Source organism: Pseudomonas sp. NPDC089758 (assembly GCF_044748705.1).
Lineage (GTDB): Bacteria > Pseudomonadota > Gammaproteobacteria > Pseudomonadales > Pseudomonadaceae > Aquipseudomonas > Aquipseudomonas putida_X.
Map to the genome: position 1 here is coordinate 169697 of NZ_JBIVGN010000008.1, position 44573 is coordinate 214269.

The 44573-nt window shown below is 57.2% G+C and carries 37 protein-coding genes and 7 pseudogenes (1 of these 44 cut by a window edge); 23 read left to right on the plus strand and 21 right to left on the minus strand.

Annotation, left to right across the window (positions count from 1 at the left end; genetic code table 11):
* A protein-coding gene (gene ligD / locus ACIPZH_RS13635) for a DNA ligase D (RefSeq protein ID WP_400636470.1) crosses the window boundary here: on the minus strand, window positions 1-2408 show its 5' portion. Its footprint begins 91 nt before the window's first position; only the first 2408 of its 2499 coding nucleotides appear in the window; it begins with the start codon at window positions 2406-2408; its stop codon lies off the left edge, out of view.
* Window positions 2409-2559: 151 nt separating this feature from the next.
* Between ligD and ACIPZH_RS13640 the strand changes: the two genes are divergently transcribed.
* Window positions 2560-3012 carry a phosphotransferase system, HPr-related protein gene (locus ACIPZH_RS13640; RefSeq protein WP_400636471.1) on the plus strand — a complete coding sequence of 151 codons (453 nt, stop codon included), beginning with the start codon at window positions 2560-2562 and terminating at the stop codon, window positions 3010-3012.
* 2 nt (window positions 3013-3014) lie between these two features.
* A complete protein-coding gene (locus ACIPZH_RS13645) occupies window positions 3015-3245 on the plus strand; it encodes a metallothionein (RefSeq protein WP_400636472.1) in 231 nt (76 codons plus the stop codon).
* 83 nt (window positions 3246-3328) lie between these two features.
* Here the strand turns inward: ACIPZH_RS13645 and ACIPZH_RS13650 are convergent, their stop codons facing one another.
* Genes ACIPZH_RS13650 through ACIPZH_RS13670 form a run of 5 tightly spaced genes read right to left on the minus strand, consistent with a single transcriptional unit; the run spans window position 3329 to window position 7644 of the window.
* Window positions 3329-3757, minus strand: coding sequence for a hypothetical protein (locus tag ACIPZH_RS13650; RefSeq protein ID WP_400636473.1), 429 nt, complete (start codon window positions 3755-3757; stop codon window positions 3329-3331).
* Window positions 3758-3786: 29 nt separating this feature from the next.
* Entirely contained in the window at window positions 3787-4746 is a 960-nt protein-coding gene (locus ACIPZH_RS13655) for a lysylphosphatidylglycerol synthase domain-containing protein (protein WP_267815949.1), read from the minus strand.
* The gene (clsB, locus tag ACIPZH_RS13660; protein ID WP_400636474.1) at window positions 4746-5948 is read right to left on the minus strand and encodes a cardiolipin synthase ClsB; all 1203 of its coding nucleotides are present in this window, start codon (window positions 5946-5948) and stop codon (window positions 4746-4748) included. Before clsB ends, ACIPZH_RS13655 begins: the two co-directional genes overlap by 1 nt.
* The gene (locus ACIPZH_RS13665) at window positions 5945-6730 is read right to left on the minus strand and encodes an endonuclease/exonuclease/phosphatase family protein (protein WP_241803417.1); all 786 of its coding nucleotides are present in this window, start codon (window positions 6728-6730) and stop codon (window positions 5945-5947) included. Before ACIPZH_RS13665 ends, clsB begins: the two co-directional genes overlap by 4 nt.
* The gene (locus ACIPZH_RS13670) at window positions 6727-7644 is read right to left on the minus strand and encodes a DUF72 domain-containing protein (protein ID WP_400636476.1); all 918 of its coding nucleotides are present in this window, start codon (window positions 7642-7644) and stop codon (window positions 6727-6729) included. The genes ACIPZH_RS13665 and ACIPZH_RS13670 overlap by 4 nt, the downstream gene beginning before the upstream one ends.
* 208 nt (window positions 7645-7852) lie before the next feature.
* On the opposite strand from ACIPZH_RS13670, the gene ACIPZH_RS13675 reads away from it, so the two are divergent.
* The 3 genes from ACIPZH_RS13675 to ACIPZH_RS13685 all read left to right on the plus strand — a co-directional run bounded on the left by ACIPZH_RS13675 (window position 7853) and on the right by ACIPZH_RS13685 (window position 9321).
* Window positions 7853-8404 carry an ATP-dependent Clp protease proteolytic subunit gene (locus ACIPZH_RS13675; protein WP_241803415.1) on the plus strand — a complete coding sequence of 184 codons (552 nt, stop codon included), beginning with the start codon at window positions 7853-7855 and terminating at the stop codon, window positions 8402-8404.
* A gap of 170 nt (window positions 8405-8574) precedes the next feature.
* Entirely contained in the window at window positions 8575-8787 is a 213-nt protein-coding gene (locus tag ACIPZH_RS13680) for a general stress protein (RefSeq protein WP_046786214.1), read from the plus strand.
* A 264-nt stretch (window positions 8788-9051) separates the two neighbouring features.
* Window positions 9052-9321, plus strand: coding sequence for a DUF6555 family protein (locus ACIPZH_RS13685; protein ID WP_241803414.1), 270 nt, complete (start codon window positions 9052-9054; stop codon window positions 9319-9321).
* 35 nt (window positions 9322-9356) lie between these two features.
* Here the strand turns inward: ACIPZH_RS13685 and ACIPZH_RS13690 are convergent, their stop codons facing one another.
* Window positions 9357-9527: a hypothetical protein gene (locus ACIPZH_RS13690; protein ID WP_400636478.1), complete on the minus strand. Its 171-nt coding sequence runs from the start codon at window positions 9525-9527 to the stop codon at window positions 9357-9359.
* 152 nt (window positions 9528-9679) lie between these two features.
* On the minus strand, window positions 9680-10549 hold the full coding sequence (locus ACIPZH_RS13695; protein WP_400636479.1) for a LysR family transcriptional regulator: 870 nt from the start codon (window positions 10547-10549) through the stop codon (window positions 9680-9682).
* 147 nt (window positions 10550-10696) lie between these two features.
* On the opposite strand from ACIPZH_RS13695, the gene ACIPZH_RS13700 reads away from it, so the two are divergent.
* The 3 genes from ACIPZH_RS13700 to catA are packed head-to-tail and all read left to right on the plus strand — an operon-like array spanning window position 10697 to window position 13120.
* Window positions 10697-11818, plus strand: coding sequence for a muconate cycloisomerase family protein (locus ACIPZH_RS13700; protein WP_400636481.1), 1122 nt, complete (start codon window positions 10697-10699; stop codon window positions 11816-11818).
* A gap of 23 nt (window positions 11819-11841) precedes the next feature.
* Window positions 11842-12132 carry a muconolactone Delta-isomerase gene (gene catC / locus ACIPZH_RS13705; protein WP_400636482.1) on the plus strand — a complete coding sequence of 97 codons (291 nt, stop codon included), beginning with the start codon at window positions 11842-11844 and terminating at the stop codon, window positions 12130-12132.
* Window positions 12133-12184: 52 nt separating this feature from the next.
* The gene (gene catA, locus ACIPZH_RS13710; RefSeq protein WP_400636484.1) at window positions 12185-13120 is read left to right on the plus strand and encodes a catechol 1,2-dioxygenase; all 936 of its coding nucleotides are present in this window, start codon (window positions 12185-12187) and stop codon (window positions 13118-13120) included.
* Window positions 13121-13645: 525 nt separating this feature from the next.
* On the opposite strand, the pseudogene ACIPZH_RS13715 reads toward catA, so the two are convergent.
* Window positions 13646-14086 (minus strand): annotated as a pseudogene (locus ACIPZH_RS13715) (SDR family oxidoreductase); the annotation flags it as partial.
* Window positions 14087-14202: 116 nt separating this feature from the next.
* On the opposite strand from ACIPZH_RS13715, the pseudogene ACIPZH_RS13720 reads away from it, so the two are divergent.
* A pseudogene (locus tag ACIPZH_RS13720) lies at window positions 14203-14458 on the plus strand (hypothetical protein).
* 91 nt (window positions 14459-14549) lie between these two features.
* Here ACIPZH_RS13720 and ACIPZH_RS13725 read toward each other — a convergent pair.
* Window positions 14550-14783 (minus strand): PLD nuclease N-terminal domain-containing protein, encoded by a 234-nt coding sequence (locus ACIPZH_RS13725; protein WP_400636486.1) that lies wholly within the window; start codon window positions 14781-14783, stop codon window positions 14550-14552.
* 19 nt (window positions 14784-14802) lie between these two features.
* Window positions 14803-15135 (minus strand): annotated as a pseudogene (locus tag ACIPZH_RS13730) (hypothetical protein); the annotation flags it as partial.
* A gap of 159 nt (window positions 15136-15294) precedes the next feature.
* Between ACIPZH_RS13730 and ACIPZH_RS13735 the strand changes: the two are divergent.
* Both ACIPZH_RS13735 and ACIPZH_RS13740 read left to right on the plus strand, forming a co-directional pair.
* Window positions 15295-16645 (plus strand): annotated as a pseudogene (locus ACIPZH_RS13735) (cation:proton antiporter).
* A 399-nt stretch (window positions 16646-17044) separates the two neighbouring features.
* Window positions 17045-17335: a hypothetical protein gene (locus ACIPZH_RS13740; RefSeq protein WP_400636487.1), complete on the plus strand. Its 291-nt coding sequence runs from the start codon at window positions 17045-17047 to the stop codon at window positions 17333-17335.
* A 266-nt stretch (window positions 17336-17601) separates the two neighbouring features.
* Here ACIPZH_RS13740 and ACIPZH_RS13745 read toward each other — a convergent pair whose 3' ends face one another.
* From ACIPZH_RS13745 to ACIPZH_RS13760, 4 genes are all read right to left on the minus strand, one after another.
* Window positions 17602-18024, minus strand: coding sequence for a helix-turn-helix domain-containing protein (locus ACIPZH_RS13745; RefSeq protein ID WP_400636489.1), 423 nt, complete (start codon window positions 18022-18024; stop codon window positions 17602-17604).
* A gap of 448 nt (window positions 18025-18472) precedes the next feature.
* Window positions 18473-19795 (minus strand): MFS transporter, encoded by a 1323-nt coding sequence (locus tag ACIPZH_RS13750; protein WP_400636490.1) that lies wholly within the window; start codon window positions 19793-19795, stop codon window positions 18473-18475.
* A 106-nt stretch (window positions 19796-19901) separates the two neighbouring features.
* Window positions 19902-20399 (minus strand): ribonuclease E activity regulator RraA, encoded by a 498-nt coding sequence (rraA, locus tag ACIPZH_RS13755; RefSeq protein WP_400636491.1) that lies wholly within the window; start codon window positions 20397-20399, stop codon window positions 19902-19904.
* Between the two features lie 14 nt (window positions 20400-20413).
* Window positions 20414-22360: an aconitase family protein gene (locus tag ACIPZH_RS13760; protein ID WP_400636493.1), complete on the minus strand. Its 1947-nt coding sequence runs from the start codon at window positions 22358-22360 to the stop codon at window positions 20414-20416.
* Between the two features lie 95 nt (window positions 22361-22455).
* Between ACIPZH_RS13760 and ACIPZH_RS13765 the strand changes: the two genes are divergently transcribed.
* The gene (locus ACIPZH_RS13765; RefSeq protein ID WP_400636494.1) at window positions 22456-23361 is read left to right on the plus strand and encodes a LysR substrate-binding domain-containing protein; all 906 of its coding nucleotides are present in this window, start codon (window positions 22456-22458) and stop codon (window positions 23359-23361) included.
* Window positions 23362-23378: 17 nt separating this feature from the next.
* On the opposite strand, the gene ACIPZH_RS13770 is transcribed toward ACIPZH_RS13765, so the two are convergent.
* Window positions 23379-24290, minus strand: coding sequence for a LysR family transcriptional regulator (locus ACIPZH_RS13770; RefSeq protein ID WP_400636496.1), 912 nt, complete (start codon window positions 24288-24290; stop codon window positions 23379-23381).
* Window positions 24291-24479: 189 nt separating this feature from the next.
* Here ACIPZH_RS13770 and ACIPZH_RS13775 point away from each other — a divergent pair, with 189 nt between their 5' ends.
* Window positions 24480-27956, plus strand: a complete 3477-nt coding sequence (locus ACIPZH_RS13775; protein WP_400636526.1) for an indolepyruvate ferredoxin oxidoreductase family protein — start codon at window positions 24480-24482, stop codon at window positions 27954-27956.
* Between the two features lie 83 nt (window positions 27957-28039).
* Window positions 28040-28711 (plus strand): glutathione S-transferase family protein, encoded by a 672-nt coding sequence (locus ACIPZH_RS13780; protein ID WP_400636498.1) that lies wholly within the window; start codon window positions 28040-28042, stop codon window positions 28709-28711.
* Window positions 28712-28799: 88 nt separating this feature from the next.
* On the opposite strand, the gene ACIPZH_RS13785 is transcribed toward ACIPZH_RS13780, so the two are convergent.
* Window positions 28800-29357, minus strand: a complete 558-nt coding sequence (locus ACIPZH_RS13785; protein ID WP_400636500.1) for an amidohydrolase family protein — start codon at window positions 29355-29357, stop codon at window positions 28800-28802.
* A gap of 90 nt (window positions 29358-29447) precedes the next feature.
* Between ACIPZH_RS13785 and ACIPZH_RS13790 the strand changes: the two are divergent.
* Together ACIPZH_RS13790 and ACIPZH_RS13795 are read left to right on the plus strand one after the other, a co-directional pair.
* Window positions 29448-30171, plus strand: a pseudogene (locus ACIPZH_RS13790) (IS256 family transposase); the annotation flags it as partial.
* A 64-nt stretch (window positions 30172-30235) separates the two neighbouring features.
* Window positions 30236-30916: a DUF72 domain-containing protein gene (locus tag ACIPZH_RS13795; RefSeq protein WP_400636528.1), complete on the plus strand. Its 681-nt coding sequence runs from the start codon at window positions 30236-30238 to the stop codon at window positions 30914-30916.
* Between the two features lie 221 nt (window positions 30917-31137).
* On the opposite strand, the pseudogene ACIPZH_RS13800 reads toward ACIPZH_RS13795, so the two are convergent.
* Window positions 31138-31931: pseudogene (locus ACIPZH_RS13800) on the minus strand (OBAP family protein).
* Window positions 31932-32390: 459 nt separating this feature from the next.
* Here ACIPZH_RS13800 and ACIPZH_RS13805 point away from each other — a divergent pair.
* Together ACIPZH_RS13805 and ACIPZH_RS13810 are read left to right on the plus strand one after the other, a co-directional pair.
* The gene (locus ACIPZH_RS13805; RefSeq protein ID WP_400636501.1) at window positions 32391-32789 is read left to right on the plus strand and encodes an NUDIX domain-containing protein; all 399 of its coding nucleotides are present in this window, start codon (window positions 32391-32393) and stop codon (window positions 32787-32789) included.
* 1850 nt (window positions 32790-34639) lie between these two features.
* Window positions 34640-35068 carry a winged helix-turn-helix domain-containing protein gene (locus ACIPZH_RS13810; RefSeq protein WP_400636502.1) on the plus strand — a complete coding sequence of 143 codons (429 nt, stop codon included), beginning with the start codon at window positions 34640-34642 and terminating at the stop codon, window positions 35066-35068.
* 83 nt (window positions 35069-35151) lie between these two features.
* On the opposite strand, the gene ACIPZH_RS13815 is transcribed toward ACIPZH_RS13810, so the two are convergent.
* Window positions 35152-35628 carry a MaoC/PaaZ C-terminal domain-containing protein gene (locus ACIPZH_RS13815; RefSeq protein ID WP_400636504.1) on the minus strand — a complete coding sequence of 159 codons (477 nt, stop codon included), beginning with the start codon at window positions 35626-35628 and terminating at the stop codon, window positions 35152-35154.
* Window positions 35629-35858: 230 nt separating this feature from the next.
* Here ACIPZH_RS13815 and ACIPZH_RS13820 point away from each other — a divergent pair, with 230 nt between their 5' ends.
* The 5 genes from ACIPZH_RS13820 (at window position 35859) to ACIPZH_RS13840 (ending at window position 42299) form a co-directional block, all read left to right on the plus strand.
* On the plus strand, window positions 35859-36884 hold the full coding sequence (locus tag ACIPZH_RS13820) for an AraC family transcriptional regulator (RefSeq protein ID WP_400636506.1): 1026 nt from the start codon (window positions 35859-35861) through the stop codon (window positions 36882-36884).
* A gap of 275 nt (window positions 36885-37159) precedes the next feature.
* Window positions 37160-38512, plus strand: coding sequence for an MFS transporter (locus ACIPZH_RS13825; protein WP_400636508.1), 1353 nt, complete (start codon window positions 37160-37162; stop codon window positions 38510-38512).
* A 27-nt stretch (window positions 38513-38539) separates the two neighbouring features.
* Window positions 38540-39268 carry a nitroreductase gene (locus ACIPZH_RS13830; protein ID WP_400636510.1) on the plus strand — a complete coding sequence of 243 codons (729 nt, stop codon included), beginning with the start codon at window positions 38540-38542 and terminating at the stop codon, window positions 39266-39268.
* 16 nt (window positions 39269-39284) lie between these two features.
* Window positions 39285-40937, plus strand: coding sequence for an AMP-binding protein (locus ACIPZH_RS13835; protein ID WP_400636511.1), 1653 nt, complete (start codon window positions 39285-39287; stop codon window positions 40935-40937).
* A gap of 99 nt (window positions 40938-41036) precedes the next feature.
* Window positions 41037-42299 (plus strand): OprD family porin, encoded by a 1263-nt coding sequence (locus ACIPZH_RS13840; RefSeq protein ID WP_400636512.1) that lies wholly within the window; start codon window positions 41037-41039, stop codon window positions 42297-42299.
* Between the two features lie 47 nt (window positions 42300-42346).
* Here the strand turns inward: ACIPZH_RS13840 and ACIPZH_RS13845 are convergent.
* Both ACIPZH_RS13845 and ACIPZH_RS13850 read right to left on the minus strand, forming a co-directional pair.
* A pseudogene (locus tag ACIPZH_RS13845) lies at window positions 42347-43261 on the minus strand (CaiB/BaiF CoA transferase family protein); the annotation flags it as partial.
* A gap of 48 nt (window positions 43262-43309) precedes the next feature.
* On the minus strand, window positions 43310-44573 hold a 1264-nt coding region (locus ACIPZH_RS13850), incomplete at its 5' end, for a tyrosine-type recombinase/integrase (RefSeq protein WP_400636513.1).

Consider the following 44573-nt stretch of genomic DNA (forward strand, 5'->3'; position numbering starts at 1 on the left):
CGTTCGTGCAGGTTGCCGATATGCCACTGGTTGGCGCCTTTGAGCTGGGCAAGTTCCTCGCGCCAGATCGGCACAGACACCGGTAAGCCTTCCCGGGCCCGCAGGGAGTAGGCGCAGGCTGTGGTGGCGCCTTTACCGTTGCGCAGGTAATCGATGAAGATCCGCCCGACCCGGTTCTTCGGCCCGGACACTGCGCTCAGCCGGTCGGGGAACAGCTTGGCCAGATAACTGACGATGGCATGGCTGAAGTCTTTCACCTCATCCCAGCCCGCACGGCGGGTCAACGGCACTACAAGGTGCATGCCTTTGCCGCCGCTGGTCTTTAGGAACACCTTCAGGCCCAGTTCGTCGAGCAGGGTGAGGGCCAGCTGAGTGGCTTCGATCATGGCCTTCCAGGGCAGTGCCGGGTCCGGATCGAGGTCGAGCACGAAGCGGTCGGGCTTGTCGAAGTCCTTATCGGCGGCATTCCAGGTGTGCAACTCGAGCATGTTCATCTGCACGGCGCCCAGTAGCGTGTCAGCGCGGTTGATGACCATCGCCGCCTGGCCGGCCTCGGCTTTGTCGTAACTGAGCACATTGGCGATATGCAGCTGGTCGGCGTTTTTCTGGAAGAACAGTTCGCCGTTGAGGCCCTCTGGCGCCCGTACCAGCGCGACCGGCCGGTCCTTGAGCTGCGGGAGAATCCACTGGCTGACGCCGGCGTAGTATTCGGCAACCTGGCGCTTGGTTGCGCCAATGCTGGCGTCGATGATCCGGTCCGGATGCGTCAGGCGCAGGTCGCCCAAGTCTTCTGGCGCTTTGCTACGCCTGGTTTTGGGCAGGGTCTTGGCTGGCATGGCGCGCTCCAGGTCGATGGCGCTGGCAGGTTTGTCGTCGCGCAGCCCGTGGAAAACCGAATGCCGTACTACGCCGTCGCGCGTCATTTGCGCGTACGCGACCTCGGCCATCAGTTCTGGCTTGAGCCAGTGAACACCCCGAGCCTCCGCCCCGGTGGGTGGCCGGGGCAGGGCTGGCTTGCGGATCTCCAAAGGCTTGAGGCGAGCATGGATACTCTCGAGCGTGGTGGCGCTGAAGCCGGTACCGACTTTTCCGGCATAACGGAGCTCGCCGCTGTCTGGGTCATGAAGGGCGAGCAACAGGGCACCGAAGCCGCTGCGGCTCCCCTTCGGATCCGTGAACCCAACGATGACGAACTCCTGGCGCTGCTTGCACTTGAGCTTGATCCAGTCCGCGCTGCGCCGCCCTGTGTAGGGGCTGCCGGCGCGCTTGCCGATCAACCCTTCGAGTTCAAGGCGGCAGGCGCTGTCGAGCAGCGACTCGACCGGCTGCTCGAAGTCGGCGGAAAATTGCAGAACATCGGACTGATCATGCTCAAGCAGTTCGCTCAAAGCTTTGCGCCGGTCTTCCAGAGGCAACGCGCGCAGGTCTTGGCCACCCAGGAAGGGCAGGTCGAACAGGTAGTAGACGATCTGCTCGTCGCGCTCGGTATCGAAGGCATTCTGCAATGCCTGGAAGTCGGCCACGCCGTTCTCGCCGTTGACCACCATCTCGCCGTCCAGCCAAGCGCTGTCCAGGCCCAAAGCACGCAGCGCAGCCACCTGCCGGGGCATTTTGTGGCTCCAGTCGTGGCCGTTACGGGTGAACAGGCGCACGTCTTCGCCTTCGATACGGGCGAGCACACGATAGCCGTCGAACTTGACCTCATAGCGCCAGTCGCCAGCGGGAGGTGAATCGACCAGGGTCGCAAGCTGCGGTTGCAGTTGCCCGGGCAAGGCTGTTTTCTTGCCAGCGCCGCTTGGTTTGCGCTTGGGCGCCTTCGCAGGTTTGGCGCCAGGACTTTCCCGCGGCACGAGCGTTCGATCGCTGATCACGCTGTCAGGCTGCGCTTCGACGATGCTGTAGTCGGCCTCGCTGCGTGCCTGTGCATCGGCGGACTTGACCAGCATCCACTGCTCTTTCTTGCCTGAAAGACGGGTGCGGAACAGGTTCCACACGCCACCGAGCTTTTCACCCTTCAAGCGAAAGCGCAGCTTGCCCTTGCTGTAGGCTTGGTCCGCGTCGCCTTCTGGCTCCCAAATGCCACGGTCCCAGACGATCACATCGCCGGCGCCATAGTGCCCCTGGGGGATATTGCCTTCGAAATCGGCGTAATCGAGTGGGTGATCCTCTACATGCACCGCCAGGCGCCGAACCTTGGGGTCCAGGGAGGGCCCTTTGGGGATGGCCCAGCTTTTCAGGGTACCGTTCAGTTCGAGACGGAAGTCGTAGTGCAGGTGGCTGGCGTCGTGCTTCTGAATGCAGAACTGCAGGGCCTGGTGACGTTTTGCACGGCCGCGCTTGCCACTGGGTTCGGGCGAGGCATTGAAGTCGCGCTTGCGCTCATATTCCTGCAGGGGCTTGGCCTTCATCTAAGGCTCCCAGGGGTGGCTGTCTCTCATTTGGGAGGCAGCGGGCAGGGCGGGAGTTCAAAAAATCGATTGCCCGCGGGCGGGCAAAAAACTCTGAATTTTCCAGGCCCACTCGCAGTCGACCGAACACACCCCCTGATGGAGAGCCCAAATGAGCCGACCCGATGATCGCCAGCCTTACACCCCCAGCGAAATCGATGACACCGAGGACCGCATGGGCAGCGTGCACGAGCTGGACTTCAGTGACCGCCCGGAGGGGCGTATAGGGGATGAACGCCCAGCCGCTGAAGTGGCGAAGGACTTCCCGGCGCGGCGCGTCGCTGAAGGCGGCATGACCGGCGGTGAGACACTGACCGACAGCGTGCATGAAGACAACGTCACCGACGACGACCTGAGCCCTGGCACCCTGCTGGATGAGACTGGCGCGCGCGACCTCTACGAGCTTGGTGATGACGAAGGCCCGGCAGACCAGAACCTGCGTGAAGTCGATGCGCAGGAGATCGGTGGTGGCATTGGCCTGGATGAAGCCGAGTTGGCACGGTCCGCGCCGCTGGACGGTGAACCTTGGACTGATGAAGTGGTTGATGACGAGCCGAGGAACTGACCATGAATGAGCGACGATGTGCCTGTGGGAACTGTTCGTGCATGGTGGACGAGAATGCCCGCATGCAGAACGAAAAGGCCTACTGCTGTGAAGCCTGTGCGTCCGGGCACCGGAACGGTGAACCGTGCCGCATGAGTGATTGCAAATGTGGTGAAGCGGCTCAGCCCAATGAAAGCAAGGTTGACAATGCCTTGGATGAAACTTTCCCGGCCAGCGACCCGATTTCCCCGTGACGGCTTCAATAGCTAGATAACTGCTGTAGCACACGCCCCAGGGCTGGCCATACCAGCTGCTGGGGCTCAGTTATGCCCGACCGTCAATGCGTTTGCCAGATCCCGTTATTACGCTCGCAATCGGCACGGGCCTGCCCAAGGCTGGGGGTGTCGTAGTAGTACGTCATCACCCTGGCTTCCTTGGGCAGCGCCGGGCTTGTGGAGGGCGCGTCACGCCCTGCCGATTTCGGGTTGGCGAGGGTTTCCTGGGTCAACGGTGCGATGCAGCTACCGACACTGCCATCGGCGCAGCGCGGCACCTTGCGCTTCTCGGTGCTGAGCATCTCTTTGCTTTCATTGCTGCACGACCAATTGATCGCTTCAGCCGGCATGTCGCTGAAGCTGTAGCAGGTCCGTCCCTCAACGGGCTTGACCGCTTCGCTGGAGGAACGCGTTATCACTTCGCACGCTTCAGCCAGCACTTCTGTGCTGGCCAGGCTGCCCAGCACCACCATCAGCAGGGATAAACGCATGTGCCACCTCCCGGGCTCAGGGCCCGTGGTCAAGTCTTGCGTAGGGTCGCTTCACCGCGTTGGCGCATGGCGCGGGCGCGTTTTTCCAGTACCAGGTAGGTGATCACCGCCAGCAGCAGCGGGATCAGGTAGTAGAGGGTACGGTAGCCCAGCAATGCTGCCACCAGGCTGCCCTGGCCCAGTTGGCCGTGCAGCAGCGCCAGGAACACGGCTTCGAGCACACCCAGCCCGGCGGGAATATGGGCGACAACGCCAGCCACGCAGCTGATCAGCAAGATGCCGAGTATCGAGGGGTAGAACAGGTCACCGGGCAGCAGCCAGTAAATCAGTGCGGCCATCAATGCCCAGTTGCTGGCACCCAGCGCCACTTGGCACAGCGCCAGGCGCATCGAGGGCAGGGTGATTTCATGGTCGCGCACACGCCATGTACGACGCTTGGCAAAACCGCAGGCCAGCAGATAGGCCAGCGCCACAGCCAGCAGCAGAAAACCGATCAACTGCAGCCCGGTCACACCCACCGCCCAGCTGTCCGGCAACTTGACCAGGCGCAAGGCGAACACCGTGCCGGCCAACAGCATGTAGCCCATCCAGTTGGTCAGCAGCCCCAGGGTCAGGATTTTGGTGATGGTGCCGGTGTCCAGGCCCAACCGCCCATACAGCCGATAACGCAAGGCAACGCCGCCGACCCAGGTCGTGAAGTTGAGGTTGAAGGCATAGCAGACGAAGGCCACCGGCAGCACCTGCCGCGCCGGCAGGTGGTGGCCGGTATAGGCGCGTGCCAGCAGGTCGTAGCTGGCGAATGTGAGGTAACTGCACACCGCCAGACCCAAGCCGATAATCAAGGTGCTGGGCTTGTAGTCGACCAGGGACTGGCGAACCTCGTTCCAGTCAAGGTTGCGCGCCAGCATGTACAGCAGCGCCGGAATCAGCACGATGAACAACAGGGTCAGCAGGCGCTTGCCCCAGATATGCCAGTCTTTGTGCTTCATCAGGTATTGCCCTCGTGCAGGTCGCCCTGGGCCTGGACTTCAGGCTGGACAGATTTCAGGCGTTGCCGGTGTGCCGGGAACCAGCCGGCAATGCGCGGGAAGTAGCGGGTGAGGTGGAAGCCGATGAAGATCAGCGGCGCCCGCCACCAGTAGCCACGGATCATCCGCTCCAGGGTCACCGCCTTGCAGTGGTCGCTGGCGAGCGAGGTCAGGTGTTGGTAAAGGTGCTGGTTGAATGCCCGATCACGTATCAGCAGGTTGGCCTCGAGGTTGAACGACAGGCTCAACGGGTCAAGGTTGCTGGAGCCTACCGTCGACCATTCATCGTCCACCAACGCGACTTTGCCATGAAGGGGGCGTTGGCAGTACTCGTGTATGCGTACGCCGTCACGCAGCAGGTAGTTGTACAGCAGCCGCGACAGCGCGCGGACCCAGCGCATGTCCGGCTGGCCCTGGAGGATCAGGGTGACCTGTACACCGCGGCGCGCTGCATTGCGCAATTCACGCAACAGGCGGTAACCGGGAAAGAAGTAGGCATTGGCAACCACGATGCGTTGACGTGCCGCGCGCACGGCTTGCAGGTAGCAGGCCTCGATATCGCTGCGGTGGCGCGTGTTGTCCCGTTCGACCAGCACAGCGCTGATTTGGCCAGCGGGCTGGGTAAGCGGGCGCACCTGGCTAGGCGGTTCAAGCACCGGGGCCATCAGCTGGCGGCTGGAAGCGTGTAGCTGCGCCACCACCGGCCCGCGCACTTCCACCGCATAATCCTGCTTGGCCATCGGCCCATAATCGCCAAGGTGATCGGCGCTGTAGTTGATTCCGCCAATGAACGCCAGCTCGCCATCGATAACGACGATCTTGCGGTGCAGGCGCCGGAACAAGTTGGTCCGCATGCCGGCCACCCGCGGTTGCGGGTCGAATGCGTGAAACCGCACACCTGCTTCTGTCATGGCCGCAATGAACGCATCCGGCAGGTCGGCTGTGCCGTAACCGTCCACCGCCAGCTCCACCCGTACGCCGCGGCGCGCCGCCTCGATCAGCACCCGCTGCAGCTGTTGGCCGACCTTGTCGTCGAAGATGATGAACGTTTCCAGCAGAATCTCTTCGCGCGCCTGGGCCATCGCTTCGAACACACGCGGGTAATAGCCTTCCCCATTGATCAACAGCTCGACACTGTTGCCCTCTACCCAAGGTTTGTTCACAGATCGATCTCCGCAGCCAACGGTGCATGGTCAGACAAGTGTGACCAGGGATAATGAGACAGCACTTGCGCCTTGCTTGGTTTGGCATTGCGCAAGTAGATACGGTCCAGCCGCAGCAGCGGCAAGCGCGCCGGAAAGCTGCGGGCAGGGCTACCGAAGTGCTCTCCGAACGCTTCCACGAGGCGTTGCGAGAGCACGGCATCGGCCTTGAGGCGCCAGTCGTTGAAGTCCCCGGCGACAATCACAGGTGCGTCGGCAGGCAAGCTGTCGAGCAAGTCGAGCAGCAGGCTGACCTGGCGCTGGCGGTGGGCTTCACGCAACCCCAGATGCACGCACACGGCATGAACCGAATCGTGGCCTGGCACGTCCAGGCGGCAGTGCAGCAGGCCGCGCTGTTCGTTGCCATGGATCGATACATCGAGGTTGTGGTGCTCGGCGATTGGGAATTTGGACAGCAGCGCGTTGCCATGGTCACCATGCGGGTAAACGGCGTTGCGGCCATAAGCGAACTGCGGCCACATGCTGTCTGCGAGAAATTCGTACTGCGGGGTGTCGGGCCACTCGGCATGGCGCAGGGCATGGTGCTCATGGCTGCCGTGGACTTCCTGCAGGAACACAAGATCGGCATCGGTGGCGCGCACCGCCTCGCGCAATTCGGGCAGGATGAAACGCCGGTTGAGCGCGGTGAAGCCTTTGTGCACGTTGATCGTCAGTACATTGAGACGATGCACCGTGGTGATCCTGTCGATGACGCTGGTGGGTGTAGGCAATGTCTTGTTCACAGTTCCACCTGCGGTGTGACACCCGGTTCTGTCACCAAGTGGCCATTGAGATCCATCTTGTCCAGAAGGCGGCGTGCATCGTAAGGGGCATGTACCTTCTGGTCGTTGTCGAAGTAGCAGTAGACATCCCGTGAAGCACGCCGGGGTGGCGGCTGATCGACGATCAGGTGGGCATCATCCGGCTGCTCGCCGCGGCTCCAGCATTCGATACGCTGCTTCCAACGGCGCAAGGCGCGGGCGGTGTAGCCGCTGCTGTATAGCTCGACATCGCCATGCAGGCGCAGGTACACGAAGTCGGCGGTCACGTCTTCGACGTAAGGCCACTTGCCCGCGCTGTCGGCGACTACGAGCGCCACCCGGTACTTGCGCAGCAACTGCACGAACGTCTCGCACAGAAAGCTCTCATTTCGAATTTCCACCGCGTGACGCAGGCGGGTATTGCCGTCGATGGGGCTGCCGCCATTGTGCTGTAAACGTTCTGCACAGTTGCGGGCGAAGGCGTTCGCCGCCTGGTGGTCGTGAGGCAGCAGCGCCAGGAAACGCTCGAAGCGGTCCGCATCAAATGTCATGTTCGGCGGGAACTGCCACAAAATCGGCCCAAGCTTGTCGCCCAGCGATAGAAGGCCAGATGCAAAGAAGTTGGCCAGCGGCTGTTCGATGTCCTTCAGGCGCCGCCCGTGGGTGATATAGCGGGGCCCTTTGACTGAAAAGACGAAGTCGTCCGGCGTATCGTCCCGCCAGCGCTCATAACGTTCCGGGGTCTGCAGGCTATAGAACGACCCGTTGATCTCTATGCTGTTAACGGCGCGCGAGGCAAAAGCCAATTCATCATCCTGCCGCAGGCCATTGGGGTAGAAGTCCTTGCGCCAGGGGCCATAGCGCCATCCGGATATGCCGATGCGGATCTCGCTCACACTGTGGTCCTCATTGCTGTCCCATTATTAGCGACACGCAGCGACCGCAAACGGTTCAGGATGGTTGACCAGTGGCGATCTGGCCCGCGCCAGGGAACTTTGCACCCGCTCACGTTTCCACCGCAAACCAGGCCTGAAGAATACCTTGCGCTGGCGCAAAGGGAGGCCTGTTCACCCTACGGGAATGACCCCCACATTGGAGGTAAGCATGGCCCGACACATCATTCACTTCACCGGCCCGATCAACTCGTCCACCTGTGGCAACCTGATCAGCACCTGCTCCAAAGTGATGCACCAGGGTGGCGATGTGCTTCAGTTGAACATCGCTACGATGGGCGGCGAATGCAGCTATGGGTTTACCTTGTACAACTTCCTGCGCGCCTTGCCGGTACCCGTGCACACGCACAACCTCGGCACCGTGGAATCGATGGGCAACATCCTGTTTCTGGCGGGCGAGCGCCGTACTGCCTGCGCGATGAGCAAGTTCCTGTTTCACCCGTTTCACTGGACTTTACACGGTGCGGTCGACCACGCGCGTATGGCCGAATACGCGATGAGCTTGGATTACGATTTGCGGCTGTATGCCCAGATTGTCGCGGAAAGAACCGCAGGCAGTGCCGAAACGCTGGACGTTCAGCGCTACCTGATGGCTTACCCGCGGATACTGGACCCACAGGAGGCACTCGATAGCGGCCTGATTCATGCCGTCGATGAAATGCCAATCGATTCGCAGGTGACCCAGTGGAGTGTGCATGCCTGACACCCGGAGCACGGGCAAATAGGCTGTACGCAAACATTTTCCCGGGCGGTGTTTCGTGCCACCGGTCAGCTGTCCACGATCGAATTGAGCATTCCTGTGCGTCGACGGTTCGGAAAAGGGGCATGGCAGAGATTCATGCGTCCCACCATCCCATCGCAAGGAGAAATGGCATGGCTCGTGATCAAGAGCGTACTGGACAACGTGGCGGCACCAAGGAAACCAACCCGGGCAACTTTGCCAATGACCGTGAACGGGCTTCCCGTGCAGGCCAGAAGGGCGGGCAGGCGTCGGGTGGCAACTTTGCCAATGACAGAGAGCGCGCCTCGCAAGCTGGCCGCAAGGGCGGGCAGAACAGCCATGGCGGGGGGCGCCAGCCGAATTGAAAGGTCGCCGTCGTCGAGGCCCGTCGGTACGTCCAGAGGCCTCGACCTCTGGACGCGCAGGGACACTCACGCATCCGCGCATGGCCCCTCGTTCGATGACCAGCGGGGCGCTACCACTAGGGGATCCTGCTACCTGGCGATGCACCTAACCCGCTGCTTTTCGAGGTGGTGCGGGAGAAAAATTGTTGGACAATTATTTTGAATCTTTCCCGATGGGCATCACTCAATGAATGAGTCATCCATGGAGAAGAGGAGGGCCCCGTGATGCCTAATCCCCAGCTGTATATCATTGACTACCAACTGCATGGCCAGCCACGCAGTTTCATCATCCGCATGGAGCGGATGGATAACACCGAAGCCTGGCATTGGGCCAGTTGTGATGCGGGTATTGGCATCATTCCTAAGTTCGGCCGCGAAAAAATCAAGAAAGTCAGTAAACCCATGGCTGAACGCTATGGCATTACCGCAGTGAGTTGGCGGCTGTCTGGGGGTAAACCCAACCAGCCGGTCAGTGACTCTGCAATTAGCAGTTGAGGGAAACGGAGCGGGTTCTCGCCCGCTCCCTAGTGTCAGGCGCCTGATTCGGGGTCGCTTGCTGGTACGCCTGGATGCTGCTCTTCATCGTCGGTGACATTCGGGTCAGCATCTGGGTCGTCCACGCGGTCGTCAGGCTGGTCCGGATCTAGTTCAGGCCAGTCATCTTGGGCATTACCGCCCCCCATTTTCATTAGTGGGTTCATCACGGTTCTCCTTGGCGTCAGATGCACTTTGGAGTGCGATCGAGCGACAGATGATCAGCCGGCGTAATGGGAAAACCGACAGATGGATCACGATCGCAGCACGGTTTTTATCGGCCGACTTTGCCCGAATTGCCAGGTGGGGCAGGGTGTCATTAATTGATGGTCGAGATGATTGCCAGGCAACGCTGAACGATCGGGCTGATGTCACTGGCTCGGCGACTGAGGATGATTGGAGAGACGGCTTGGCTTTCTTCCAGCCGTGCGTAGGTCAAGTCGGCGCGGTGCTGCTGCTGGACCGAGGCGGGGACAAGGGTAATGCCAAGCCCTGCCGCCACCAGACCCAGGGCGGTCTGCAACTCGTTGGCCCATTGGGATACCTGTATGCCCATGCCATGGTTGGCGAATAGCGCCAGTACATGGTCGGCGTAACTGGGCCGAGGGTTGGCTGGGTAGAGTACGAAGCGTTCCTTCGACAGACGTTCCAGCGTTATCGGTTGGCCTATCAAGTGGTGCCCAACGGGTAACACCGCGACCAGTGGGTCTTCACGCAACACCTCCTGATGGATAGCCGGGTCGTCGAAATGAATCCGGCCAAACCCTATATCGATGCGGCCGCTCTTGAGCGCCTCGATCTGCTGCAACGTGGTCATCTCCTGCAGCCCCAGCTCCAGGTCTGCATCGCGCCGAAGTTCTCGAATCAGTTCCGGCAGCACGGCATACAGGGTTGACGGGGCGAATCCTATGCCCAGCCATTGGCGTTGACCTCGGCCTATGCGCCGGGTGTTTTCGCATAGCTGCTCAAGCTGTTTGAGCAACGTGTCGCTCTGCTCATAAAAAAAACGGCCGGCCTCGGTCAACTGCAACGGCCGACTGCGCTCCAGCAATGCGGTGCCCAAATGCTCTTCCAATTGTTGAATTTGCCGACTCAGCGGCGGCTGGGCGATATGCAGGCGTTCTGCTGCGCGGGTGAAATTCAGGGTCTGCGCAACGGCCTGGAAATAACGAATATGCCTGAGCTCCACAATACCTCCCAGGTATGGTGCGAGATGGAAACAATATTGGACTCAACGAATGTCGAAGGTCGATCCTAAGGTACACGAAACAAGATCCTATGGGTATTGAAGCCTTGTTGGCGATCCTTACCTCTACCTTGCGAGATGGAACCTGAAATGACAGCAGCCCGGATCGAGCGCCTTGAGACGATCATTGTCGACCTGCCGACCATTCGGCCACACAAATTGGCGATGCATACCATGCGCGGCCAAACCTTGGTCATTCTGCGCTTGATGTGCAGCGATGGCATCGAGGGTATCGGGGAGGCCACCACCATTGGTGGGCTCGCCTATGGCAACGAAAGCCCGGAGAGCATCAAAAGTAACCTGGACAGCTACTTCGCGCCTTTGCTGATCGGCCAGGACGCGGAGAACATCAATGCGGCAATGCAGCGCCTGGACAAAGCCATCAAGGGCAACACATTTGCCCGTTCTGCAGTGGAAACGGCGTTGCTCGATGCCCAAGGCAAGCGCCTGGGGCTACCGGTCAGCGAGTTGCTGGGCGGCCGGGTGCGTGACGCGCTGGAAGTGGCCTGGACCCTTGCCAGTGGTGACACCGGCAAGGACATCGAAGAAGCCGAGCGTATGCTCGAACAACGTCGCCACCGCATCTTCAAACTCAAGATTGGTGCCAACGCCCTGGAGCATGACCTTGCCCATGTGGTGGCCATCAAGAAAGCCTTGGGCGACCGCGCCAGCGTCCGTGTCGACGTCAACCAATACTGGAGCGAGTCTCAGGCCATCAAAGGCTGCCAGGTGCTGGGTGAAAACGGTATCGACTTGATCGAACAGCCGATTTCGCGGATCAACCGGGGAGGGCAGGTGCGCCTGAATCAGCGCAGCCCTGCGCCCATCATGGCGGACGAATCCATCGAAAGTGTCGAGGACGCTTTCAGCCTGGCGGCCGATGGTGCTGCCAGCATCTTCGCGCTGAAGATTGCCAAGAATGGCGGCCCCCGCGCGGTGCTGCGCACGGCCCAGATCGCCCAGGCAGCCGGCATTGCACTGTATGGCGGGACCATGCTGGAAGGGGCTGTGGGCACCCTGGCATCGGCACATGCGTTCATCATCCTGGATCAGCTGCAATGGCACACAGAGCTGTTCGGCCCGCTGCTGCTCACCGAAGAAATCGTGACCCAAGCGCCGGTGTACCGCGACTTCCAGCTACACGTTCCTGCCACGCCGGGCCTGGGGCTGACGCTCGATGAAGAGCGCCTGGCCAGATTCCGCCGTACTTGAAACCTTTATAGGAGATTGGGCAAATGCTGTTTCACGTAAAGATGACTGTAAAGCTGCCAGTGGATATGGACCCGCAAGTGGCTGCCCGCTTGAAGGCTGATGAAAAGGAACTGGCCCAGCGCCTGCAGCGTGAGGGGAAATGGCGTCACCTGTGGCGCATCGCCGGCCACTACGCCAATTTCAGTGTGTTCGATGTGGACAGTGTCGACGCGCTGCACGACACCCTCATGCAACTGCCTCTATTCCCCTACATGGACATCGAAGTGACCGGCCTGTGCCGCCATCCTTCGTCGATTCATGAAGATGATCGCTGAGCGTCGCCACGCTCGCTGTTGTGAATCATAAGAACAAGATGAGGATCCCATCATGACTGTCAAAATTTCCCAAACCGCCGACCTGCAGGCGTTCTTCAAAGAAGCTGCCGGACTGGACAACGACCAGGGTAGCCCTCGGGTCAAGCAGATCCTGCTGCGCATCCTGCAGGACAGCGCACGCCTGATCGAAGACCTCGAGATCACCGATGACGAATTCTGGCGCGCCATCGATTACCTCAACCGCCTGGGTGGCCGTGGAGAGGCCGCGCTGCTGATCGCCGGCCTGGGCCTCGAGCATTTCCTGGACTTGCTCAACGACGCCCGGGACGCACAGGTCGGCCACACCGGCGGCACCCCGCGTACCATCGAGGGGCCTTTGTACGTTGCCGGGGCCCCGCTGTGCGAGGGCGAGGCACGCATGGATGATGGTACGGAGGACGGCGTTGCCACCACGTTGTTTATCGAGGGCCAGGTCGTCGACCTGCTAGGCAAGCCGATCGCCGGGGCAATTGTGGACCTGTGGCAAGCCAATACCAAAGGCAACTACTCGTACTTCGACAAGTCGCAGTCGGCGTTCAATCTGCGCCGCCGCATCGTGACCGATGCCGAAGGCCGTTACCGTGCCCGCAGTATCGTGCCCTCGGGGTATGGGTGTGACCCGCAGGGGCCGACTCAGGAGTGCCTTGACTTGCTCGGGCGTCATGGGCAGCGACCCGCGCACATCCACTACTTCATCTCGGCACCGGGCTACCGCCATCTGACGACGCAAATCAACCTGTCAGGGGATAAGTACCTGTGGGATGACTTTGCCTATGCCACACGCGAAGGGCTCGTCGGCGAAGTGAAGTTCATCGAAGACGCTGGCTTGGCGGCCAAACGAGGGGTGGAAGGGCGTTTTGCCGAGTTGTGCTTTGACTTCCAAATGCAGCCTGCGGTTGAGACGGGTGAAGAACAACGGAGCTTGAGGCCGCGGGCGCTGCAGGTTTGAAGCAGAGCGGGGTGTCGGTCTTTGGCCGAAGATCCAGGATTGGTCATTGCCCAAAGGGATTCGATTGTGAGTTGAAGTTGATAGCCGGGCAGGGGGCGTTGGCGCTCCCCGAGAGGCTTACGAGTCGTTTGACATAGAGGGGGAAATCGCCTTGATAGAAGCAATTTTAATCAAGGCGGTACCACCATTAACACGTAGTTGGGGCCAGGGCGATCATGGTCAATCGAATATAACTAAACTAAATGAATATTTAGTTTAGCCGTCCATAAAATGTTGCTTGCGATGAAGCAACAGAAGCCCAATTTGCGCCGCCCAGGGCGGTGCGATCCAATACACCAGGCTGCCAGCACTGTGACCGCCATCGCTGGCCATTCCAGCAGCTCAACCCAATTTTCCATCAAACCATTCCAGACCGTTTCCATAAACCTTGAGCCATCTTCAAACGGTCAATCCGCTTGTAGTAATCCGGATTCTCTCGGATTTGGAGTTCACTCTGGAGGACTGGGTTCCGCATACGATATGGCAGGTGATAGGTATCCGCCGTGTCCAGATCGGGCCGGGTGCGACGCTGTTGACCCGTATGACTTGCATGCCCTGCAGCTGAGCGAGGCGGGCTGTGAAATTGGCAATGGTGCCTTGGTCGCGGCTTAGGCCAACAGGCTGAGTGAGGGGCGTTGGAGTTGACCGAGCTGGTGTTGCATCGACCCGCCTTTGGGCATCGACGGCAACGCGCGCTGGCAGATCCGGAAAATGGCGGTGATGTTGGTAGCGAAGGTCTTTACCCATTCATCATCGTCAATCCCGTCCAGGCCCTCGTGAGCCTTTGGAACGCGGCGTTGTGACGAGCTTATCGATGCGACCGAACTGCGCCACAGTTTTGTCGACAGTGTCGTAGCCCTGCTGCTTTTGCGCCAAGTCGCAGAGCAGTAGAAGGCACTGCCGGCAAGCAGCCTCCACCCAACGCGCCGGCACATTTGTCTTGAGAAATTCATCCTAGGCCACAAAAGCTGCTCTTCTGAACCTTTGAGGCATTGACGACTCAACCGAGCATTGACGAGAGAGGGCTCGCGAGGCGCACCTTTGTGAGAAACTTCTTCGCACCTCAATCGTTAAAGCTCAAAAGTTTGGCCGCGTGGTTTCGGGTTGCTAGAGGACAGGGCATGGCGTATGGAATCGCCGGACGACTATCACGAGGAATTGCTTCGACGGGCGGATGAAATGGATCGTCAAGGAATCATTTCCTGGCAGGAGTGGCGTGATCCACGTCCCCAGGCTGATACTGCTTACCTCAGAGCGGTAGCAGGGGACGATTTTCCCTCACGGTTTTTCGGGAGTTGAGGTAGGGGATACCGCTGCGCTGCGCCCTGAGGTAGGGGAGGGCTTCATCGACGCCGTGCCGGTATCCACGTAGGTCAGTTCAAATGACATGTCAGCCCTTACTGTGTTCGTCTGACGTAGGCCCAGTCCCGCGTTTGATCCCGCGCGGGCCCGCAATTCCCCAAACAGCTAGTCCAACCAGCGGTAGAGCCAGGATCACCAAGGCCCACATGGCTTTGGTCGCATCGGTCTTGTCGCTTCGAAACACGCTGACTATCGCCCACAGGTCGATCAACAAAAGAATCGTTGCTACCGCGATCCAGAAGTACGTACCAAGATCGTTCATAGGTTTGTCCTCCGATGGCTTACACGTAATCACTCCCTAACGTTCCAGCGGCCGCCCCTGGAACGAGGATCACTTTCCGGCAGTTATCCTGTTTTTGATCGAACATTTTGTAGCCCATGGCAGCCTCTTCCAGGGCGAGGCGGTGAGTAACGATCAGTTCGGGTTGCAGGCGCCCTGCTTCGATGTGCTCCAGCAGTTCGGGAAGGTATTTTTGAACATGGGTCTGACCCATTTTGAAGGTCAGGCCTTTGTCGAAGGCATCAGCGAACATGAAGGCGTAGAACAGCACGGCCCCAGTGGCGTGGCTTTCATTCAATGCCCCTAAGAAACCTGCATCGCGGCCAGGGAACGACGCTGACGGTACGGACACCGCTAAAGAGCACAAAGACCTTCTGGACGGTGGGGGAGTCGAGCTAGCAGGGCGCAAGACTGGAGGCTCATCATAGTGGAACGACGTTCAACGGCGGACAGTCGAAACTCAGTCAGCACGTCTTTGGGGGCAGCCGAGTTAATGACCTTTATCGTCTGGTTCGCCATGCTCGGCGCAGTGCTATTGCTACTCGCACTGTCATCCTCATACTTGCGTTGGGTACCGGTAACGTCCTCAGTGGTGTGCCTTGGGCTGGGCATCACCTTGGGGGGCTTCCGGGCTGGGTTTCTTGCATCTCGATGTAGCCAGCTCCAGTGGCTGGATGGAGCACCTAACCGAAGTCGCGGTATTGTTTTCTTTATTTTTCAGCGGTTTAAAACTGCGTCTCCCTATGTATGACCATAGGTGGTTGAGCGCTTTTTACCTAGCGGGGCCGGTCATGGTGATTTCTATCGCTGGAGTGGCTCTTTTGTTGCACTTCGGCTTGCATCTTGGGTGGGGTGTATCGGTGATGATCGGTGCGATCATCGCACCTACCGATCCCGTTCTCGCTACCCTCGTGCAGGTGGTTGATGCCCGGGATGATGATCCTGTTCGTTTCAGTTTGTCGGGCGAGGCGGGCCTGAATGACGGAGTGGCTTTTCCCTTCGTCGTCCTTGGTCTGCTCCTGCAACAGAATACGGGGCTGGGGTGGCTGAGCGATTGGTTGTTGAAGGATATGTTTTGGGCAGTGACTGCAGCCCTCCTGAGCGGCTACTGGATGGGGCGCGGTCTTGGCAAGCTCACGCTCTTTCTACGCCTGCGCAATGACGACAGTACTGTGTCTCCCAACGATTATCTGGCCCTTGCACTGATCGCACTGGCCTATGTATCAGCCGAAGCGATGCAGGCTTACGGATTCCTGGCGGTGTTCGCCGCAGGGCTCGGCCTGCGCCAAGCCGAAGTGCAGACTTCGACCAGGCCCGATGATCCGGCTGCGGAGCACTTGGTGCAGCCGGTGGTTGGGCACCAGCATATGGCCCCAGAATTGGCGCTAAAGGGCGATGTTGATCGGCTTGAGAATTCCCAGGTTGCAGCAGGGATAATGCTGGGAGACATGCTCGCGTTTGGAAGTTTGGTGGAGCGGGCGCTGGAAGTGTTTCTGGTGACGTTGCTCGGCGCTGTTCTGCTCGCGCACTGGGACTGGCGGGCACTCATCGTCGCTGGAGCGTTGTTCCTGGTCATCCGGCCTGTCACCATCATCCTCATGCCTTTGCGGGGGATGCTGAATGTAAAGCAGCGCGGACTATTGGGCTGGTTCGGTATCCGTGGCATCGGCAGCTTTTACTATCTGTTTTACGCCCTTAATCATGGGCTACTGCCAGCATACGCGGCGCAGAGTACCAACCTGGTTCTATCGGTAGTGGCCTTAAGCATTCTTCTTCATGGGCTAACGGTTCAACCGCTGCTGGCACGTTATGAGGCCTTGAAAAAGCCCGTCTGCAAAGAGTAGAGGAGCCGTGCTGGCTTCGACATTTGAGGCGGCATTCGGTGGAAGACATTGCTCTGGATTTTCTCGAAATTTTTCATCGCCCATCCTGGGCTTGAGGGCATGCGTTCCTGGAGTATGTCCTAGGGCTTGATCAGCTTTGTGTAATACGCTGGGCTCGTAGATAGCCAGAATATATAGACTCCGCCATGGAGTTCACATGGTGGATCAATCGGACAGCTGGGCGCAAACAGGCGCATCGAAACCGAAAGCCCTCTCAGACCAGAGAAGGGAAAGTTATACAAGAAAAATTATTTGTATCGGAAATTAGGCCAGTTGTCCGATACCCATATTTGTCCAGGCCATAGTCATTGAACCGCCGTCTTACTTTGCTATGGAAGACTAAAGTCGTAGGAGGGCGGCATGCGTATTCGTGGTGACATTTTTTGGGATTGGGCGGATCCCGTGCTTCATCATCGCACGCACGACGAGGAGCTCGATGACGGTACGACTATTGATGTTCAGGTCAGACTATCGCGCACAGGTCAGACGCAGATGTTCATTGGCGTTTATGCAGGATGCGGGATGGCGTTGCACGAGGAAGCTTTCGATTCCCGTCCAGGTGAGTCAATGACCCGGGCATTAGCCTGGGGGGTTGGTCGAGCACGGCGTCTGGCGACAGACCAGCGCCTTCACGTGAAAAAAGTGGCCTAGCTGCAGCCAGTGCCCAGTGGCCGTTGGCTCAAGCGTCAGCGGCCACCACCATTTCTTTTAATGCCAAGCCATTTCTCAGCGTTTGGGGCAGCAATTTGCTGCTCGTCCCCTAATGCCTTTAATGCCGCGTGTTGGTCAGCTCTCATCCAAAATATGCCCAATCCTGAGTCATCTGTGGCGTCCACAGCCCTGAGTGACCTCAGTAACTGGCCACAAGCTAAGTTGAGTCGTTATTAGGATCGATTGGGATAGCAGTCCCGACCTTGCTAAATAGCCTGTTGTTTCCAAGCCTGGGGCGTCATCCCTTCGGATCTCATGAACGTTCGACAGAAATGTGGTTGATCGTAGGAACCGCACTCCAGCGCGATCTCGGCGAGCATCATCGTCGATGTCTCCAGCAGTTCCTTGCTCTTCCTGAGCCGCTGCTCCCGCAACCACTGCTGAGGAGAGACCTGTGTGGTTTCCTTGAACATTCGCGAGAAATGGCTGCGCGGAAGTCCGCAGGCTTCGGCGAGTGTGGTGACCGATATACCGGTATCCAGATGATCCAACATCATTTGCTTGGCGGTTGTGACCTGCCAGGGTTTGAGTCGCCCCGCCGACTGAAACGCAACGGTGGCTATCTCGTATAGCGCCGGAACCGGATCGATCAAGATGAAAGCCCTTGATGCCAACAGCTCGAGGGCCATCTCGATCACAGCGCGGCGAATCGCCGATCATTGCTACTTGAGCCGCACCGCCGAACAAGTGGCCAGGCACAACCCCAAGATCATGGGACGCGGCGCGATAGATCGCTGGGTCGGGCTTGGTGACCCCGAGCTCGTAGCTGAACGAATAGGCGTTGAGATCTGGTAGGCGTCGCTTCACGGCTAGTCCGTAGGGTGCAGCAAAGAGCTTGCTTCTCTCGGGCCTGGATAGCGGGGAGGTTGAGCTCTTGATCGGTTTCCTGCATCGGATGAGTGCAAAAATGGAAGTGGTCAACGCTGTCGAGCCCAAGGGCTGAAGCAGGAACCCGGCAGTAGAGCGCCGACCCTTCCGCGGCTGCATTTGACAATTGTCTGCAGGGCAGGAGGCGCGAGTGGGTATCGAACTCGATACTCATGCAAGTCCCTGCACCCTAACCGATGACTGGACTCATCAAGCTGGTGTTTTTTGCCTGTCGCACGGGATACCCCAGAGGATCAAAGCAACACAGAGGAGACAGAACGGCGCCAGCGCCAGCATCCCCATGAAGGTGTTTCCCGTCTGATCGTTGATGTAACCGACCAACAACGGTGCCACCATGCCACTGAGTTGGCCAACCGTGTTGATTGCCGCGATACCGCCCGCGATTGCGAGGCCAGAAAACGCCTTTTGCGGAATCGTCCAGAAGATTGGAATGGCGATGAAGACTCCAGCGGTGGCCAGGATCAGGAACGATGTCAGCAGGTAGTGGTTGTCGTTGAAGTAGCACGCGGCAAAGTAGCCGATCCCACCTACCAACATGCATTTCCAGAGGTAGTGTTTGCGTTCGCCGCTGGCATCCGAGCGTCTCGTGATGAAGACCATGCCGATCGCGGCGACCAGGTAGGGCAAAGCCGTCAGCAGCCCCACAGCCATCTGATTTTTCACACCCGCTGAACCTATCAGGTGTGGCATCCAGAAGTTGAGTCCATAGCCGGTGAGCTTGATCATGAAGTAGATCACCGAGAGGATCATGACTTCTCGGGTGAGGATGACCTTCAGTAAAGAGGCATGGATCGGCTTGGAATCCTTGCGATCATTGTCCAGATTCCGCTGCAGGAGGTCTTTCTCATCCTGCGTCAGCCACTTCGCAGACTGGATGTCCCGATCCAGCTTGTACAGAACGATGACGCCGAGCACCGCACACGGAAGACCCGATAGGACAAACAGCCAATGCCAGCCGGCAAGGCCCAGGAAACCATTCATGTATTCCAGGATGACGCCCGACACCGGTGCACCCAGTACACCCGACAACGGAATGGAGAGGAACCAGAGGCCGTTCATGCTGGCCAGCTTCTTTTTGGGGAACCAGCATGCGAGGTAGAACAGCAGCGCCGGCCCAAACCCAGCCTCCATCACACCGATCAGGAAGCGCAGGAAGTACAGGGTGTACTCGTTGTAGGCAAATACCAGGCAGGCAGTGGCAATACCCCAGGAGACCATGATGCGGCAGATCCAGCTCGGCGCGCCGTACTTCTTCAGCCCGTAGCTGCTGGGTACCTCGAACATCACGTAGCCGAAGAAGAAGATGCTGGCGGCAAAGCCGTAGGCGGCATCGCTCAGGCCCAGCTCGGCTTGCATCTGGGTTTTAGCGAAGCTGATGTTAATGCGGTCGAAGTAGGAGAACAGGAAGCAAATGATGGTCAGAGGCAAAATGCGCCAGGCGATACGACGGTACAGCAGCAGTTCTTGTAAATCCGAGTCGACAGCGGTCGCTCTGTGAGCCAGGATGGCCATAGTGCGTTCTCCATAGTTGTATTTGTCGGAGATGCGGTGTGCTGATGAGGTCTGCCCATCAACGAGTATCAGGTACCACGTGAAGCAGGTGTGTCCTCGATACGCCTTATGCGGCGCTCAATTCATGGGGGCTGATCAAGACGCCGTCCTCATCGGCATAAATCCAGTGGCCGGGGTTGACCTTTACACCACCCAGGATGAGCGGCATATCTACTGCGCCGCCAGGCTCATTCCTGGAGCGTACAGGCCACGTCCCAGTCGCGACCACGGCGAGATCAATAGAGGCGAGGGCGCTGATATCACGGATATTCCCGCTTACCAGCACACCAGCCCAGTCGTTTGAACGCGCAAGGGATGCGAGGTTATCGCCGAGCAATGCGCCGCGATGCCCGCCCGAATCAATCACCAGGACATGCCCTTTACCCGGCTGCTTGAGCAGATCACGAAGCTCGACATTGCAGCCTCGGGCCTCAAGCGTCTGGACTCTTCCGGACATGGTGTGCAACGGGCCAAACCACTGCCAGGCACCCTCCAGAACAGCAAGCTGCCCCGAGTCGATCAGCTCGGCAAAGCGATCGCACAGGTCTGCGGTCGAGACGCTCATGCTACAGGTACCTCTTAAAGCGCCATCTGCTGAAGCATCTGGAAACTGGCAAGCTTACCTGCCAGGGCGCTGGCCGCAACCGTGTAGGGGCTGGCGAGCCATACCTGACCCGGCCCGGAGCGACCCGGGAAGTTGCGGTTGATAGCACTCACCGTGACCTGTTCCGCGCGGGTTGAAGAGCCTGGGCCGCAGTTCGCACAGGCACCACAGCCTGGCATGATCAGCTCTACGCCGGCTTCTTCAAACGTCTCTAGGTAGCCTTTCTCCTGGCAGTAGTCTCGTACCGCGAGCGTGCCAAATTGCAGATAGAGCTTGGTGTGGTCGGGGATTTTCAAGCCCTGACCAAGTCCCCAGGCGAGCACTTCATGGTAGTAGTCGAAGTCCTTTCGTTTGCCAGCAGTGCAGGAGCCGCCGTAGGCGATGTCGACAGAAACGTCGCTTTCAAGATCCACAAGCGCGATGCCGTTGCCTGGGTCGCCCGGTGCAGCCACCAGCGGCGCAAGGATGGAGCAGTTAATCTGGATATGCTCCTTGTACTGCGCATCGGGATCGCTGAAGAGCCAGTCTCCCAGCTCGATCTCAACGCCTCGGCGTTCACGGATGAAATCGACCGCCTTCTGATCCGGGATTACGATGCCGGTGAATCCACCAAGCTCGGCCACCATGTTGGTGAGCGTTGCTCGCTCGTCAATGGACAGTGCTGCGACCGCTTCGCCCGAGTACTCGAACACGGCACCGATAGCCTGGCCTTGACGGATGGGCTCACTGCGCAGCAGCTCAAGCACGATGTCCTTGGCAGTGACATCAGACCTTAACTGGCCGGTCAGTTCCACCTTGATGACCTCAGGCATGCGGCAACGGATGAAACCGGTCGCCCAACTGTTGGCGATATCGGTGGCGCCCGCACCAAAGGCCAGGCATCCGAGGGAGCCAGAGTGCGGCGTGTGCGAGTCGGTACCGACGATCACCTGACCTGGAAGCGCGTACTGCTCCGTCAACAGTGCGTGGCAAATGCCCTCGGATCCGCTCTGGCCAGCAAGCGCCCCGTGGGCACGTACTGGGTAGCGGCGTACAAACTCATCATGAGCAGAAGCCAGGCCACCCACGGCTGCGAGCAGGTTGTCGCGCACATGCGGGTAGCTCTGGTTGGCCAGGATCAAGTGATCCTGGAAGGCGATGATCTCTTCAGGCCGCGCGAGTTCGAGATCCTGACCAAATGCGCCATGCATGAGGTGCGCGCACATTCCGGTGAAGTAATCATGACTGAAGCGCCAGTCGACAGAGAGGAAAACACCGTCGCCCCGTGCCAGGTCACCTTGAGGCGCGACACGACGACGTTCAATGATCTTTTCGACCAAGGTCATCGGACGGCGGTTCGAAGGCAGGGTGTTGAAGACCTTCGAGGGGTTACGCGGCAGATGTTGCTTGCTGTACGGCAGTAGACCGCCAGCCCGGATCACTTCCTGGGTGACCTCATCGCGCCCGGCCAGAAACTCTTCAAGATCGATTTCCTCGCCCGCTCGTATCCGGTCAATCAGCGAGAAGTCAGTGGAGGTATAGATCCCGATGTTGTCGCAGTTCTGGCGATAGATGCGCTCGAAGCTCTCGGCGATGATCAGGCGAATGCCTGCCGACTGTTCAGCCAGCGGGCTGGATTCCCGGGACGAACCCTTGCCATATCGTTTGCCGGCAACGGTGATTTCAAAACCACCATTTTTCACCGCGTCATTGCCGATTGGCAGCTTATCCTGGGTTTTGAATCCAACGTAGGGGTAGGTACCCAGGCGCTCGTCGTAGGTCATCATGATCACCACCGGGGTGATCTCGTCGGTGGAGATGTTGTCACGCAGCGGCAGCACGTCCTGAAGATTCAGGTCTTCACCCGCAATTTGGCGTTGCACGGCCTCACTATCACAGGATAAAAACAGGAATCGACCAGCAAAACGGATTTTTGTTGTCATGGTTACCTCCTCAATGGAGCTCATGATAGGAAGCGATACCGCCAGCTGGCCGCGACATTTCCTCTACTCAGCCAAGAAAAAATTTCCGGTCACTCATGCATTCAACCTGGCGCTACGATCCAACGACCCTTCGACTGTTCATTGCCACCTGCGAGGAAGGTAGTTTTACCCGTGCCGCAGAGCGGGAAAACATGGTGCCCTCCGCTGTGGGCAAGCGGATCGCTGAGCTTGAGGAAGTCGTAGGTGCACCCCTGCTATATCGCCACAGCAAGGGCGTCCAGCCTACGCCCGCTGGCATGTGCCTACTTGCGCATGCACAGCGCTTGTTGACCGAAATCATGAAGATGAGCGCTGACCTCTCGCAATTCGCTAAAGGTGAACGTGGGCACGTTCGGTTGCACGCCAACCGATCCAGCATCATCCAGTTCCTTCCTGATGACCTGAACCGCTTTCTGGCCGCACACCCTTATGTGGACGTAGACCTCGAAGAACACACCAGTGAGGCAGTTCTCGAAGCCGTGCTCGGGCATCAGTGTGATCTGGGAATTGGTGCGGGACTGGAATCAGCGGCCCAGCTTGGGCTCACTGTCCATGAGTATCGGCTAGATAAACTGGTGCTGGTAGTGCGGGAAGACCACCCGCTGGCTGGCCGCGATAGCATCCCATTTGCTGAAAGTCTGACCTACAAACAGATCGCCCTGCACCGTGATAGCCCGCTGTATCAGACGCTGGAGAATGCTGCGAAAGCATCTGAGTCAAGCATCAAATATGGCGTCCACCTGCAGAGCTTCGATGCCGTTTGCCGAATGATCCAGGGCGGATTGGGGATAGCCGTCCTGCCTGATCGGGTCATCTCCGAAAGCCCCGATGGCCCGCCACTTGTCCGGATTCCGCTCCAAGACGACTGGGCGCGCCGGCAATTCCACGTCATTACGCAGCCAAATGAGCTTACCACCGCCACCTGCAGGAGCTTCCTTGAGTATCTCAAAGGCGATCGGTGAGGTGCATGCATCGTCCACTAGATCACATTGGCTGAGATTAGAAACTGCTGGAACGCCCTCGCAACGGGGCTGAGGGCGGCGCTCGTTCGCCATATCAGCCCCAACTCCATGGCCGGGACGGCATCTGCGAGCGGGCGCGCCTCGATCTTGCGCCCCTCTAGAGACCAAGGTCGATAGATCATGTCCGAAAGGATGGTGACACCGAAGCCATGGGCCACAAGTCCCCGGAGCGCTTCGATCGAAGAGGTGCGGAACACCACCCTCGGCTCCATGTTGGCAGCACGCCAGTAACGCAGCGCTGATGCTTCCCCCTCATCCACGGTACCTAGGATGTAGCCATGCTGGGCAACATCCGTGAGCCGAATAGTGTCCATCTCCATGAGCGGATGATCGCTGGACAGCCATAATTGGCGTCGTGAACGCATCAACATGTGCCGCTCAAAGGGCAAATCGGTATCGGCGTTCGAGATGATCGTCAGGCCCATATCCAACGAGCCCCCTGAGACACCTTGTTCGATCGCAGGGCGATCCATGTCTATCAGGTCGATGTCCACTTGCGGGTAGCTGCGTTTGAAGCGCGCCAGCAGCATGGGTAAGAAATAACCGAGAACAGTGTAGGAGGCCCCGACTCGGACGCTCCCACTGAGTGAGTGGCTGAGAAACGCAGGTTGCGCCACGGCGTCTTGCAAGGTGTCCAGGATGTGCCGTGCATGCTGATAGAACTTGTGCCCTTCGGCAGTCAGCTGGACACCGTGGGGTAGGCGCTCGAATAGCTGAACACCCAGCAAGCTTTCCAGCTGGCTCACGGCGGTAGTGATCGCCGACTGCGAGACATGAACTTTCAGCGCGGCCTGAGAGAACTGGCCATGCTCGGCTGCTGCTACCAGATAGCGCAGCTGACGCATGGAGATGTCTGGTTTGGTAGCCATTAGCTTTTCAGATACCTCATGCCTGTTTTTATAATTTTACGATACAGAACTTGCTTCCTAGACTCCAGCCAACCCAAGCAACCCCTCCTCAATGCCGTTGCTTGAATAAAAATAACTGGAGGATTAGCCGTGAGTACCCCTGTACCTTCGCTTGACGATAAGTACACCCAACAGACTGGCAACGTGTTGATGACCGGGATTCAGGCGCTGGTGCGCTTACCCATGATGCAGCGCCAGCGAGACTACGCGAACGGTCGCAATACCGCTGGCTTCATCACGGGCTACCGTGGTTCACCGCTCGGAGGTTTCGACCAGGCCTTGTGGAAAGCCCGTGACCACCTCCAGTCCCAGCACATCAAATTCCATCCTGGGCTGAACGAAGATCTGGCTGCCACATCGGTGTGGGGCACGCAGCAGGTCAACATGTTCGAAGGTGCCAGCTACGACGGCGTATTCGGCATCTGGTATGGCAAAGGCCCAGGCGTTGATAGAACTGGGGATGTGTTCCGCCATGCGAACGCGGCGGGTACCTCTCGCTTCGGTGGCGTGCTTGCCATTGCCGGCGACGACCACGGTGCTAAATCCTCTTCGCTGCCGCACCAGACTGAACACGTGTTCAAAGCCGTGATGATGCCGGTGCTGGCGCCGTCCGGTGTTCAAGAGTATCTCGACTACGGGCTGCATGGATTTGCGATGTCCCGGTATTCCGGGTGCTGGGTTGCCATGAAGGCAGTGGCTGACACGGTCGAGAGCGGGGCCGTTGTGGACGTCTCGCTCGATCGAGTGAACCCGGTGATCCCCGACTTCAAACTCCCGCCAGACGGGCTCAATATACGTTGGCCAGACCCACCCCTCGCGCAGGAAAAGCGGCTGCTAGAACACAAACTCTATGCCGCCGTCGCCTATGCCCGGGCCAATGGACTGGACAAGGTGGTGATGGACTCGGCGGGGGCTCGCATCGGGATCGTCACTTCTGGCAAGTCATACCTGGATGTCTGCCAGGCACTGAAGATCCTGGGTATCGACGAGCGACGTGCAGCGCAGATTGGTCTCAGGATCTACAAGGTCGGCATGGTGTGGCCACTGGATGCGGAGGGCGTTCGTCACTTCGCCCAGGGCCTCGATGAGATTCTCGTGGTCGAGGAAAAACGCCATTTACTTGAGTACCAGCTAAAAGAGGAGCTCTACAACTGGCGAGAAGACGTACGCCCGCGCATCGTTGGCAAGTTTGACGACAAAGGGGAGTGGACGCGCCCACACACGGACTGGCTGTTACCCGCCACGGGCGAGCTATCTCCGGCGCACATCGCGCGCGCGCTCGCCAAGCGCATCCTTCAATACAAAAAGCTGGGAGAGCTGCAGGTCACGCTCGCCGTGCTGGAGGCTCAGTTGTCTGCGCGCCGTGGTCTGACTACGCTGATGGATCGCGTACCGCACTATTGCTCTGGTTGCCCCCACAGTAGCTCGACCAAAGTGCCTGAAGGTAGCAGGGCGCTTGCCGGGATCGGATGCCATTACATGGCCGCGTGGATCTATCCGCAAACCAAAACCTTCAGTCAGATGGGGGGCGAAGGTGTGGCCTGGATCGGCCAGGCCCCGTTCACCAGCACCAAGCACGTGTTCGCAAACATCGGTGATGGCACGTACTTCCATTCCGGGCTTCTAGCCATCCGTGCAGCCGTCGCGGCTCAAGCCCCGATCACCTACAAGATTCTGTTCAACGACGCCGTGGCCATGACTGGGGGCCAGCCGGTTGACGGCGCGCTAACCGTGCCGCAGATCTCTCGTCAGCTTGCAGCCGAAGGCGTGCAGCGCATCATCGTCGTCACAGACGACATGGATCGCTATACGGACGTTAGTGACCTCGCGCCTGGCGTACCGGTACTGCATCGAGAGAAGATGGACGACGTGCAACGTGAGCTTCGAGATTTTCCGGGCGTATCAGCCATCATCTACGACCAGACTTGCGCTGCCGAGAAAAGACGGCGTCGCAAGCGTGGAAAGTTTGCAGATCCGGCCCGACGCGTTGTCATCAACGAGGCCGTCTGTGAAGGGTGTGGTGATTGCAGCAGCAAGTCCAACTGCATGTCGGTCGTAAATGTCGAGACCCCGTTGGGTAACAAGCGCCAGATAGATCAGTCCTCGTGCAACAAGGACTTCACGTGCCTGGAGGGTTTCTGCCCAAGTTTTGTCACCGTCGAAGGTGGAAAGCTTAAAAAGCCTGCAGCGCTGGCGCTTTCTGATAAAGAGGATTGGCCACTGCCAGAGCCTCTAGTTAAGCCTGTCACTGAGCCTTACAACATCCTGGTAACCGGGGTAGGTGGTACGGGGGTGGTTACCATCGGCGCAATTCTCGGCATGGCCGCCTACATCGAAGGCAAAGGGTTGCTGACGCTCGACATGGCAGGGCTCGCGCAGAAAGGCGGCGCCGTGTGGTCACATATCCGCATCGGTGAAAACCAGGCAATGCTCCATGCACCTCGAATAGCCGAGGGCGAGGCCAGTCTGCTGCTGGGCTGTGACCTGGTGGTAAGCGCCAACGCCGAGACGCTGGCAAAGGTCAGCAAAGAGGTCACGCACGCCCTGGTGAACCTGCAGGAGAGCATCACGGGTGCGTTTGTCAGGCGATTCGCGGCGCAAGCTGAGACAGGTGACCTGGAGCAGTTCTCCGACCCAGAATTCGGCAGCGACGGTCTCATTGCACAGATTACGGAAGTGGTAGGGCCAATTCATTCGGCCTTTGTCCAGGGCAGCGCCTTGGCGACCGCACTGATCGGAGACTCGATCGCCACCAACATGTTCATGCTGGGATATGCCTGCCAGCTCGGCTGGCTACCGGTTTCCCACGTGTCATTGATGCAAGCTGTAGAGCTTAACGGAACATCGGTAGGGCTGAACAAGGCAGCATTTCTCTGGGGCCGGCGAGCGGCCTTCAACCTTGCGAAAGTCGAAGCGTTGGTGGCGCAGGGTCAGTCAGGGCACCAGCCTGAGCGGGCCGCCTCGACACTGGAGGAGACGCTTGCCCATCGGGCGGCTTACCTGACGGACTACCATGATGCCGGTTACGCGCAGCAGTACCGCCGGCGCGTTGAGGCGTTTGCCGTGCTTGAGCGAAGCATCTGCGGCTCGCCGGGGGCACTCACTGAAGCCGTCGCACGCAACTACTTCAAGGTACTGGCGATCAAGGACGAGTACGAAGTCGCGCGCCTGCACAGCGCTCCTGAATTCCTGGAACGTATCAGCAGTGAGTTCGAAGGGGATGTCCAACTTCGATTCCACTTGGCGCCGCCTGTGTTTGGAAATGACAAGAAGATCGGATTCGGCCCATGGATTCTGAAAGCATTCAAGCTACTCGCCATGACGCGACGCATTCGGAACACGTGGCTGGATCCTTTCGCGAGAACGCATGAGCGCAAGACCGAGCTTGCGTGGCTTCACGAGTATGAAGGGGTGCTGGAAGTGGTGGCGTCTGGGTTGGAGGCTCACAAGCTTGAGCTGGCGGTGCAGCTGTGCGAAATGCCTGAGAAGGTCAGGGGCTATGGCAAAGTGAGAGAGCGGTACCTCGAAAACGCTCGGGCTACGCTGCAAAGCACGCTGCAGGGTTGGAATCGCGCCGTTGCGACGCCCGTTGTTGTAGAGCCCAGGATTGCTGTGAAGCAACTTTAAGCAGCCCAGATATGCGACCCAGGCAGGCGCGGGTTCATCAAACCCCCGCTGCTGGCCACCACCTACACGTAAAGGTATGCAGCATGATCGAGCTTTACCACAGCATGAGCGCACGCTCCTTCAGGCCTTTGTGGGCGTTGGAGGCTCTCGGCTTAGTGTACAAACTGCACATGTTGCCGTTCCCTCCACGCTATCTCGCTCGGGAGTTTCTGAAGATCAATCCGCTCGGTACCGTCCCGGCGCTCATCACCGAGCAGCGTTCCTTGATGACCGAGTCCGCTGCCATTTGCGAGTACTTGGCGCAGGCGTACGGGCCAAGCACATTAGCGGTAAGATCCGATGAAAAGGATTTTGCCAGCTACCTCAACTGGCTTTACCACGGGGAGGCGACGCTGACCTTCCCCCAGACGATTGTCTTGCGCTATGGCAAACTCGAGCCCGCAGAGCGTCAACTCGATCAGGCCGTCCAAGACTACAGCAGGTGGTTTTTTTCCCGGCTGCGCGCGGTGGAGGCTAGCCTGGCGGGCAGGGCATACCTCTGTGCAGACCGGTTCACCATGGCCGATATTTCGGTGGGATATGCCCTGATGCTTGCGGAGTTCATCGGTCTTGGCCGCGAGTTTTCTGCGCCCGTGAATGAGTACTGGGAACTGCTTCGCTCCGAGCCTTCGTTCCAGAAGGCTTGGAGCGCGCAAGAAAAGGCTGCGAAACAGCAGGGCGTTCTTGCTACGCATGCGCCTCTGGTAACTCCCTGAGCGGACAACCCTGGCGACAGCATTCTCCCTCCGCCCATCTCACAGGCTGTGAGTGGGCGGAGGTAGGCTCCAGGGTTTTGATCTCAACTTATGAGCTGATCAGCTCGCGTGCACCTGCGGATGCTTGGGCTGCCAACGCCGCAAGGTCGATACCCAGAACACGGCCATTGCGTTTAATGATCCGCCCATCAGCGATGACCGTATTCACATCGGCTGGCGTACCCGACTGAACGATCGATGCCACAGGGTCTATCACCGGGAACATGCCCAGGTTACGTGTGTTGACCAGGATCATGTCAGCACGCTTGCCCACCGTGATCGAGCCGATCTCCTGGCCCAAGCCCGTGGAATTGGCGGCATCCTGTGTTGCCCAGCGAAGCACGTCACGGAACGACATGAACTGCTCCTGGCCGGTTGTGCCGATCGCAAAATTCAAGCAAGTCTGCATGAGCAAGAAGGGATTGGCATTGCCACCCAACACCAGGGTATCGATCCCCAGTGTGACGGGAAGCTTCGCTCGGTGTAGTGCCTCGACTAGTGGCAACCGATAGCCTATGAGCATTTCAGTCAACGGGGTGATGCAGACCGAGGCCCCGTTATCAGCGATGCTTTTGAGGTATTGCTCGTCGACATGCGTCGCATGCACCAGTTACACGGCTGGCGACAGCAGACCGCGACTGGCCAAATGTTGGATCGCCTTCTTTTCACGCATCTTGTGGGTGACTCCAGTGACCCTATCTGGATCGATGCCACCTACGTCAAAGTGCGGGAGGTCGGACGCATCGTCTCGGTTGCCGTAATAATCGCCGTGGCCGTGAACACCGACGGTGGCCGCGAAGTCTTGGGCATGCGGGTTGGGCCGTCAGAGGCTGAGCCGTTCTGAACAGACTTCCTGCGCAGCCTCATGCGACGTGGCTTGCGGGGCGTGAAGCTGGTCATCGCGACGCCCACGAAGGCCTGAAAACAGCTGTATCCAAGGTCTTCAAAGCGACTTGGCAGCGCTGCCGTGTGCATTTCATGCGTAATGCCATGGCCCACGTCGGCAAAGGTCGGCGCACCATGGTGGCGGCCCTACTGCGCACGGTCTTCGCCCCGGACAGCCGTGCCGAATGCCATCAGCAATGGCGTTTGGTCGCTGATCAGCTACGCGAAAAATGCCCCAAGATCGCGACACACATGGACGGCTGCGAGGATAGAGTGCTGGCTCCATGGCGTTTCCAAAAGCGCACCGACAGCAATTACACGGCACCAATCCACTGGAGCGGCTCAACGCGGAGATCAAACGCCGCACCGACGTCGTAGGCATCTTTCTCAACGATCCTGCAATCACACGGCTGGTAGCCGCGATGCTGCTGAAGCAGAACTACCAGTGGTGCCTGCAACGGCGCTACATGCAGTTGGAGGCCTTTGAGGCAGTCAGCGATAATCCACAGGCCAAGCTGTCGGCCGTGATCAACTAAACGGCGAACTCAGCGGCCAGAGCCATGATGAGTTACACCACTTCCTGGGACACGATCGCCTTCCCTGAATGAGTTTCCCGTTTTGGGTAGCCACTTGCAGCGTTACTCGACTCGTCTCAACGCAGTGAAGATCAACAGCTCGTTCTATCATCCGCATCGGCCCCAGACCTATGCTCGGTGGGCAGCGTCGGTGCCAGAAGGTTTCAGATTCTCGGTAAAGGTGCCGCAGACGATCACTCACGAATGTCGGTTGACGAGTTGTGAGGCACCGCTGAAGGAATTTCTGGATCAATGCGGCCAGCTCGAAGGACGTCTCGGTTGTATCCTGCTGCAATTACCACCCTCACTGGAGTACGAGGCAAAAATTGCTCAAGATTTTTTTGCGTTGGTGCGCAAGCGCTACTCAGGCGCCTTGGCACTAGAGCCTCGGCATCCTTCTTGGAGGGGTGCACACATCACTTTGTCAGCATTTCAAATCGCCCGGGTAGCCGCAAGCCCACCCCGTTTCGATGATGATGTCGAGCCCGGGGGTTGGCAAGGCATGGTGTATTGGAGGCTGCACGGAGTTCCTCGGATTTACTACAGTTCTTATTCGGAAGAGTTTCTGCAGCACTTGTCGGAACGGCTCGAAGCGAGTAGGGCCAACAATGTGCCAACCTGGTGCATCTTCGACAACAACACGTCCGGGGCAGCGTTAGGCAATGCGCTTTCGATGCAGAAATTCCTCGATTTGGTATGGCGTTGAGGCAGCCAGTCGGTGTCAAGGATACTGCTCCGCTGCCCCGCCATTTGTGTACAAAGAAGCAAGCGGAGCGCGCAGGCCACGGAGGGGCCACAGACGTGAGGATGGAAGCCCAAAGGGCCGCAACCAGTCGAAGCCAGAGTGCGTTTTACGACAGCCGTCTCCGATAGGAGCACGTGCAGCTTCAGATATTCCCACTGGTGTTACGACCCGAAACTTTCAGTCTACTGGCTTGATCGACTGTTCGCTTTCTCAGGTGTCGCGATGTTGCGGCGGTGCAGATGATCACCGGTTGGATCGGTGATCTGAATAACGTTGCCGTGCTCCCAACCATCCGCTTCGGGATCAGCGGCAGGGATTTGAATGTCAGCCCGCTGAGCTTTGGTTTTTGCCGCATCCACTCCCAAACGCCGATTCCGCTGCTCAACATCGCTTGGTCAGCCTGTCCATCCGCAGTGAATCCCATCATCAATTGCGGAACACCCACAGGGAGCGATTTATCCTGGTCGGTATGCCACGTGTGCCATGTCTTTCCATAGGTATGGGCCAGCCGCTCCATGAGGGCATGTTCAGCAGGTGCAGGAATCCCAGGCGCGATCAACTGCCCGGATGAAACCTCATAGCCATGGCTGTGCTACATCGCCTTCTCCTGGGCCGGCAGTCCAGCGAAGAGATTCTCGTCGATGATGTACTCGACGCCCATGATCTTCGCGTCTTTCCTCTTGCCATCGAAGATGACGCACTGAATTACATCCTCGTTGAGGATGGAGCAGTAGTGATGCGCCTCCATCTGCACATCGGGATGACCGTTGTAAAAATGAAAGCCATCCAGGTAGGCGTTGATAGCCTCAATGGGCGGCTTGGCATGCAGTGTCGCTGCCCCCGCTTCCAGCAGTTGAGTCTTTACTGATTCAGGCCTGCCGGGCGTGTTCACTGGAGACCTCTTCTCGTGAGCAGAACAAGCCCACAGAACGCTGCAGGCCAATGGAATGGATACGGATTTTAGGAACGGTCGCATGAGGTAGGCTCTGGCTGATGTCCAGAATGGACAGCCTTGGTCTATCGAATGAGCGGCCCAATAGACGGATGGCCGACTCAAAAAATTTGGCAAAAGAAAACCCGCTGCTAGGCGGGCTAATGGGAGCTTCTATCACACGTAGGGATAACTGAAGTGTCGACGGTGAGTCGTGAAAATTGAGTGAAAAGAAAGTCCTCATCCTGTGATCCGAACTGACCATGGCTCATGGTACTTGCGCTGACCCAGCGGCTCCTCCGAGTGAAAAAAGCCAGCGAGTCTCTCTGATCGCCATGCACAGCCCAGCCAGTCGCGAGTCTAGTAAGCCGAGTTGTGGATTTGTCAGCTGGGCAGCTGTGCCTATCAGGTTGAACGACTCGCCACAGAGGTGAGTCTTCAGAGAATAAGTCTCTCCTCGCTAAACGAGACGGATATGAACTTAATGACGAGCTGAGTGTGTGCATGCGGGACAAAAAAGAGCGAAAAGCCAAGATCAAGGCCAGGGCGACGATAATCTGTCTTCGAAGCGGCAGGGTTCTTCTAGTCCGGAAAAAATGCGGAAAGTGGAATTTTCCTGGCGGTGCTATCGAGCCAGGAGAGTCACCTGCCGCAGCGGCTGCACGGGAGCTTCAAGAGGAGACTTCCATCGAAGGCCACGGCTTGTGTCCCCTATGCACTGTTCAGGTGGGTCTAACCGTGCACCACGTATTCACCACGCATTTCGATGATGAAGAGAGGCCTGTTGCTCGCAATGAGATCGCGGCCTGCAAATGGGTGCTCAGAGACAAGCTCACTCCCGCGATGCTGAATGCGACAGCCGCTGGGCTTTTATCAAGTCGGTTGCCAGCCTTGACCACGTAGAGTTCATCAAGACAACTTGCCGAAGTGATGACTACCCGTCTCTCGGCTACGGTATAACGAGAGACCCAGGTTCGTGTCGGTGGCCCAGCAAACTGCTTCAGCCCTCGCTAGCTCCAGGGATCTGGGAGCAGAATGTTCTCTCTTCCCCCATGGATTTCCATGCTCAATACAGCTCCGAGAGTGTTCGCCACTGTCTCCCAGTGCGCAGCTTTAGCCTTGTACTCCTCAACGTTTCTCCAGCCGCCTCGCTCTGCGGTCAGTGCAGCAATAGCGCAGTTAGATGATTGTTCACAAGCAGCCCCATACGCGGCTAGCAAATGGCGGTTCTGGGGGGTGTCCGGCCACTGTTGATCCTGCTCGAAGTCCAATCTACTGATTGCATGAGTGCATCCTGCCAGGGATAAGGTCGACATATAATTACTCCTTCCATGATGGAGTCTGCATTGGGGCGGCTCTCGATGCCCTTCCTATAGCCAAGTACACGACTCAAGGATTTCTAGCACCGCCTGTCGCTGCAGTAACCGCTAGGGAGCTACTGCGCCAGGTGGTGGATCTCTTTAGGCAGCGTCATCCACTTGCGGATCACTGGCGTTGATTCCATGCCTGCTGGTGACGCTGGACACGGTTAGGCTCTCGTGAACCAAGCCACAATGTGGCTCGGCCCTGCGGGCTTCGATCCTTCACGTCTTCGGCCGTCGGCCTGCGCTCCGCTTGCCTGTGCTCCTCGCTAGCTCTGAGCTGTTTGCTCTGAACCGATGTGGCTACTTCAGTGGAGCGGCAGTCCAGCCCACGGGCATTCGTCCTCTAGCATCTTTAACGGAGCCCTTCAGCCAACAGCCATATCCGAAAAAGGGCAGATTTATACATAGGATTCATAGGCTTGAACCAGTCCGAGTCGTTCGATATGATCGATTTCGGCTCTCCGCCAAAGCTCTGGACGGCTTGAAAAACAGAACGTTAAACCCCGCTTCATTCCTGCTATCGCATTCCGGAGTTTCCGGTTAATCGCTAGTGACAAAACGCCCAGCGCAGCGACACTTCCCCGGAATTTCTTGGATGACTGACTTCGTCAAGACAGCTGTATTTGCAGCCAAAAAATCTCTCGCCCTCAAGGGCATCAAAGTCCAACACAGCATTGCGCAAGAGATCGTTGCCGCGTTCTTGGGATACAGGACGTATGCTGCCCTGGTGGCAGACCACTTACCTGCAGTCGACCACGCCACAGTTCTTCACCCGTGTCGTTATCCAAGGCACGGCTGTAGTAATCCAGGGAGCCATGGAAGAAGGTCAGACCGCCTTTGGTGACCAGCGGGCCACCCATAGTTGGCATACCCAATGGAATGTGTACGCCTCGAACGATCCCATGAACTGGGGCGTCCTGGATTGTACCCATAGGCACTTGCCACTTGGTTTCACCAGAGGTCAGGTCGATTGCCGTCATGGTGCCGAATGGTGGCTTGAAGCACGGGACGCCCAAGTGGGAGACGAACATCGAACGCTATCAAGAGTATGCTCGACGCTGTAAGCCGAATTATGAAGCGCACCTCGAGCAATTTAAACTAATTCGCCGTGCTCAATTTCTTCTTTCCAAGCTGGTTGCCATCGATGTTCATGCCCTCGTAGCGCGTATCCGCCGAGTCTTCTCTCATCTAGCTTGCATCAGAGTTCCTCTCTTCGAGTATGGGCCAGAGCTCTCAGACTACCGCCACCGCTTCGCTAACACTTCCGCTTAGAAAAAACGCACCAGTGACCAGGTAGACTCCCCCAAGGTGCTCCCATGTCGTATGTTGGTCATGACGGCAAGCAGTACATTGTTGTAACCGTTGGCGGTGCCACTCGCACGGGCTCCAATGAAAACCGTGGTGGTTACATCATCGCCTACGCTCTGCCATGCGCTGCTAAGTAACATCCGACCCAGGCTGCAGGCCTTCTCTGCAGCCGCTCAGGCCATTCGAAATGCAGATACCATCCGTGTCGGAAGACAAGTGCGGCTTCGGCGATCTTGCCCTGGATACTTCAAGTCGCGAGGTCGTTTGCGGTCTGCGGCGGATTCCTGTGAAGGCCAAATCAGGATATTGGAGTTGCTGGTTCGACACGCGGATCAGGTGTTCAGCCGTCAAACCATTTTCCTGAATGTATGGGGCTACCATTTTGATCCCGGCACGAAAGTGCTCGAGGTACAACTGAGCTACCTACGGCGTGTGCTTGCGGCATTGGGATGCGCGGTGAAGATTGACACTCACCGTGGCCAAGGCCTTCGGCTTTTAATCTTCTCCTAGGATGAGAGCCGCATTGGCCATCCACGAGCGGGGAGTGCGGAGCGTTGCTCCCGCTTTAGGCAATCGACCTGCTTGGCTTCTGCTTAGCGATTCGGTTGCCTTTTCCAACGTGCTCGTCCAATCAGCACGGTGAGGTCATAGGTCAACACCCTACCTGTACCAGCTGCTAGCACTGTGATCGCGAACGTGACCCAGCCGCAGTCGTCTCGGCGAGCGTGCGGCATTGCATTCATCACCTCTACCGTCAGGCTGAGCATATCTCTCGGCCTCACTGGCCGATGCATGATGAAGCTATCGATGCGGTGACCAGCCACGACATGCGTCATGGAGAAGAGCGCATCACAAAGCATTCGCTGAGCAATAGCGAAGGTATGTACGCCGCTTGCACAATGCATCCCAAGGGGGCCGGAAAGCGCTCGTACCGGGTCAGTGTGAATGTAGAGCGGATCATACTGCTTTGCGAAGGCGATGATTTCGTCCTCATCCAAGGCCTCACCTCGATGGTGAGTCCACTCTTGTCCGACTGAAAAATGCTCCCAGAACATAACGCTGGCACTCATGAAAGGGGCCTTCAACAGGTGGGCTGAACATCCTGGAGGTATGGTGGAGAATGAAGCAATGCCCGCTTACCTCAGTTGCGGTGACTTCTAAGGACAGAACTCCAAAACTTGTTGCAATAAAAAGTGGGTAGGCGTTGACATCTGGCATAGTGATATTGGTACGGTGATCTTCTATGGGATTGCCTGCTTTGCTAGGCCATCCCGGTATTGAGTTAGCGACGGAGCCCCAGATGGAGTTTTCTGCACACAACGGCACCACGTCTATCAGCCTCGTGCGGGACGCACTTCAGGGAGCAGAACAGCGTGGCCTGGATGTGGCTACCTTGCTCAGCCACGCGCACATAGATCCTCTCTTGCTAGCTCAGAATTACGCCAGGGTGCCTGCCGGTACGTTCTCCCGATTGTGGATTGCGTTGGCTGACTTACTCGACGATGAGTTCTTCGCGGCAGATAGCCATCCTCTAAGAAGAGGAAGCTTCAAGCTGATGGCTCAGCTGGCCTTGGGGTGCGAAACCATTGGACAGGCGCTCAAGCGAATCTTGGCGTTCCTCAGGACAGCCCTTGATGACATCTACGGGACGGTGGAATGCGATGGGGAAAATGTTGCGATAGTTATCCATGACCACGGTGAGCTGCGAAGGGCGTTCTGCTATGGGGCCTGGTTGGTACTCGTGCACGGCCTACTCTGTTGGTTGTGCGATAGGCGTATCCCTGTCCTGAAGCTGACGATGCGGCCTCCTCAGCCGGAAGACGATAGCGACTATCGAATGCGCTTTTGTGAGGAGATCCAGTGGAGCGCAGACAGAACCTCCGCTGTTTTTGAGAAGAGCTTTCTGGAGTACAAGGTTTGCCAAAACCTCGGTTCTCTTCCTGCATTTTTGAAGGGGACGCCAACTAATTTCCTGGTGAAGTACCGAAACGATGACAGCACAAGCATTTTGATCCGCAGGCGGCTGAAGCTTCTCTCTCCGTACAGTTGGCCTGAGCTCGATGAACTCGCCCGCGAGCTGAACATGTCCAGCTCCACCCTACAGCGAAGGCTCTATGCTGAAGGCTTCACCTATCAACGGCTGAAAGACAATCTGAGACGGGATATTTCCATCAGCCTGCTTTGCCAGGCAGGTATGACGGTCGATGACGTTGCCTCAGAGGTCGGCTTCATTGAGACCAGTGCCTTTCACCGGGCATTCAAGAAATGGACGGGCATCACCCCTGGTGCCTACAGGCGCTCCTTGCGTAGGCCTCGAGGTGCCTAGCCCTCTGTGTTCGGGCTGATCATTTTATCCGCAGTGTGAAGCCAGCTCGTTTCCAAAAATGCCCGTTCCGGTCAAACAGAACGATGCCATTGGGCATGGTTGGTAATTGCCGTTAGGCCTACGATTTTCCTCAGGCGCCCCCCAGTGCGGGCGACTCACAACTCCCCCGACTAACAATCGGAATCACGCGTACTTGTACGTGTGGTCGAGTTGTGCCGAATTGCTATACGTATGTGGACTTCAAAAGACAAAAATAAGATTGAAGGAGACAAGGTATGAGTTCTTTGAATATGTACACGGTGGCCGGAGAGTCAAAGTTCAATCGCTTTCATGGATTGATTCTTTTTTGGTGCGTGTTAATTCTTATAATTGATGGTTACGACTTGGCGGTGGTTGGCGCCGCTCTGCCAGCAATCATGGCTGACATGCAAATTGACGCTACCAGTGCTGGTGTTATGGCTGGCTCAGCGCTGTTTGGCACAATGCTCGGGGCAATTTTCCTGGGCACTCTGGCAGATCGGATCGGTCGGCCAAAGATGATTGCAATCTGTGTAGCTCTCTTCAGCGTATTTACCGCTGCAGCAGGTCTCACTGACAACCCGCTCACCTTCAGTATCATGCGCTTCATCGCCGGCCTGGGGATCGGCGGCGTGCTCCCTATCTGCACGGCGCAGATGGGGGAGTTCTCTCCACTGAAAGTTCGCACCCGCCTGGTGACCATCGTTTTCGCGGGCTATTCGGTGGGCGGAATTTTGGTAGCGCTCACGGGTAAACAACTGATCGAAAGCTACGGCTGGCAATACGTGTTCTACGTGGCGGCCCTGCCAGTAGTTTTGATTCCCTTCATACTGAAGACCATGCCCGACTCCATCGGCTTCATGTTGAAGCAAGGCCGGCAAGACGAGTTGAAAGTCATTGCCCGTCGTCTCCGTCCTGACCTTGTGATCAAGGACGACACTCAGCTCGTCGGCAACCCTCAAATTATCTCTGTCCAAGACAAGCCTGTACGAAGCCTTTTCCAGGAAGGGCGTGGGTACAGCACCGTCATGATTTGGTTGGCATTCATGACCGGACTTTTCATGGTGTACGCGCTCAACTCATGGCTCACCAAGCTGATGGCCATGGCGGGCTTCAGCCTCGGCTCCGCCCTGAATTTTGTCATCGTGTTCAATCTCGGTTCGATCTTCGGTGCCATTTTCGGTGGCTGGCTCAGCGACAAGTTCAGCATCAAGCACGTCTTAGTGGTGTTCTACGTAGTGGGGGCTGTTGCACTCACGCTGCTGGGTTATACGCGCTCTACTGAACTGCTCTTCGTCGTAGTGTTCATCGTGGGTGCCTCGACGCTCGGTACCCAGCTCCTGGCCTATGCATACGCCGGAGATTTCTATCCCTCCACCATCCGTTCCACTGGGGTCGGTTTTGCGTCGGGCGTCGGTCGCATCGGGGCGATTGTCGCGCCTGTTTTGATCGGTGCCCTCGTATCGATGGCCCTGCCCCTGGAGCAGAACTTCATGGCCATCGGTCTTGCCGGCCTGATTGGTGCCGTTGCTGTGACCATGATCAATCAATCTCGCGCGGACTCCGCTGTGGTGAGGAAGAAGGCCACTGTTTCGCACGATCTGACCTAACCGTAAATCTGAGAGACAGGTTCAAAAATGCTTACTGATCGCTTACGCAAGTCACCGGTGGGTTCGGACGAGACGGCTCGCTTGATCGACTGGGCAATTGTCTCACGTCGGAGCATAAGGTCGTTCCTCACTACTCCCGTACCTCGAGAGGCAATTGAAGCGATTCTCAACGTGGCTCGTTATAGCGCAACGGGAGTCAACATGCAGCCCTGGAGAGTGCATGTTGTTACAGGTGAGATGAAGGCTCGGTTGTCCGCTGCACTCACCGAGGTTGATGACCGTCCGGATGATGACCAGAGTTTTTCTGATCCCTATGAGTATTACCCGAGGGAGTGGACGTCCCCCTACATTGAGCGACGAAGGGAAGTGGGTTGGAGGCTCTATAGCCTGCTGGGGATCAGTCGAAGCGACAAGCAAAGAATGCATGAGCAGCATGGCCGGAATTATTGTTTCTTCGGGGCGCCGGTTGGCCTGTTCTTCACAATCGACCGCGTACTCCAGGAAGGAAGTCTGCTGGACTACGGAATGTTTCTGCAGAACATCATGATCGCAGCCCGGGGAAGGGGATTGCACACCTGTCCCCAAGCAGCATTCCTCAAATATCACAGCATCATCTCTGAAATGCTGGGAATACCCGATAGCCAAATGCTCGTCTGTGGGATGAGCCTGGGTTATGCGGACGATGACAGTATCGTGAACACTTTAGTTACTGGCCGTGAACCAGTGCGCGCATTCACTACCTTTCACTCAGAATAAAAAAGAGGTTCAGCGAATGAAATATAATGCCTATGACAAGGGGCTAGACCGTGGCCCTGCAAACCATGTCCCGCTAACACCTCTGGGTTTTTTGGAGCGAGCGGCACTCGTTAATCCAAACAGAACTGCTGTTGTACATGGTGAGCTGCATAGGACATGGCTTGAAACTCGAGATCGCTGCTATCGCCTGGCATCCGCTTTGGCTAACTTAGGGATCGGGCGTGGTGACACTGTTTCCATCATTTCCCCTAACACTCCTGCTATGTTAGAGGCTCACTTCGGTGTTCCACTAGCAGGCGCTGTCTTGAATCCGCTGAATTACCGCTTGGATGCAGATGGCTTGGCTTTTATTCTTCGTCATGGTGAGTGCAAGCTGCTCCTCGTCGACCGCGAATATGCAGAGGTCACTAAAAAGGCCTTGAGTATGCTGGAACGGGCTCCCATGGTCATTGATATCAATGACCATTTAGCAGGCCCTGGTTTCCCAATCGGCATTACTGACTATGAGGGTCTGCTGTCGTCGGGTGATATCCAATATCCGGGTAAGTGGCCCGAGTCCGAATGGGAACCTATTTCGCTGAACTACACCTCCGGAACGACTGGTGATCCGAAAGGTGTTGTGGCTAGCCATCGCGGAACGTATCTGATGAGCATTCTGCAGATGACGAACTGGCCGCTTTCAAGAAATCCAGTTTATCTCTGGACGCTGCCAATGTTCCATGCAAATGGATGGTGCTTTACCTGGGCGATTACTGCCGCAGCGGGTACTCATGTATGCGTGAGAAAGGTGTCGGCTGAAGGGGTGTTTGACGCCATTCGTGATCACAATGTCGATCACTTCTGTGCGGCACCTATTGTGATGGCCATGATCGCGAATGCAACCGATGCAGAGCCGCTGACGCGGCCTGTGAAGGTTCTAACCGCAGGATCACCGCCGCCTGCTGCGATCCTCGACGCGGTTGTGTCCCTCGGCTTCGACGTAGATCACGTCTATGGCATCACCGAGGTTTCTGGGACGCCTATCAGTTGCGTCTGGCAAGACAATTGGAGCGACCTGCCACAATCGAAACAAGCTTCGCTTCGGGTCAAACAGGGCGCCAGGGCAGCTGCTTTCGAAGCCTTAATGGTGGCTGATCCAGACACCTTGGAGCCGGTGCCGCACGACGGTCATACTCCAGGTGAGGTGCTGTTGCGTGGCAATACGATGATGATGGGCTATCTCAAGAACGAGGCAGCTACTCAGGCAGCGTTCAAGGGTGGTTGGCTGCACACTGGGGATATCGCAGTCGTCCATGAGAATGGTTACATCCAGATCACTGACCGTTGCAAGGATGTAATCATTTCTGGGGGTGAGAATATTTCATCCATCGAAGTGGAAGAAATAATTCATCACCATCCTTCGGTGCTGTATGCCTCAGTTGTTGCACAGCCTGATGATACCTGGGGTGAGGTGCCATGTGCTTTCATTGAATTAAAGCCAGGTCATGTCCAACCGTCGGAGCGTGCAATTATTGAGTTCTGTCAGGAGCGACTAGCGCGATTTAAGTGTCCTCGTCGAGTGATTTTCCAAGAGCTTCCAAAAACTGCGACTGGCAAGGTTCAGAAGTTCATTCTTCGAGAGTTGGCCGGAAGTCGAGATGCAATCACTAGATTGGCGTCTAATGGTTAATCCGTCAGCAGGGGTTTGATCCTACCCAGGGTCGGCATTTACATGGGTCGCTGATGTGCGGCCCATGCTCAAGCACACAACAAGAACAAGGTGCCTGTGATGTCTATTGTTTTTAAAAAGTCGTTAGCGTGTTCTGCTGCACTGTTGGTCGCGCCTTATGCTTCTGCTGCGTTCGTGGAAGACTTCAAAGCCAGTCTCGAGCTTCGAAATTTCTATTACAATCGTGATTTCCGCAATGATAAGGCCGCGCAGTCCAAGCGCGATGAGTGGGCACAAGGCTTTATTCTGAACCTGCAGTCTGGATTCACGGAAGGGCCAGTGGGTTTTGGTATCGATGCCATGGGCTTGTGGGGGGTTAAGCTTGACTCTAGCCCTGACAGAACGGGGTCTGGGCTGCTTGCCTACGATTCCGACAGAAATGTGGAAGACGAGTACGGAAAATTTGTGGCCACCGCTAAAGCGAGGGTAGGCAAGACTGAGTTGAGGATAGGAGGGGTGAATCCTCTGATGCCTCTCCTCTGGAGCAACAATAGTCGCCTACTGCCTCAGATTTTTCGCGGCGGTTCTCTGACCGTCAACGACATTGATAAATTGACGGTAACGGCTACAAGGGTCAACGCTGTGAAACAGCGTAATTCCACCGACTTCGAATCACTCACAGCGTTTGGCTACGCCCCGGTCGAGGCTGATCACTACAACTACCTAGCATTTGACTTCAAACCTGCGAAGGACATGACGTTCAGCCTGCACGCCGCCGAGCTTGAAGACCTCTACAAATCCTACTTCGGCGGAATCAAAGTCATTCAGCCGTTGTTGGAGGGCAATGTAATCGCGGATGTTCGCCTCTTCGATGCCAGCGAGACCGGCTCCAACAAACTGGGTGAAGTGGATAACCGAACGCTGAGTAGCTACTTCGCCTATAGCATCAAGGGGCACACCATCGGGGGCGGTTACCAGAAGGCTTGGGGCGACACGCCATTTGCGTTTGTAAACGGCACAGATACCTACCTGTTCGGCGAATCGTTGGTCAGCACATTCACTGCCCCCAACGAGCGCGTCTGGTTCGCGAGGTATGACTTTGACTTCGCTGCTTTGGGTGTGCCTGGCTTGCTGTTTACCACCAGGTACATGAAAGGTGATGATGTTGATCCTGATCTGCTGAGAAGTCGCCAAGCAGCTTCCCTCCGCCTCAACGGGGAGGAGGGGAAAGAATGGGAACGGGTCACTGACATTTCATATGTCATTCAGAGTGGGCCGGCAAAGGGGGTTTCGTTCCAATGGCGTAACTCCACGAACCGTTCGACCTACGCCGATAGCGCTAATGAAAATCGATTGATCATGCGTTACACCTTCAACTTCTAAAACTAGCGAAGTGGGTCGGCTCTGCCGAGTCGGCCCTTCCTCCCCACTCACTCCCAGTCGAAGGATTCGCTCTCTCCCGTTTGAATTGCACCAGGGGTTCGTGAAAAACGAGGTGCGGGAGCTACATGGAGAACGCCATCTCGTTCCTGGTAGATATTTCTGTCTCGGATATGAGGATGCTCTACCGCCTCAGCGAACGACAGCACAGGAGCGAAGCAGGCGTCAGTCCCTTCAAGCAACGAGCACCACTCTTCTCGTGTACGAGTTGCAAAGAGCTCGGCCAGGCCTTCGGACTTTTGCATCCAGCTGCTTGAGTCTGACTCCGGGTCAATCAGCTGTACCGAAGCGCCGATTGCCTGAAGCAACACTCTCAAGAACTGAGGTTCCAGTGCGCCTACAGCGATCATCTGCCCATCGGCGCAACGGTAGCAACGATAGTCTGGCGCGCTTCCTGACAAAACGTTTTGGCTCCTAGCTAAACTGATTTTTTTACTCGGGATCAAGCCTGTGAAAAAGCTCATCATTGAGGACACGCCATCAATCATTGCCGCGTCAATCACCTGACCCAGGCCTGATTTCTCCCTTTCCCAGAGTGCACTCACAATACCGAACGCCAGGTACATCGATCCGCCTCCGAAATCGCCAACTAGGTTAAGGGGAGGGCGTGGGCATTCGGAGGGATCACCCATGGCTGCAAGCGCGCCGGTGAGAGCAATGTAGTTAATGTCGTGACCGGCGCTTTTGGCTAGCGGCCCTGTTTGGCCCCAGCCTGTGACACGTCCGTAGATCAGTCGTGGGTTAGCTGCGTATGCTTACTTCGGCCCCATGCCGAGGCGTTCCATCACTCCGGGCCTGAACCTCTCGATTACTACGTCTGCGTTTTGAAAAAGCTCGAGGCACTTCTCCTTGCCAGCACTGCTCCTGATATCGATGCTGATTCGCCTTCGCCCCCGGTCGACCACCGAAGGGAACGGCGGCACATCCATTTACAACCTCCAATTCACATTAGTTCAGCCACGATCCTTCATTGAGAGCTTCTGAATCGAATAGGCTCGCTGATTGTCATGACTGCTATAATAGATGTTTTGGGTGGTGGAAAGGCTGCTATGACGAATATCCGCTTGTAGGTCTTTCGGATCTCGGAATGGCGCATCGAAAGTCGCGGCAGTGTGTCGTAACCAGTGGGTAGAAGCGACGCCTAAATTCTGAATCTCTTCCTCATGGCGGCCTTCACTAACCATCCGGTCGATTGCAAAATCGAAGACCTCTCGCATTATAAATCGAACCATACGTGTTGAGAGCCCGGCTTTGCCGTTAAATGCCATCAAAAGTGGAGTAGATTCGTTTGGCGAGGGCAGGGGGCTCAACCCTAAGTATAAGCGATATCGCTTAAGGTAAAGCTCCACATAGTCCTCTCTGACAGCGATTTTCGCCGCTTTATTTCCCTTACCGATCACATGGAACCACCAGTTACCTTCATGGTCGGGACGAAAATCACCCATTGAGGGCTGCCAATTATCGCGACCGCAAAGATCTGAAACCCTGAGATACATCGAGAACATTGTTGCAGCTATATAAAGTGATCGGTCATGGCGTTCAGGCTCAGAATTAGCCATCGACTCTGCTGCTTCGAGCACGTACTCCCACTGCAGAGGTGTAAGTGACCTGGTCGTAAACTTTTGCACTGAGCGATTTTTGAATTTCGATTTTTGTTTTATCGCCCGAAATGGATTTACAACTGTGCAAACCCCTTCGTCAATCGCGTATTCGTAAAGGCTACTGCACACAGAAAAAACCTGCGCAATGCTTCCTGCAGTCAATTTGTAGCAGTTAGCCTCTTGTGATGTTGCAAAGGGCCTCCAGGCGGGGTTGGGAGCCACGTTGTTATTCTTGGTGAGATAGCGATTTCTAACAATTTTTCCGATCCAGTTGGAAGGAGGATTCATACAAAAATTCAGAAATTCTTCAGCATCAGAGCGACGTAGATCAAGCAGAGGTCGCTCACGAATCAGCAGCGACCAGAGTAATAGCCGTTCGGCATGGGTACGATACGAATTGAAAGTTGCCTTGTTACTCGCATAAGACTCCAGGAAGCCGCGTACCGCCTCATACCCATCGAGGGGAAACTGCCGAGAGTCGAAACCCGCCAAATACTGGTGAACAGCAACAACAGTTGCATCATTCAAAGCGCTTACCTGATGCCCGATGCTGTGCTCCCGATTTCCTTCTGGAGCCAGCCCTGCATGATGCGCCCCGACAGCAAAGTCGAAAAAG

Bases quoted from the DNA above. Each gene is read 5' to 3' on its own strand.
- ACIPZH_RS13640 (WP_400636471.1), top strand. From the start codon at position 2,560: ATGAGCCGACCCGATGATCGCCAGCCTTACACCCCCAGCGAAATCGAT.
- ACIPZH_RS13645 (WP_400636472.1), top strand. From the start codon at position 3,015: ATGAATGAGCGACGATGTGCCTGTGGGAACTGTTCGTGCATGGTGGAC.
- ACIPZH_RS13650 (WP_400636473.1), bottom strand. From the start codon at position 3,757: ATGCGTTTATCCCTGCTGATGGTGGTGCTGGGCAGCCTGGCCAGCACA.
- ACIPZH_RS13655 (WP_267815949.1), bottom strand. From the start codon at position 4,746: ATGAAGCACAAAGACTGGCATATCTGGGGCAAGCGCCTGCTGACCCTG.
- ACIPZH_RS13675 (WP_241803415.1), top strand. From the start codon at position 7,853: ATGGCCCGACACATCATTCACTTCACCGGCCCGATCAACTCGTCCACC.
- ACIPZH_RS13680 (WP_046786214.1), top strand. From the start codon at position 8,575: ATGGCTCGTGATCAAGAGCGTACTGGACAACGTGGCGGCACCAAGGAA.
- ACIPZH_RS13685 (WP_241803414.1), top strand. From the start codon at position 9,052: ATGCCTAATCCCCAGCTGTATATCATTGACTACCAACTGCATGGCCAG.
- ACIPZH_RS13690 (WP_400636478.1), bottom strand. From the start codon at position 9,527: ATGAACCCACTAATGAAAATGGGGGGCGGTAATGCCCAAGATGACTGG.
- ACIPZH_RS13700 (WP_400636481.1), top strand. From the start codon at position 10,697: ATGACAGCAGCCCGGATCGAGCGCCTTGAGACGATCATTGTCGACCTG.
- catC (WP_400636482.1), top strand. From the start codon at position 11,842: ATGCTGTTTCACGTAAAGATGACTGTAAAGCTGCCAGTGGATATGGAC.
- catA (WP_400636484.1), top strand. From the start codon at position 12,185: ATGACTGTCAAAATTTCCCAAACCGCCGACCTGCAGGCGTTCTTCAAA.
- ACIPZH_RS13725 (WP_400636486.1), bottom strand. From the start codon at position 14,783: ATGAACGATCTTGGTACGTACTTCTGGATCGCGGTAGCAACGATTCTT.
- ACIPZH_RS13740 (WP_400636487.1), top strand. From the start codon at position 17,045: ATGCGTATTCGTGGTGACATTTTTTGGGATTGGGCGGATCCCGTGCTT.
- ACIPZH_RS13745 (WP_400636489.1), bottom strand. From the start codon at position 18,024: ATGGCCCTCGAGCTGTTGGCATCAAGGGCTTTCATCTTGATCGATCCG.
- ACIPZH_RS13750 (WP_400636490.1), bottom strand. From the start codon at position 19,795: ATGGCCATCCTGGCTCACAGAGCGACCGCTGTCGACTCGGATTTACAA.
- rraA (WP_400636491.1), bottom strand. From the start codon at position 20,399: ATGAGCGTCTCGACCGCAGACCTGTGCGATCGCTTTGCCGAGCTGATC.
- ACIPZH_RS13760 (WP_400636493.1), bottom strand. From the start codon at position 22,360: ATGACAACAAAAATCCGTTTTGCTGGTCGATTCCTGTTTTTATCCTGT.
- ACIPZH_RS13765 (WP_400636494.1), top strand. From the start codon at position 22,456: ATGCATTCAACCTGGCGCTACGATCCAACGACCCTTCGACTGTTCATT.
- ACIPZH_RS13770 (WP_400636496.1), bottom strand. From the start codon at position 24,290: ATGGCTACCAAACCAGACATCTCCATGCGTCAGCTGCGCTATCTGGTA.
- ACIPZH_RS13775 (WP_400636526.1), top strand. From the start codon at position 24,480: ATGACCGGGATTCAGGCGCTGGTGCGCTTACCCATGATGCAGCGCCAG.
- ACIPZH_RS13780 (WP_400636498.1), top strand. From the start codon at position 28,040: ATGATCGAGCTTTACCACAGCATGAGCGCACGCTCCTTCAGGCCTTTG.
- ACIPZH_RS13805 (WP_400636501.1), top strand. From the start codon at position 32,391: ATGCGGGACAAAAAAGAGCGAAAAGCCAAGATCAAGGCCAGGGCGACG.
- ACIPZH_RS13810 (WP_400636502.1), top strand. From the start codon at position 34,640: ATGAAAACCGTGGTGGTTACATCATCGCCTACGCTCTGCCATGCGCTG.
- ACIPZH_RS13815 (WP_400636504.1), bottom strand. From the start codon at position 35,628: ATGAGTGCCAGCGTTATGTTCTGGGAGCATTTTTCAGTCGGACAAGAG.
- ACIPZH_RS13820 (WP_400636506.1), top strand. From the start codon at position 35,859: ATGGAGTTTTCTGCACACAACGGCACCACGTCTATCAGCCTCGTGCGG.
- ACIPZH_RS13825 (WP_400636508.1), top strand. From the start codon at position 37,160: ATGAGTTCTTTGAATATGTACACGGTGGCCGGAGAGTCAAAGTTCAAT.
- ACIPZH_RS13830 (WP_400636510.1), top strand. From the start codon at position 38,540: ATGCTTACTGATCGCTTACGCAAGTCACCGGTGGGTTCGGACGAGACG.
- ACIPZH_RS13835 (WP_400636511.1), top strand. From the start codon at position 39,285: ATGAAATATAATGCCTATGACAAGGGGCTAGACCGTGGCCCTGCAAAC.
- ACIPZH_RS13840 (WP_400636512.1), top strand. From the start codon at position 41,037: ATGTCTATTGTTTTTAAAAAGTCGTTAGCGTGTTCTGCTGCACTGTTG.